We start from the raw sequence: 56,384 nt of genomic DNA on the forward strand, positions 1-56,384 counted from the left end.
AAGGACGACCTGGTCCTGTGCGTCCACAACTTCTCCCGCTTCGCCCAGCCCACCGAACTCGACCTACAGATGTTCAACGGCCGCCACCCCGTGGAACTGATCGGTGAGGTCCGGTTCCCGGCCATCGGTGAGCTGCCGTACCTGCTCACCCTGGCGGGACACGGCTTCTACTGGTTCCGGCTGCGTGGCACCGCACTGACGCCGCGCACGGCTCACCACGATTGGACCTGATCCATGACTTCGCCTCTGCTGTCCGAAATTGGTGTCGGTCCCACGCAGGTACCGGCCTCCTCCCTCGCGGCGCTTCTGGCGCGCTGGCTGCCCCGCCAGCGGTGGTTCACCGGACAAGGCCGTGACATCACCGGCGTCTCCGTGGCCGCGGCGACGAAACTGTCGGCCGACTGCTACCACTTGCTGGTGCGCGTCGATCAGCGCGGCTCGTCGGACGGCGCTTATTACCAGGTGTTGCTGGGTGTGGCGGCTCACGTGCCGCCGCGCATGGGGCCGAGCCTGATCGGGGAAGTAGAGGCACGGCCGGGCGAGCGGCTCCTGGTCTACGACGCCGTCCACGACCACCGTGCGGCGATCGTGCTCCTCGAACGGCTCCGCAGGGGCGGCACCATGGGCCACCTGCGCTTCGAGTCGCTGCCGCGCACCTCAGTGCCGTGCGGTCTCACACCGCGGGTCCTCGACGTCGAGCAGTCGAACACGTCGATCGTCTACGGCGACGAACTCATCCTCAAACTCTTCCGCCACATCCAGCCGGGCATGAACCCCGACCTCGAGGTCACGGGGGCGCTGGCGCGGCACGGGTTCACGCAGGTCCCCGCGCCGGTCGGCTGGTTCCAGACCGAGGCGCCGTTCTGGAGCACCCTGGGCATGGTGCAGCCGTTCCTCACCGAATCGACGGACGGCTGGGAACTGGCCCTGCAATCGGGCGGCCGGCGGACGGGCTTCACCGAGGAGGCGTACGAACTGGGGCGTACGACAGGCGAGTTGCACATGGCACTCGCCAAGGCGTTCCCGACCGATATCGGGCCCGTCGACCTGCCGGTACGACAGGCCGACGCGATGACCCACCGACTCCTGCGCGCCGCCGCTTCCGTGGCGGAGCTGCGCCCGCATGTGCAGGCCCTCCAGGAGGTCTACGCGGCCGTCGTCACGGCAGGCGGCGACCCTCCGCTGCAAAGGACCCACGGTGACCTGCACCTGGGACAGGTCCTGCACGCCCAGGGAAGCTGGCACATAGTCGACTTCGAGGGCGAGCCGGCCAAGCCCGTGGCGGACCGCCGCGCCGTCCGGTCGCCGATCGCCGACGTGGCCGGCATGCTCCGGTCCTTCGACTACGCCGCCCAGTCCGGCGCGGTGTTCCTCCCGCACTGGGCCGACCGCTGCCGTGACGCCTTCTGCGCGGGCTACGGCGAGTCGGGCGGCTTCGACCCGCGCGCCGTCCCCGCCGCGCTGCGCGCCCACGAAGCAGACCGCGCCGTCTACGAGGTGGTCTACGAGTCGGTGTACCGCCCCGACCGGATCACGGTTCCCATGACCGCGGTGGCGCGGCTGTGCGCCGCCCGCGGGGCCCGGGCGCCGGGCTCGTCCGACCGTCCCGCAGAGGAGGCCTGACATGTCCGTTGCCGACCCCGTCCTGGAGGCCGACGGCACCCGCCGAGCCGCGCGTCCCGCCCCGCTGGACGACGACGTGCGCGCCCGGCTCCTGGGGGGTGCCCACCACGATCCCCACGCGGTGCTCGGCGCCCACGCGGTGCTCGGCGGACTTGATGTGCGGTGCCTGCGCCCGCACGCGCTCGCGGTGTCCGCGATCGTCGGCAGCAGCGTGTGGGAGCTCCACGACGAGGGCCACGGCCTGTTCGCGGGCCGCATCCCGGACCAGGACTTCGCTCCCTACCGCCTGCGGGTGACCTACCCCGAGGACATCACCGAGACCGAGGACCCCTACCGATTCCCGCCGTCCCTGGGCGAGTTCGATCTCCACCTCATCTCCGAAGGGCGGCACGAGGAGCTGTGGACGGCGCTCGGCTCCCACCTGCTCGAATGCCAGGGAGTACAAGGAACACGTTTCACCGTCTGGGCGCCGAACGCCCGCGGCGTCCAGGTCTGCGGCGACTTCAACCACTGGGACGGAACGGCGCTGCCGATGCGTTCCCTGGGATCCTCCGGGGTGTGGGAGCTGTTCGTTCCCGGGATCGGCGCCGGGGCCCCGTACAAGTTCGCCATCGCCGGGCCCGACGGTGGCCGGTTCGAGCGGGCCGACCCGATGGCCCGCCGGACGGAGACCCCGCCCGCGACGGCTTCGATCGTGACCGACAGCCAATACGTGTGGGGCGACGAGAAGTGGCTGCGGCAACGCGCCGACCGCCCGGTCCACACCAGCCCCATGTCCGTCTATGAAGTACACCTCGCGTCCTGGCGCCCTGGCCTCACCTACTGCCAGCTGGCCGATCAACTGCCCGCCTACGTAGCCGAGTTGGGCTTCACGCATGTGGAGCTCATGCCCGTCGCCGAGCACCCCTTCGGCGGCTCCTGGGGCTATCAGGTCACCGGCCTCTACGCGCCCACGGCCCGCCTCGGCACCCCGGACGACTTCAAGTACCTCATCGACGCACTGCACCAGGCCGGCATCGGGGTCATCCTCGACTGGGTTCCGGCCCATTTCCCGCGCGACGAATGGGCGTTGGCGCAGTTCGACGGGCGTGCACTGTACGAGCCGCAGGATCCGGGGCGTGCGGCGCACCCCGACTGGGGCACCCTCGTCTTCGACTACGGCCGCACGGAGGTCCGCAACTTCCTTGTGGCGAACGCCCTTTACTGGTGCGAGGAGTTCCACATCGACGGCCTGCGCGTCGACGCCGTCGCCTCCATGCTCTACCTCGACTACTCGCGCGAGGAAGGGCAGTGGGCCCCGAACCAGTTCGGCGGCCGGGAGAACCTCGACGCGGTCGGCTTCCTCCAGGAGATGAACGCCACGCTGTACCGGCGCGTCCCCGGCGTCGTCACCATCGCTGAGGAGTCCACCGCCTGGAACGGGGTGACCCGTGCCACCGATCACGTAGGGCCGGATGGTTTCGGTGGACTCGGCTTCGGACTGAAGTGGAACATGGGCTGGATGCACGACTCGCTGGACTACGTGGCGCACGAGCCGGTGCACCGCAAGTACCACCACCACGAGATGACGTTCTCCATGGTGTACGCCTACAGCGAGAACTACGTACTGCCGATCTCTCACGACGAAGTCGTCCACGGCAAGCAGTCCCTGGTCTCCAAGATGCCCGGCGACTGGTGGCAGCAGCGCGCCAACCACCGCGCCTACCTGGGCTTCATGTGGGCCCACCCCGGCAAGCAACTCCTGTTCATGGGCCAGGAGTTCGCGCAGGGCGCCGAATGGTCGCAGGAGGAGGGGCCGCAGTGGTGGGTGCTGGACGACAGCAACCCCGCCCACGGGGATCACCGGGGAGTCCAGCGGCTGGTGGGCGAGCTCAATGAGCGATACGTCTCCCACCCCGCGCTGTGGGAACAGGACGCGTGTCCCGAAGGCTTCGCCTGGAGCGAGGCGGACGCCGCGGACGACAACGTGTTCGCGTTCGTCCGACGGGCCGTGGACGGCAGCCCCTTGCTGGCGGTGACGAACTTCGCCCCGGTGGTCCGCGACGACTACCGGCTCGGTGTGCCGCCCACCGAGACAGGGCAGTGGCAGGAGATCCTCAACACCGATGCGGCACGCTACGGCGGCAGTGATGTCCGCAACGCGGATCCGCTCCCGCAGGAGCCCCTTCCATGCAACGGCTTCCCGATGTCGCTCACCCTGCGGCTGCCACCGCTGTCGACTCTGTGGCTGACCCCGGTGTGCCCTGACTGACGCGGACACCCGACGTATGCGCCGGGTGTTACTCGGTGGCCGTGTTGGACTGCGGAGGGGCGGGGGCGGCGGCGGGGGTGAACCCGCTGTCGATGACGTCCTGCGCCACAGTGCTGAGCAGGACACGGTGCTGCCGGGCGTGGCGGCGCAGGGCCTCGAACGCCTCGTTGAGGGTGATGTCGACGCGGGTCGCGAGGACACCCTTCGCCTGTTCGATGATGATGCGGCTCTGCAGGGCGGTGTGGAGCTGTTCGTTGACGGTGTGCTGTTGACGGATGGTGCGGGCCTGGATCAGGCCGATGGTGGCGGCATCCGCGAGTGCCTGGGCGAGGGCGAGGTCGTCGGCGTTCAGCGGTGACTCTCCCGTGCGGAGCAGGAGGAGGCTGCCGACGTTCTCCTGGCGCAGCCGCATCGGCAGGGCGGTTGCGAGGGTGTAGCCGGCGGCCTTCAGGGCCGGGGTGAACCGCGGGCAGCGTGCGGCGGCGTCGGCCGGGTCCGGGGCGGTCGCCGACCGGGTGGTGCCGTAGGCGTCCAGGGCCGGGCCCTCACCGCAGGCGGCGTCCAGTACGCGCTGCAGCGTCGGGCTGGGGTCGCAGGGCGCGGGGCTGTGCAGTTGGGCGCCGGGGTGGGTGAGGAAGACCGCTGCGGCGGTGACGTCAAGGAGTTCCTGGCAGCGCACCGTCATCTGGTGCAGGAAGTCGATGACGTCGAAGTCCTCCACCAGGGTGTCGGCCAGCTCCACGAAGGTGCGGGCGATGTGTTGTTCCCTGCTCATGGTGTACTCCTTGCCTCCCGCGTACAGCGTGGCCGGCGCGGTGGGCCGGGTCATGTGGTGCCATACGGCAGTTCCCGCTCGATGACGGTGTGGGCGGTGTCCGACAGCGACCGGCCGGAGGCGTAGGCCTGGGCGCGCAACCGGTCCAGGGCCTCGACCAGGGACACCCCGAGTCGCTCGCTGATGACTCCGGTGGCCTGGTGCACCTCGGCCCGGTGCAGGCCCACCGTGCCCGCGCCGCCGGAGCTCTTGCCGGGGTCGCCCCTGTCCGGCCAGCGGTTCAGCAACTGTTGGGCCAGTGCGTCGGCGACCAGCCGGCCCTGCGCGGACTGCTCCGCGGTGAGCGGGCCGGCCGTGCGCCGATAGCCGGTCATCGTGCCCACCTGAGCGGCGCCGATGTGCACGGGCCAGACGAAGAGTGCGGCGATCCCCAGCGCCTCCGCCTCTATGGCGAACTGGGGCCACTGCCGGGCCAGCAGCTGCCCGAGGTCGGGCACTTCACGTGTCCCTGTCTCGCTCTGGAAGAGCTGGCTGGGGCCCTGCCCGAGGACGAACTGCAGGTCCTCCAGGCGCACACTGGTCTCATCACTGAACCACACCAGCTCCTGCCCCTGCCCCTGCCCCAGGGAGATTGCCATTCCGCCGAGGCCCAGGGCTTGCGCGGAGGCAACCGCCCACTGCCGGCGCTCCTCTTCGCTGGCCGCCGCACACAGGCTGTCCAGGAGTTCCTGGACGGTGGAACGCATATCCACACACGCTTTCGTCGGTTTCCCCGAGCGGCGCGGCGGCCGTCGGCTGCACCCACCCACCCAGCGTAGTCGTGACATCACCATCTGGCAGCCGGTAGGCGAGACTGCCTGATGGCGGTTCCGCTACTCCGCGGCGGACTGGGGGGACTTGGCCTTGTCCGGCGTGCTGTAGAAGACCGACGAGCCCTGCTTGCTGCGCTGCGCAAGTCCCTTGGCGACCTGGCCTTCGACCGTGGTGCGCACGACAGGCTTCTTGAAGGACCTGCCGGGGTGCGCCGCGGTGAGCGCCTCCGTCACTTCGGCGGCCGAGCGCGGTTCCGACTGCTGCTTCAGATACTCCTGTACCAGGGCGACCAGCGTGGGCTGCGCACTCGATGCGGCCTTGTCCGCCCGCGGGGCCGGGACTTTGGCGGCGCTCTGCGCGGGCTTGGCCTTGGGCGTGCTGTTCTTCGCGTCGGTCTTCGAGCTCGTCTTCGCGGCGGATGTGCGCTGCGGCTTCACCGGCGCGTCGGCGTTCTCCTTCGAGCCCAGTGCCTGTTGCATGTTCACCAGGATCGCCCGGTCGTCCCGCAGCGAAGTCAACTGGGCCTGGAGCGACTCCAGTTCACCGGCGACCCGCTCCTGTTCCTTGGTGTTGCGGTCGAGGTCGGCGGCGACCTGGGCCGCGTACTGGTTCTTGACACTTGAGTTCGAGGGTTGCGAATCCGACACGAGAGGCTCCTGAGGGTACTGGTGTGATGGTGAGTGATCGGTCGAGACCGAGCAGGGGGCGCAGTCTACGGGCGCGCCTACTGGACTGATCTCTCCAGTGTCCATCGAGTGAACCCTCAGGTGGCTCGTGGGTCTTCACACCGGGCATCGCTGCCGACACGTGCTCGGAACTCGACCGCCTGTTCCCGGCGCGTCAGGCCGCCGTGTCCGCCGTGAGGGTTTCGTTAAGGATCGCCGCGACCGCACGCGGATCGTGGGCGAAGCGGCCGAGGAAGAGGCCGTCCACGTCGGCGCCGAGCCGGGTGAGCAGTCCGGGCTGGGCGCTGCCGCCGTAGATGACTCTGCTGCCGGTGAGCTGTGGGCGGCCGGTGAGGTGGACGCGCAGGGCTCGACAGACCGTGGAGATGTGGTCGGCCGTGGCCGGTTGTGGTGCGCCGATGGCCCACTGGGGTTCGTAGGCGACGACGACAGGTCCGAGCGGGCCGAACGTTGCGGCCGTGGCCAGCAGACGTTCCAGTTCCGCGGTGGTGCGCTCGGCGGCGCCCGCGGGCGGCAACGGGTCGCGCTCGCCCACGCAGAGCACGGGGGTGAGCCCGTTGCGCAGGGCGGCGGCGGTCTTCGCCGCGACCATGGTGTCGCCCTCGCCGTACAGGCGGCGCCGCTCGGCGTGCCCCACCTCGGCGAAGCGACAGCCGATCTCCCGCAGGGACGCCCCGCTGACCTCGCCGGTGTAGGGGCCGCGGTCCTCGGCGGCCAGGTCCTGAGCCCCGACGTGCACACCGGTGCCTGCCAACACCTCACGTACCGGCAGGAGTTCAGGGAACGACGGCAGGACGAACAGCTCGGCCGTGCCGCCGGTGAGAGCCGGGTGGGCACGCGCGACGTCCGCGACACCGCGCGCCCACTCCAGCGTCTGCCGGTGGCCCATGTACATCTTCAGGCTGACGCCGAGGACCGTACGAGCCGTCGGAGGAGACACGACACGAGCCGTCATACGGTGCCTCGCCCGGCCGCGTCGTCGCTCTGGGTCCGCGCCTCGAAGTCGTTCAGGATACGGACCTTGGCGGCGGAGGGCGAGGAGTCGTCGAAGCGGTAGGCCAGCCATTCCGTGGCCAGCCGGCGGGCGAGTTCGAGACCCACGACGCGCTGGCCGAAGGTAAGGACCTGGGCGTTGTTGGACATGACGGACCGCTCGACGGAGAACGAGTCGTGGGCGGTGACCGCCCGGACCCCGCGGACCTTGTTGGCGGCGATGGCGACGCCGAGGCCGGTGCCGCAGACCAGCAGGGCCCGGTCGGCCCGTCCGTCGGCGACGAGCCGTCCCGCGGCCACACCGATCTCGGGGTAGGGGGTGTGGCCGTCGGCGTCGACGCCGACGTCGATGACCTCCGCCACCAGGTCGCTGGCGGCGAGGTCGGCCTTGAGTGCCTCCTTGTACGTGTGTCCGGCGTCGTCCGAGCCGACGACGATCCTGAGCGGGGTGGTCATGGTGGCGCTCTCCTGTGCTGGGCGTGGAGTCATGAGGGAGGGGAGGACGGGGGAGGGGTCGGTCAGTGTTCCGCCGGGGTCTGCGCCGGGAGGAAGAGCCGCTGTTGAACCGTGCGCACGATGAGACCCAGCGAATGCGCTCCAGCGTCGGGAGTGCCGAGGCTGTTGCCCGCGTGGGTGCGGGCGCGTCCGGCGCGGGGCAGCAGATCGGCGGTGCGCGCGGCCGCTTCGGTGGCCGCGGTGGCGGCCTGCGGCCAGGCGACGGTGAGCGGTTCGCCGCGCTCGGCGGCGACGCGCAAGGTGTCGGCGAACGGCACGAGGGCGTCGACCATCGTCTTGTCGCCCACGGCTGCCCCGCCGAGCCGCATGACGGCCTCGGCCGCGTCGGTCGCGCCCGCGGCCACGGTGGTGGGCGTGGCCCGCTCGGTGTCGCCGAGCGCGGCGCCGAGTGCGCGCAGGATGACGCCCCACAGGGCGCCCGAGGTGCCGCCGGCCCGGTCGGACCAGCCGTCGGCGGCCTCCGCCAGCACGGTACCCGCGCCCGCGCCCGCGGCCAGGGCGTCGCGCGCCGCGGCCAGCGCCCCGGCCGATCCGTGCCGCATGCCGATGCCGTGGTCGCCGTCACCGGCGACCGCGTCGATGCGGCCCAGTTCGTCGGCGTGCTCGTCCAGGGCGCGCGCGATGTCGTCGAGGGTGTCGACGACGCGGCCCGCGAGGCGCCGTGAGTCCTGCGTCGCCAAGGGGATCGGCGCCCGGACGTCGGACACCGTGTCGGTGACGGCCGCCTGGTTCCCGTTGTCCGCGCCCTCGGTGGGCGGAGTGGACAGGCTGCCCCGGCGCAGGGCCGGAGCGTCCACCGGAGCCCGCCACAGCGCCTCCAGTTCCGCGTCCAGCCATACGAGGGTGAGCGACAGGCCCGCCATGTCGAAGCTGGTGCAGAGCTCGCCGACCTCCGGGTCCACGACCTCCACGTCGGCTGCGGCGAGGAGTTGCGCGACGCGCCGGTAGACGATGAACAACTCGTCGTGGGTGAGGGCGCCCAGGCCATTGAGCAGCAGGCCCACCCGCTGTCCCGCGGCGTTCTCCACACCGTCGGGCAGCTCGGCGAGCAGCCTGTCGACGAGGCGTTCGGCGGCTGCGTCGGCGGTGGGCGCGGCTTCCTCCGCGATGCCCGGCTCACCGTGGATGCCGAGACCGACCGCCATCCGGCCGTCCGGCACCTGGAAGAGCGGGTCCGCCGCTCCGGGCAGCGTGCAGCCCGAGAAGGCCAGGCCGAAGGTGCGGGTACGGGCGTTGGCGTGTCCGGCGATCCGGGCGACCTCGGCGAGCGGCGCGCCGGATTCCGCGGCGGCGGCCGCGGCCTTGAACACGACGAGGTCGCCGGCGACGCCGCGCCTGCGGTGCGCCTCGTGCGGCGGGCCGCTGGCGACGTCGTCGGTCACGGCCAGGGTGCGGGCCTCGATGCCCTCGGCGGACAGGCGCTGGGCGGCCTCACCGAAGTGCAGGACGTCTCCGGCGTAGTTGCCGTGGGCGAGGAGCACTCCCGCGCCGCCGTTCGCCGCCCTGGCGACCTGCTGGACGCGGTGCGCGGAGGGCGAGGCGAACACCTCACCGACCGCCGCGCCATGGGCCAGGCCCCGGCCGACCAGGCCGGTGAAGGCGGGATAGTGGCCGGAGCCGCCGCCGATGACGACGGCGACCCGGCCGGCGGTCGGTCCGCCGCGGCGGACCACACCACCGGGCACGGCGCGCACCCGGTCGGCGTGGGCGGCGGCGAACCCTTCCAGGGCCTCCTGGGCGAAGGCGTCCGGATCGTTGTGCAGGCGTGTCATGAGTCGGATCTCCGCGTGGATCAGAAGAGTTGGACGACGGCGTCGACGATGAGGATGCTGATCAGGCCCACCACGGCCTGGACGGTGACCAGCAGGCTCCAGGTCTTGAGCGTCTCGGGGACGGTCAGCCCGAAGTACTCCTTGAAGATCCAGAAGGCGCCGTCGCTGACGTGGGAGAAGATCATGGCGCCGGTGCAGGTGGCGAGCACGATCAGCTCCACCGGGGTGCCCGGGTGCTGGGCGAGGACCGGGGTGATGATGCCGGTCGCGGCGGCCACGGCGACGGTGCCCGAGCCGAGCGCGATACGGAAGATCGCGGCGATCAGCCAGGCGAACAGGATCGGGGAGATCGACCAGCTCTGGGTGTTGTCCGCGATGATGTCGCTGAGCCCGATGCCGTTCAGCATGCCCTTGAGCGCGCCGCCCGCACCGATGATCAGCAGCAGGCTGATGACCGGGGTCAGGCCCTTCTTGGTGTTGGCGAGCAGCTGCGTGCCGTTCGAGCCGAGCCGGATGCCGAGCGCCCAGTAGGCGTAGAGCACGGAGACGAGCAGGGCGATCACGGGGTTGCCGATGGCGTCCAGGACCGGGCTGTACCAGCCGTGATCGGGCAGCGCGTCGGGCAGCAGAGTGCCGACGATCATCATGACCGGGGCGACGAGAACGGTGCTGAGGCAGGCGGCCAGCGAGGGCTGCTGGGTGGCGGGTGCCCTGGTCCCGGTGCGGACGGCCACGGCGGTGCCGCCACCGGTCGAGCCGGACGGGCCGGACGGGCCCGCGGTTCCGGTGCCCGTGCCGCCAGCGCCACCGTTGTCACCGAGCAGTTCCAGGGCGCCGTTGTTGCCGGTGATGTTCCACCGGGCGATCAGGCGCGGGAACAGCAGCGCGCCGACCAGCAGGACGGGGACGCCGACGAGGATCCCGTAGAGGATCGTGATGCCGAGGCTGGCGTCGTAGGCCTGCGCGGCCATGACGGTGGCGGGGCCCGGCGGCAGCAGCGCGTGCGAGGTCATCAGGCCGGCCGCCATCGGCAGGCCGACGGCGAGCAGGTTGCGGTTGTACTTGCGGGCGACGGAGAACACCAGCGGCACCAGCAGGACGAACGTGACCTCGAAGAGGTTCGGCAGACCGATGATGACGGCGGCCAGACCGATGCTGAGCGGCATCCAGACCGCGGCGCGGTTGCCGACGAGTACGTCGGCGATGCGGTCGGCGCCACCGGAGTTGAGCAGCAGCCCGCCGAGCACGGTTCCCATGGCGATGACGAGTCCGGTGACGGACAGTGTGGAGCCGAAGTTGTCCGTGACGGTCTCGACCGTCTTGGTGGGTCCGAGGCCGTTGGCGAGGCCGAGCAGCAGGGTGGAGATCAGCAGGGCGATGAAGGGGTGCAGCTTCGCCTTGGCTATGAGCAGGACCAGCAGGGCGACGGCGAGGACGCCGCTGGCGAGGATGTACAGGGACGAGTGCATACGTCCTCATCTCGTCGTTGAGAAGGAGGGAAGTGTGGGGCCCGCGCGGGTGCGGGCGGCCGTCGGCGGGGACGGCGCGAAGGGGCGGACACCGGTGGCCGGTTCCGCCGCGGAGGTGCGGGTGCGGCGGCGGATTCCGTCAGGCGCGCGCGAGGCGCCTGGAGGCGATCGTCGCGGCGATCTCGAACGCGTTGCGGGCCGAGTTGGTATCGGCGACGCCCTTGCCGACGATCTCGAACGCGGTGCCGTGGGCGGGGGTGGTGACCGGCACCGGCAGGCCGCCCTGGATGGTGACGCCGCCGTCGAAGCCGAGCAGCTTCATCGCGATCTGGCCCTGGTCGTGGTACATCGTCACGATGCCGTCGAAGAGGCCGTCGCGGCCCTTCAGGAAGATCGTGTCCGCCGAGAAGGGGCCCTGGACGTCGATGCCCTTCTCCCGTGCGGCGGCTACGCCGGGGGCGATCTCGTCGATCTCGTGGCGGCCGAAGATGCCGTTCTCCCCGTTGTGCGGGTTGAGCGCGGCCACGCCGACCCGCGGCGCCTCGATGCCGGAGTCGCGCAGCATCTCCTCGAACATGACGACGATCTCGGTGACACGGGCCGCGGTGACGCGGTCGGCCACGTCCGCCATGGGGATGTGCGAGGTGATCCGGGAGGTCCACAGCTGGGGCAGGACGTTGATCTCGGACGTCGGCCCGGAGTACTGCATGATGTCCGCGAACCAGCGCAGTTCGTCCTCGGCGTGCATGCCGGCCTCGTGCAGAGCGGCCTTGTTCAGCGGCATGAAACAGATGCCGTCGACCTCGCCGGCCTGGGCCAGCTGGACGGCGAACTCCAGCGCGGACTTGGTCCAGGCCCCGCACTCGACGTCGACGCGGCCGGTGACGGTGGGCAGGGGGCCAGGCCGCTGCGGGTCGCGCAGTACGGGACGGCCGGGGCGGCTGTCGTCGGGGGCGTCGGCGACGTCGACCTCGACGCCGGCCTGGGCCGCGGCCCGGTCGAGCTCCTCGCGGGAGGCGATGACCACGATGTCGGCCAGTCGCTGCGGTTCACCGGAGGCGAGCAGCTTGGCGGCGAGTTCGCCGCCGATCCCGGACGGGTCACCCGGCGTCAGGGCCAGCGTGGGACGGTGTGCTTCGGACATGAGCAGGTGCTCCTTCGTACGGTTGCGACGTTACGACGCTCGGGTGCGGGTGTGCGGAAACTGAGACGTTGTCCACACGGAGAGGGAGGGCCGGGCCTCAGGGCCGGGGGCCGACGCCCGGAGTCTGGGAGAGAAGGCGGCGCAGGTACTCGCGGTTGGTGGCGCTGACGCTGAGGCCGTCGCCGCCGTAGTGCTCCACGCAGAAGGCGCCCCGGAAGCCGTGTTCGACGGCGTACCGCAGGGCGTGCCGGTAGTCGATCACGCCGAACTCCATCGGCGCGGGGAAGGTCAGCACCGCGCCGGTGCCCGCGTCCTCGGCCCGGAAGTAGTTCTTGACGTGCCAGTAGTTCGCGTACGGGAGGGTCTTCTCGACCATGACGCGGGCCGCTTCGACCGGCCGGTGCAGCCGCTGGAGGTTGCCCAGGTCGGGGTTGAGCCCCACCCGGGGGTGGTCCACGTCGCGCACGAACCGGACGGCTTCGTCGGCGGTGCCGAGATACGTGTCCTCGTACATCTCCAGCGAGACGTCCACGCCCACGCTCTGTGCGTGCTCGCCCAGTTCGCGGATACGGGCGACGGCAAGGCGCCACCTCTGAGGGTCGTCGGGGTTGCGCGGCCCGGGGGCCGTCCAGAACCACAGCGCGTCGCGCTGGGCCGGGGCCAGTGCCTCGAAGAATCCGAAGGAGACCACCGGGGCGCCCAGCTCGGCGGCGGTGTCCACCACCCGGTGGCTGTAGGCGAGGTTGTCGGCGCCGTGCACGGGGTCGATGACGCTGCGGCGGGCCGTGGAGAGCGCGGGGACGACGAGGCCTGCCTCCTTCACCGCGCGGGTGAAGTCCTCCCGGCGCGCGGCGGACAGGTCCGCCACCCGCAGCCAGGAGTCGGTGGGGTCGACGTGCCGGAATCCGGCCCCGGCCACCTCGCGCAGTGCGTCGGCCCAGACCTGCGGGTCGGCGTCCTGGACCGAGCCGCCGTCCGGGGTGGTGCCCGCGAACTGCAGCATCGCGGCGGCGATCGGCCACTCCTCCCAGCCGGGAGTCGGGCGGGAACCAGCCTTGCTCATGTGCGCTCCAGCGTGGCGGAGCGATGACGGGCACTCCGCGATAGATAATTTTCTATAGAAAATTAGCCCGCCTGCCGTAGTGCGTCAACACCTGATTGACTTCGAGTGGGAAGACCTGAGCGAGGAGAACCATGCAACTGCCCGACCCGCCGCCGTTCCTCAATGGACGGCAGGTCCTCACCGACGGTGTCCACGAGGCACTGCTCGCCATGCTCGTGGACGGCTCGCTCCAGCCCGGCCAGCCGCTGCGCACCGAGGCGCTGGCCCAGCATCTGCAGGTCTCGGCGACGCCGGTGCGCGAGGCACTGGCCCGGCTCGAGGCGACCGGCATGGTGCGCCGGCTCGCCCGGCGCGGCTACCGGGTCGCCGACGTGCCCACCCGCGAGGAGATGGCGCAGTTCGTGGAGTTGCGGCTGCTGCTCGAACCGGCCAACGCCGAGCGGGCCTGCGCCCGCGCCGACCAGGCTCTGGTCGCATCGCTGGCGCAGACCGTGGAGACCCAGCGGACGGCGCCGACGGGTCCGAACTACGCGAACTTCAAGGACTTCCTGCAGGCCGACTGGGCGTTCCACAGCCTGATCGCCGCCAACACCGGCAACCCGTTCCTCGAGCAGGTCTTCAACTCGTTCAACGGTTACATGCAGCGCTACCGCGCCTTCGACCAGCACGTCATCAGCGACGCCAGGGAAAGCTGCGCAGAGCACTCGGCGGTCCTCGACGCCTTCCGGTCGGGCGCCCCCGAGGAGGCGGGCGCGGCGATGCGCGGCCACCTGGAGAACCTGCTGGCGCGGGTCCGCTCGACGGAGTGAACCCGCACACCGGTCAGCGGGCGGGCGCCTCGACAGCCGCCGCCTGCCGCTGAGTTGCGGCCGGCCGGGCCTGGCGGGTGCGGGGGCCGAAGAGGGCCAGGACGATGGCGCCGACCATCCACGTACCGGCGATGAAGTAGAAGACGCTCCGGTACCCGTGGCTGGTGTAGAGCGCCGCGACGATCAAGGGTCCCGCGGCGTTCGAGAGCCGGCCGAGCCCGTAGGAGACGCTGGTGCCAAGGGACCGGCCGGCGGTGTCGAAGAGTTCGGGGGAGTAGGCGTAGGCGAGGGCGGTGTAGCCCCGTTCGAAGAAGTTCACCAGGAAGCCGAACACGATGATGAAGACGGGGTTGAACGTGAGCCCGTACAACAGACCGCACACCGCGATGACCGCACCGAACACGGCGATCGACCACTTGCGCTCGAACCGGTCCGTGACCAAGGACGCCAGGTAGGAGCCGAGCGGCGCGCCCACCGTGGTGAGGGCGACGTAGAAGACCGACTTCTCGACGCTGAAGCCCTCCTTCGCCAGCAGGGTCGGTGCCCAGCTCGAATAGCCGAAGAAGCCGATGGTCTGGGTCACCCACAGGACCGTGAGCAGCAGGGTCGGAAGCAGGTACTTCCTCTGCAGGAGCAGCTTCAACGGCGCCTTCCGGGCCGGGACTTCGGCCACCGGGGGCGCCGGCTCGGGGAGCGGTCCGTGCTCCGCGGCGACCCGCGCCTCGATCTCCCGCAGCACCGCGTCGGCGCCGGCGTGGTCGCCGCGGCTCGCGAGCCAGCGTGGTGACTCCTTGAGGTGCCGGGTGAACAGGACGAGCAGGATGCCGAGGGAGCCCCAGAGGTAGACCAGCCGCCATGACCAGTCGCTGAGCGGGACGACCAGACTGGCGATGAGGTTGGTGACCGGGGTGCCGCAGATGCCGATGACGATGGCGTAGGCCTGGTACTTGCCGCGGACCGCCGCCGGATACATCTCGGAGACGTAGACGACGGCCACGACGGTCATCGCCGACAGGCCCGCGGAGGTCAGGACCCGGAACACGCCCAGCGACACCAGGTCCCAGGAGAACACCGAGGCGAACGAGAAGAGGGCGAAGAAGAACGTCGTGTACAGCAGCGCCCGTTTGCGTCCCCAGCGGTCGGCGACGGCTCCGCCGGCGATCGAGCCGATGAACATGCCGACGAACGACAGCGAGGTGACATAAGCGACCTGGTCGACCGTGATGCCCCACAGGTCGACGAGTTTCGGCGCGGTGGTGGCGAAGCTGTTGATGTCCGCGAACTCGAAGAAGTACGCGAACGAGACGGCGAGCAGCGTGAGTTTGTGGAACCGGCCGATGGGGAGCCTGTTGAGCCTGTTCAGCGCATTGGAGTGGTACATGGTGACGCCTTTGTCAGATGCAGATGCAGGTGGGTCGGGTGAGCGGCGTGCGGACCTCAGCTGTCGGCGCCGGGCCAGTACAGGCGCATCGGGTTGTCGACGAGGAGCTTGTGGCGCTGCTCGGCGGTGACCGCCACGTGCGGTATGTGGTCGACCAGGAGCCCGTCGTCGGGCATGTGGTCGGTGAGGTTGGGGTGCGGCCAGTCGGTGCCCCACAGCACGCGGCCGGGGAACTCCTCGACCACGCGGCGGCCGAAGGGGACGACATCGGTGTAGGCGTGCCGTTCGCCGTCGAGGGCGGCGGGCCCGGTGACCGAAAGGCGCTCGGGGCACGTCACCTTCACCCAGACGTCGTTGTCCGCCACGAAGCGCAGGAAGCGGGTGAACTCGGGGCCGTCCACGGGCTTGCCGACGTCCGGCCGCCCCATGTGGTCTACGACCAGGGGAGCGGGCAACGAGGCGAAGAACGACTCCAGTTCGGGCAGATCGGCACTCTCGAAGTAGAGGACGATGTGCCAGCCCAGCGGGGCGATCTTCCGCGCGATCGTGCGCAGCGCTTCCTTGGGCGAGGTGTCGACCAGGCGCCGTACGAAGTTGAACCGCACGCCGCGCACACCCGCCGCGTCGAGCGCGCGCAGCTCGCTCTCGCCGATGTCCGGCGCGACGGTGGCGATGCCGCGGGCCCGCTCGCCCGCGGCGCGGACGGCGTCGAGCATGGCGGCGTTGTCCGTACCGTGACAGGTGGCCTGCACGATCACATTGCGGGCGATTCCCAAGTGATCGCGGAGCGCGAAGAGTTGGTCCTTGCCGCCGTCGCAGGGCGTGTACTTGCGCTCGGGCGCGAAAGCGAACTCGGCCTGGGGTCCGAAGACATGACAGTGGGCGTCGACGGCTCCGGCCGGCAGCCGGAACGTGGGCTCGGACGGGTCCTGATACCAGTCCAGCCAGCCCGGGGTCTTGGGGGAGAGGGTGCGCACAGCTCTGTACTCCTATGGGAGAGAGGGGAGTTGGGAGGTGTCGGAGCCTTCAGCGGCCCTGGCTTTTGAGGAGCGCGTCCAGGCGGGGATACACGGCGCGGGCGTTGTGCTCCTGGACCGCCGACAGATCGTCCGCGGGCAGCCCGGCCGCCTCGGCGTACCGGAGCGTGTCGTCGAAGTGGTGGCCGGTGCACGGGTCGACGGACCGGACGGCGCCGATCATCTCGGAGGCGAAGAGGATGTTCCTGGTGGGAATGACGTCGTACAGGAGGTCCGAGCCCGGCTGGTGGTAGACGCAGGTGTCGAAGAAGACGTTGCCGAGGACGTGCTCCTCCAGCGGCGGCTTGCCGAGCGCCATCGCCAGGCCGCGGAACCGGCCCCAGTGGTAGGGGACGGCCCCGCCGCCGTGCGGGATGATCAGGCGCAGGGTGGGGAAGTCGGCGAACAGGTCGCCCTGGACGAGCTGCATGAACGCCGTGGTGTCGGCGTTGAGGTAGTGCGCGCCCGTGGTGTGGAAGGCCGGGTTGACGCTCGTACTGACATGGACCATCGCCGGGATGTCGTACTCCACCATCTTCTCGTAGACGGGGTACCACGAGCGGTCGGTGAGCGGCGGGGCGGTCCAGTGGCCGCCCGACGGGTCCGGGTTGAGGTTCACTGCGACCGCCCCCAACTCCTCGACGCAGCGCGTGAGTTCGGGGACGCACGTGGCCGGGTCGACGCCGGGGGACTGCGGGAGCATCGCGGCGGGCGCGAACCGGTCGGGGTACAGCCGGGCGACCCGGTGACAGAGGTCGTTGCAGATCCGCGCCCAGGCCTGCGAGGTCGCGAAGTCTCCGACGTGGTGTGCCATGAACGAGGCGCGCGGTGAGAAGACCGTCAGGTCGATGCCGCGTTCGTCCATCAGCCGGAGCTGATTCGGCTCGATGCTCTCGCGCAGCTCGTCGTCGCTGATGTGCGGGCCCCGGCTGTCGGGGGCGAGGGCGCGATCGGTGAGCGAGGCGATCTGCCGTTCGCGCCATGCTCCGAGCGCCGGCGGTGCGGTCGTGTAGTGACCGTGGCAGTCGATGATCATTGTGGTGTCCTTCGGTGTCCGGCTTGTCGTCGTCGACCGCTGCAGCCTGACCCCGCCCGCACGGCGCGGTGAGTGGCCCGCGCACGGACCTAACCGTCCCTTAACATTCCGGCCCGAGAAGCGCTCAACGGCGCGTGGTCTACATTCGGAGGCGGAGCGGTATCCGCACAGACACCGCTGATGGGAGGCGGGAAACGGTGCAGATTCTGCTGGCCGAGGACGATGACGGGGTGGCCGGAGCGCTGCTCGAGGTCCTCTACGACCATGGCCATGTCACCCGGCGGGTCACCCATGGCAGGGACGTCCTGACCTACCACCGCAGCTCCGATCTGCTGCTCCTCGATCTCGGCCTGCCCGACATGGACGGCCTGGACGTGCTGCGTTCCCTGCGGGCGGTCAGCGACCTGTCGGTGGTCGTGCTGACCGCGCGCGGCGACGAACGTTCGGTGGTGCGCGGGCTGCGGCTCGGCGCCGACGACTACCTGGTCAAGCCGGTACGCCTCGCGGAACTGCTCGCGCGGATCGAGGCCGTCACCCGGCGGACCACGGCGAAGAGCGCCCCTTCGGCGCGCACGGTCCACGTCGGTGACGTGGAGATCGATCTCGACGCGCGGCGGGTCCTGGCCGGCGGGGCGGACGTCGGCCTTACCACCAAGGAGTTCGACATCCTCGCCGTCCTCGCCGTACGCGCCGGTACGGCCGTCAGCCGCGAGCAGGTCCTCGACGAGGTCTGGGGCGACGCCCACCACGGTGTGTCGCGCTCGCTCGACGTGCACCTCACCCAGTTGCGGGCCAAGCTGGGCCGCCCCGATCTGCTCACGACGATCAGGGGCTTCGGCTACCGCTTCGGCGACGATCCGAACTCCGGCGTGCCCTCCGCCGACTCGGCGAACTGAGGGCCGACGCGTGCGCAACCGGGTCCAGGCCGCGCTCCTCGCGTTCGTGGTGCTCGCGGTGGCCGCGTTCGCCGTCCCGCTCCTCGTCTTCGCCGCGTCGGACCGTACGCAGGAACTGGTGCTCGCCCGCTCCTCCGACCTCGACCGCTTCGCGTCGCTCATGGGCCAGGCCGCCACCACGGGGGACACCTCCGCGGTCGTCGCCGAGGCGCGGCGCTACACCCGGCTGTACGGGGAAGCGCTCGTCGTCACCGACGCGCGTCACAAGCCTGTCGTCGAGACCGGCGGCATGCGCGCCGCCGACCCCGCCGTGGCCCGCCTGATCGACGAGGCCCTGCGCAACCAGACCGCCCACCCGACCGCCTCGCTGCACCCCTGGTCGCGAGGGCACCGGATGTTCGCCGAGCCGGCGGGCACCGGCACCCAGGTCTACGGGGCCGTGGTCCTGCGGGCTTCCGTGCGGACCGCGGCGCACGACATCATGTGGCGCTGGGCCGCCGTGCTCGCCGCCGCGGCCGTGGTCGCCCTCGCCTGCACGGCACTTGCCCGCGCGGTCACCCGCTGGGTGGTCAGGCCGCTGCGCCGCCTCGACCGCGCGGTCGGCCAACTCGCCGCGGGGCTTCCCCCGGAACACACCGATGCCACGGGGCCGCCCGAACTGCGCCAGCTGGCGACCGGGTTCAACCGCATGGCGAGCACCGTCATCGAGGCACTGGAACAACAGCGCCGGCTCGTCGCCGACACCTCCCACCAGATGCGCAACCCCATGGCCGCGCTCAGGCTGCGCGTCGACGCCCTGCACACGCATCTGCCCGCGTCGGCGACCCGTACGTACACGGGAGTCACGGCCGAACTCGACCGGCTGGAAACACTGCTCGACGACATGCTGGCACTCGCCACCGCGGAACACCGGGCCGGTGAACTGACCATGACCGACGACCCGTACGACCACTGCGACGCGGCGGCGGTCGCGGCCGGCCGGCACCGGCTGTGGGAGCCGCTCGCCCACCGCGCGGGGACGCACCTCACGACGCGGGCCGCCGACCCGGTCCCGGCCGCCTGCACGGACCACGAGCTCGCGCAGATCATCGACACCCTCCTCGACAACGCCATCAAATACGCGGGTGACGGCGCCGGGATCACGCTCCGCTGCACGGCCGAAGGCCCGTTCGCGGTCCTCACGGTGACGGACGACGGGCCCGGCCTGGACGCCGCGGAACTCGCCCGGGCCACGGAGCGGTTCTGGCGCGCGGGCCGCCAGAGCGGCACGGCGGGCACGGGGCTCGGCCTCGCCATCGCCGAGCGGCTGCTCGCGGGGCGCGGCGGCCGCCTGGAGCTGCGCCCCGCGAGCCCGCGAGGCCTGTGCGCGCGGGCTCTCGTGCCGCGGGCCGAAGAAGAAGGCGGAGCTTGGTGAACCGCCGCAGCGTCCTGCGCGCCGCGCTCGGCACGGCGTCCGCCGCCGCCCTCGGGGGCACCCTCGCGGGCGACGTCTCCGGGCGCAGCCGCGGCCCCGGCGGCGTGCTGCGCCTGGCGACCGGTGAACCGACGGCGTTCTACGAAGCCTTCGGCCGGCTCCTGGCCGATGAACTCGCGGCGGCGCATCCCGGCTTGAGCTGCCGTGTCCGTACCACCGCGGGCAGCGTCGACAACATCGAGCTGTTGCGCGACCGCCGGGTCGATCTCGCGCTCGTCCTCACCGCCACCGCACGGGACGCCGCGGGCACCGACCTCTTTCCCCGGCCCGTGCCGCTGCGGGCGATCGGCAGGGTGTACGAGACCTATCTCCAGTTCGCGGTGAGCGCCGACTCGGGCGTGCGGACCATGGCCGACCTGGCCGGGCATACCGTCTCCCTCGGCGCCCCCGGGTCGGGAGCGGCCGTGTTCGGGGAGCGGCTCCTGCACGCCGCGGGCCTGGTGGCCGGGGCGGACGTCCGGGTGCGGCACCTGCCGCTCGACGACGCGGCCCGCGCGATCCGGGCGGGGTCCGTCACCGGGCTGCTCGTGGCGGGCGGCGTGCCCCTGCCCGCGCTCAAGAAGCTCGACGAGCGGCCAGGGCTGCGCTTCCTGCCGCTGGCCGAGCTGCTGCCCCGGCTCGGCGGCCGTGAGGGGCGGGCCGGCGCGGGCCTGGAGCAGGTGTCGCTGCCGCAGGGCGCGTACCGGCAGGCGGGCGGCGTCGCCACCATCGGCGTGTCCAACCTCCTGGTGTGCCGCCCCGACCTCGACCGGGAGGTGGCCGGCGCGCTCACCCGCCTGCTGGTCGGGTGCGCGACGTCACTCGTTCCCGGCAACGCCGTCGGCACCCAGTTCCTCGACGTCCGCAGCCTCATCGGCACCGGCAGCATCGCCCTGCATCCAGGGGCGCTGGCCGCCTACCGCTCGCTGCACGGCTGACCGCTCGAACCCGGGCGGCACGTGACCTGCGGGGCTCGTAACGCTATGGCCTCGCCTTCACGCCGGGCGCTACAGTCCTTCATATGTCCACCACATATGCGTGCGGCACTGGCAGATCGGCTCATGAGCTCAACGAGCAGATCCGAGGCCTGATGCTGCGCTCCGGTGGACGACTCACCTCGGACCAGCGGCGCGAGTACGAAGCGCTCATCGCCGCGTGGGCGGCCGCCGTACGCACCGAGAGGGCCAAGGGCGTCGAGGGCGTCGAGGGCGTAGAGGGGGAGGGCTGACGGCTCCAACCGGTAGGGCGTCTGCGCGCCTTGCGGTCGATGGCGTAAAAACGCCGTACATCGTGCGTGGGAGTACGTGCGCGGGGGCGCGGTGGGAAGGCGAAGTGCTTCGCGGGACGGGCTGTCGGGCTCGTCTCCCGGTCCAGCCGCTCCGGGCGGCGTTCTCCAGGGAGTGAGCCATGCCGCAGCCGACCGCGTTCCGTGACTTCGGCGCCCTGCGCTTCGGCAGCCGGGCGCAGTTCGAGCCCGCCCGCCTGGAGCGCGTGTGTGGGGAAGTGCGGACCAGCGGGGTGCACGACCTGTATGTCGTGGCGCACGGCGCCCACAACGACGAGGCGGTCAGTGGCGCCGTCGACGACGCGTTCCGGCGCATGCTCACGGACGCGTGGGGCGATGCCGCGGACCGCCTCGGATTCCTCGGCGTGCACTGGCCCTCGCTGTGTTTCAGGGACGAGGGGGTCCCCGGTCTCGAGGAGCCGCGGGAGGCGAAGGAGCGGGAGGACCGGCCTGGGGTCAGCCGGGCCACGGCCGACGACCTCCACCGTCAACTGCCCGACAGCGAACGCCCGTTGAACGAACTCATCGACCTGCTCAACGACCGGCCGGCCCGCGACACCGCGTTCGACGACCTGGGGAGCGCCCTGCGCCGTCTGACGGAGATCCGGTTGCAGGACCCGGTCGCGACGTTCGCGGCGGACATGGAGGGCGAGGTGCTGCCCCAGGCCGACCCTCTCATGCTGTTCGAGGACACGAGGACGGTGTGCTCCGAATTCGCGGGCGCGCTGCGGGACTTGCGGAGTTCCCTGGAGGCGCGGGTGGGAGCGCCCGCCCGCCACGAGAGCGGCGTCGACGGTTCCGCCGTGTCCGACGAAGGGACCCTCGTGGAGAGCCGGGCGGCAGGCCCGCGTCCGGCGCGTCCGCTCAGCGAGAGGGTGCACAGGGCGGGCACGGTCGCTGCCGGGGGGCCGCTGGGGGAGACGGCCCGCGTGACGGACTTCGCCGAACTGTGGACGGGGGCCCATGAGCTCTTCCGGCAGGTCGTGCGCCATGTTCTGCGCCGCAGGGCGGGGCTGATCGGCGAGGAGGGCCTGGGCCCCTGCCTGCCGATGCTGGCGGAGGGCAGCGAGGTCCGCATCCACCTCGTCGGGCACGGGCTCGGCGGCAGGCTGGCCGGGTTCGCGCTGCGCGGTCTGGAGACAGGAACGGAACCGGTCACGCTGTCCTCCCTCACCCTCCTGCAAGGGGAGATGTCGCACTTCGCCTTCGCCGACAGCCTGCCGCAACAGGTCTCAGGGCACGGGGCGCTGTGGAGCAAGCGGCGACTCGTGCAGGGCCCGCTGCTCTGCACCTTCTCCCATCTCGACTCCCACCTGGGCGTGTTGTATCCACTGTCGACCCAAATGATCGGCGACTCCGCCGAGTTGGCCACCTCCGCGCGGAAATGGGGTGCGATCGGCTTCGACGGCATCCAGGGCATCGACGGGCCGCCGCCGGTCGACCTGAAGGACGTGGCCGAGCAGGATGCGCGGAAGGCGCCCTACGTGAACGTGGACGCTTCCGAGGTGATCCGCTCCGACGGGATACCCATGGGCGGGCACCACCAGGTCTTCCACCCCGAGATCGGACGGCTGCTGAGGCGCGCGGCGGAGAGTGCGTGACGCAGTGCGCCTGACGTCAGTCGCGCGGGGCGCGGACCGGGTGCTTGCTGAGGATGGAGACCCGGTTGAACGCGTTGATGGTGATCGCCACCCAGATCACCGCGGAGATCTCGTCGTCGGTGAGGCTCTGCCGCGCCGTCGTGTAGGCGCTTTCCTGTGCGGCGCGGTCCGCGGGGACCGTGGTGGCCTCGGCGAGGGCGAGCGCCGCGCGTTCCCGCGGCGTGAACAGGTCGGTGTCGCGCCATGCGGCGAGCGTGCCGAGGCGCTGGGTGGTCTCGCCGGCCCGCAGCGCGGCCCGCGTGTGCACGTCGAGGCAGTAGGCGCAGCCGTTGATCTGGGACACGCGCAGGTTGATCAGTTCGACGAGGAGGCGATCGAGCCCGGCGTCCGCGGCTGTCGCCCTGACCGCCTCCGACGTCTGCGTCAGCGCGTGGTACGCCTTCGGGCTCTGCTTGTCGACGAAGACGCGCCGCCGAGCCGGGGCCGGGGCCGGGGCCGCATCCGGGGCCGCATCCGGTGCGGGGTGGTCCGGTGCCGTGTCGCTCAACGTGGTCTCCTTCGGGGGCCGTTGCGGAGCCGGGTTCGCTTCGCGATGCGCTCGGCCTTATGATCGTCCATGATTGTTGAATGTCAAATTACTTGGGGTGGGAGGGGCAGGGATGAGCGACGCCGCCGAGGTGCTCACCGCTCGGGACGTGCCGCTGGGCGGCCCGCGCGCCATGACCGTGCGGCGCACGCTGCCGCAGCGGGCCCGGACGCTGATCGGAGCCTGGTGCTTCGTCGACCACTACGGCCCCGACGACGTCGCCCGCACCGGCGGAATGGACGTGGCGCCGCATCCGCACACCGGGCTGCAGACGGTGAGCTGGCTCTTCAGCGGGGAGATCGAGCACCGCGACAGCATGGGCAGCCACGCCATGGTGCGGCCCGGCGAGCTGAACCTCATGACCGGCGGCCACGGCATCAGCCACACGGAGGTCTCCACCCCCGACACCACCGTGCTCCACGGCGTCCAGCTCTGGGTGGCCCTGCCCGACCGGCACCGGCACACCGACCGGGACTTCCAGCACTACGTCCCGGAGTCCGTCCCGATCGACGGCGGCGGCGACATCAGCGTCTTCCTGGGCTCGCTGGCCGGCGCGACCTCTCCGGTGCGCACCTTCACCCCGCTGCTGGGCGCCGAGCTCCTTCTCGCCCCGCGCGCGAGCGTCACCCTCGGCGTGGACCGCGCTTTCGAGCACGGCCTCCTCGTCGACCGGGGCGAGGTCACGATGGCCGGGACCCCGCTGCGCCAGGCCGAGTTGGGCTACGTCGCGCCGGGCAGCGACACCCTGACCCTCACCAACGAGACGGACGCGGCCGCGCGCACGATCCTGTTGGGCGGGCCGCCCTTCGGTGAGGAGATCGTCATGTGGTGGAACTTCATCGCGCGGTCGACGGAGGAGATCGCGCAAGCCCGTCGGGACTGGACGGAGGGGGAAGGGCGGAGATTCGGCGAGGTGACGGGGTACGACGGCGACCCGCTGCCCGCTCCGGAGCTGCCGAATGTTCCCTTGAAGCCGCGCGGGAACAGGCGCTGAGCTGCGCGAATGATGATTTTTGGGCGATCGCGCGGGCAGGCTCCGGGGCTTCCCTGTGCGTGTCTTCACTGGTGCTTGGCGGCATGGTGACCGGCTGGCTGGGGAGGCTGGTCTGGAAGGGTGCCGATGCAAAGTGTCGCCGTCTGCGGACAGCCGTATCAGTGCTTACGCTGACCTAATGCTGACCTAACGCTGACTTTACTGATGGTGCGTCAGGTTCCGAGGGGGGGCGGCCCTGCCCCTCGGGGCCGACCGGCTTGGTCCCGAAGGGCCGGGTGAGGTGCCCGACGCCGTGGGCCGTCGCGTCATCGAAGTCGACGTTCGGGGCAGGCACCCCCTGCGTCGGGCTGGGGGACGACAGGGCGGTCCATCAGGCCGCTCATGGCACGCGTCACGGGCAGGGGGGCGTCAGGACACCGACTGGCCAGGCGCGGACCGAGGCCCGTTCTGCCCGGGCTCGCGGACGAGGTTGCCCTCTTGGGCCCGGTGTTCATGGACGAGCCGGACGGCTATGGCGCCCTCGCCCGCGGCGGAGGCGACCCGCTTGACCGATCCGCTCCTTACATCACCCGCGGCGAACACGCCCGGCATCGTGGTCTCCAGCATCAGCGGTCCGCGCCCGAGCGATTCCCAGAGGCTCTTGTCGGCCACTGCCCGGGCGTCGGCGCCGGTGAGCACGAATCCGCGTGGGTCCAGCCCTACCACGCCCTTCAGCCACTCGGTGTGCGGCCGGGCCCCGATGAAGACGAAGAGGGCACGGACCGGCAGTTCGCGACGGTCGCCGGAGTCGTTGTCCTCCACGGTCAAGGAGTTCATGACCCCTTCCCCGTCGACCTGGCGCACTTCGGTATGGGTCAGCACCTCGACCTTCGGATGGCGTGTCACCAGGTCCACCAGATAGCGCGACATGTCCTTGCCGAGGTCGCCGCTGCGGACGAGCAGATACACCTTGGGCGCGTACTCGGCGAGGAAGAGCGCCGCCTGTCCTGCGGAGTTGCCGCCGCCTACCACCGCCACCGGGTCCACGCGGCACAGACTGGCTTCGTGGAGGGTGGCGGCGTAGTAGACGCTGGTGCCTTCCAGCCGGTCGATACCGGGGACTTCGAGCCGGCGGTAGCGCACTCCCGAGGCCAGGACGATGGTGCTGGTCCGGATCTCGGAGCCGTCCGTGAAGGTGATGGCGTACCGCCCGTCGCGCTGTTCGAGGGCGGTGGCCTCGGTGGGGACGGTGATCCGGGAGCCGAATTTGCGGGCCTGGAGCACCGAGCGTTCCATGAGTTCGCCACCCGAGATCCCGGACGGGAAGCCCAGATAGTTCTCGATGCGCGAGGAGGTGGCCGCCTGGCCTCCGGTAGCCATGGCGTCGACGGCGACGGTGGCGAGGCCGTCGGATGCGCCGTAGACGGCGGCGGCGAGTCCGGCCGGCCCGGCGCCGATCACCACCAGGTCGTATGCGCCGGAATCGGGTGCAGAGGTGGGGAGTCCTGCGAGGCGGGCGAGGTCCGTGATGCTGGGGTTGCGCAGTACCTGCTCTCCCTTCCAGATGACGACCGGCGTCTCGTCCGGCCGGATGCCGAACCGGCGCAGCAGCGCCTCGGCTTCCTGGTCCTTCTCCAGGTCGATCCATCGGTGTGGAAGCCGGTTGCGGGCGGCGAACTCGCGCAGCCGCAGGGTGTTGGGTGAGTAACACGAGCCCAGGATCCGGAACCCGGCGCCCAGGCCGATGAGCAGGGACCGGCGGCCCAGGTAGGCGCGCAGCACCAGATCTCCGAGGACCGGATCTTGGGCCACCAGCGCCCTTTGGCGGTCCACCGGGACCGAGAGGACCTGGCCGGGCACACGCACGATCGCGGTGTCGAATGCCGGCTGCTCCTCGAGCAGGCCGAGTTCGCCCAGAAACCGGCCGGGGCCGTGCACGGCCACGGTGCGTTCGTCGGGACCGCCGTAGTCATGGAGGACCTCGACCATCCCGCTGACGACGGCAAGGAACTCCTCGCACGGCTCGCCCTCGCGGAACAGCACCTCGCCCTTGTGCGTGGGACGGTACTCGCCGTGGCGGGCCAGCGCTTCGAGCTGTTCCGGCGTCAGCCGGGGGAAAGCGCCGAACCGGTCGGGGGTTTCGGTGATCGTCCCGGGTGGGTCCTCGGCGCCCGCACTCATCAGACCACTGCCTCGTGGACGTAGCACCAGCGCCAGTTCTCTCCCGGTTCGAGAGGCTGCACGATGGGGTGGCCGACGTCGGCGGCATGCATGCGGGCGTGCTTGAGCGGCGAGGAGTCACAGCATCCGACGTGACCGCAGGTCAGACACAGCCTGAGGTGCACCCAGGGGGAGCCGAGGCGCAGACACTCCTCGCAGCCCTCGGGCGTGCGTGGCGTCACCGGGCGCACGAGTGACAGGTGCCAGTCGTTTTCGATGGTCATGACGATCGTCCTTCCCTCGTCGGGCGGCTCAGCGGAGTCCCGCGGTGTTGTCCTCGACCCATTGGCGCAGCGCATTGGCGGGGGCGGCGCCGGCCTGCCGGGCGATCACCTCTCCCCTGTCGAGGAGGAGCAGGGTCGGCACGGCCTGCACCTGGAACCGCTGGGACAGCTGGGGAGCCTGGTCGACATCGACCTTGACGAGCTTGATCTTTCCTGCGAGCTCACGGGCGACCTGTTCCAGCGCGGGGCTGACCATGCGGCATGGACCGCACCAGGTGGCCCACAGGTCGATGAGGACGACGGGCGCCGCCTGCTCGGCGATCTCCGCGAAGTCGTCATCGCCGGCCTCGACGATCCAGGGCAGCCAAGCGTGGCAGTTTCCGCACTGAGGGCGCCCCTCTCCTGCTGCCGGCACCCGGTTCTTTCGGCCGCACTTCTCGCAGGCGACCGTCTTGCTCCGGCTCGTAGCCATCGTTCTCACGCAGCCATTCCATGGTCGGCCCGGGCCGGCCCGTCGTACGTCACGACCAGCTCACCGTTCTGGGCGTCGACCCGGATCGTCGAGCCGTCCTGTACATCGCCGCGGATCAGCGCCCGTCCGACGAGCGTTTCCACCTCGTGGGAGATGAAGCGGCGTAGCGGCCGTGCCCCGTAGACGGGGTCGAAGCCCTGCTGGGCGATGAGTTCTCGGGCCTGGTCGGTGAGCTCGACGGTGACCTGGCGTTCGGCCAGGCGCCGGCGCAGATCGTTGAACTGCAGCTCGACGATGCGCTTGATCTGCTCCATGCCCAGCGGCTTGAACAGCACGATGTCGTCGACGCGGTTGAGGAACTCGGGGCGGAAGTGGCTCTGCAGCTCGCCCATCACCAGGGCCCGCGCCTCGGGTTCGATCTCGCCCTTGACGCTCGCCCCGTCGAGCAGATGTGTCGATCCGATGTTGGAGGTCATGATGACAACGGTGTTGCGGAAGTCGACGGTGCGTCCCTGGGCGTCGGTGATCCGGCCGTCGTCGAGCACCTGCAGCAACGTGTTGAAGACATCGGCATGCGCCTTCTCCACCTCGTCGAACAGGACCACGGAGTAGGGCTTGCGGCGGACCGCCTCGGTGAGCTGGCCGCCCTCCTCGTAGCCGACGTATCCGGGCGGCGCTCCGACCAGCCTGCTGACGGTGTGCCGTTCTTGGTACTCGCTCATGTCGAGGCGGACGATGCTCTCTTCGGAGTCGAACAGCGCCGCGGCGAGCGCCTTGGCCAGTTCGGTCTTTCCGACGCCGGTGGGGCCGAGGAAGATGAACGAGCCGATGGGACGACGCGGGTCGCGGATTCCGGAGCGGGCCCGGATGATGGCGTCGGTGACCAGCTTGACGGCCTCGTCCTGACCGATCACGCGCTCGGTGAGGATCTCGTCCAGCCGCAGCAGCTTCTCCCGTTCGCCTTCCTGCAGCCGGGTCACCGGGACGCCGGTCCACGCGGCGACGATCTCGGCGATCTCGTCCTCCGTGACGACCTCGCGCAGGAGCCGGGTCTCGCCCTGCTTGGCGGCGAGTGCCTCCTCTTCGGCGGCGAGCCGGCGTTCGAGTTCGGTGAGTGTGCCGTAGCGCAGTTCGGCGGCGCGGTTGAGGTCGTAGTTCCGCTCGGCCTCCTCGGCTTCCTGGCGGACCCGCTCCAGTTCCTGACGCAGTTCCTGCACCCGCCGGATGGCCTGGCGTTCGGCCTCCCACTGGGCGTTCATGGCGTCGGCCTCGGCACGCAGGTCGGACAGTTCGCGCCGGAGCTCTTCCAGCCGCTTACGGCTGGCGGGGTCGGTCTCCTTCGACAGGGCCGCTTCCTCGATCTCCAGGCGGGTCACCCGGCGGGTGCTCTCGTCGAGTTCGGCCGGCATGGAGTCGATCTCGGTGCGCAGCCGTGCGCAGGCCTCGTCGACGAGGTCGATGGCCTTGTCGGGCAGGAACCGGTCGGAGATGTACCGGTGGCTGAGAGTGGCAGCGGCGACGAGCGCGGTGTCCTGGATCTTCACACCGTGGAAGACCTCAAGGCGTTCGCGCAGGCCGCGAAGGATGGAGACGGTGTCCTCCACACTCGGCTCGTCCACCACGACCTGCTGGAAGCGGCGTTCGAGGGCGGCGTCGGATTCGACGTGCTTGCGGTACTCGTCCAGCGTGGTGGCGCCGATCATGTGCAGCTCACCGCGGGCGAGCATCGGCTTGAGCATGTTCCCGGCGTCCATCGCGCCCTCGGCGCCGCCACCGGCTCCGACGACCGTGTGGAGTTCGTCGACGAAGAGCAGGATGCGCCCCTCAGCGGCCTTGACCTCGCTCAGTACGGCCTGCAGTCGTTCCTCGAACTCACCGCGGTACTTGGCACCTGCCACCAGCGAGCTCATGTCGAGGGAGAAGATGGTCTTCTCGCGCAGCCCCTCGGGAACGTCGCCGCGGACGATCCGCTGTGCCAGGCCTTCCACGATGGCCGTCTTGCCGACGCCCGGATCGCCGATCAGTACGGGGTTGTTCTTGGTTTTACGGCTGAGGATCTGCATGACCCGGCGGATCTCCGCGTCCCGGCCGATCACCGGGTCCATCTTGCCGTTCCGCGCCTCGGCCACCAGATCACGGCCGTACTTCTCCAACGCCTCGTACGCGGACTCCGGAGTGGCCGAGGTGACCCGCTGGTTGCCGCGGATCCGGGTGAGCGCGGACAGGAAGGAGTCCTTGGTGATGCCGTGTTCCTTGAGCAGGCGTCCCGCCGCGGTCTTGGATCCCTCGTCGGCCAGTGGCAGGACGAGGTGCTCCACGGACACATATTCGTCCTTGAGGCGCTTGGCCTCCTGCTCGGCGTTGTCCAGCAGCTTGGCAAGCCGCTGGGTGACGTGTACCTGTCCGGGTGTGGCGCCGGGCCCGGTCACCTTCGGCCTGCGCGACAACTCGCTCGTGAGCGAGGCGCGCAACGCCTCCGTGTCGGCGCCGGCTTGGTCGAAGAGCCGTGGCACCAGCCCCTCCGGCTGATCGAGGAGTGCCAGCAGCAGATGCTCGCCGTCGACCTCGGTCTGGTCCATCCGGCCGGCGATCGTCTGCGCTTGCTGGAGAGCTTCCTGGGACTTCTGGGTGAGCCGGTTCATATCCACGATTCATCACTCCTAGAGCCGGCGTTGCTGCGCCTCAACGCGGCCTCCAGTTCGCTGATCCGGTCGAGCAGGTCGAGCACCAGACCGAGGGACGCGTAGTTGAGGGGGAGTCCGGCCCGTAGCCGTTGGATTCGGGCGAGCGTGGCGGGGGCGGTCGGTTCGAACCACAGCCGGTCCCGCTCGTCCCGCGTGGCGTCGACCAGGCCGAGTGTGACGAACCGCCGGACGAGATCGGGGTGGAGTCCCGAGCGTCGGGCCACGGTGTCGAGGCTGAGTCGGTGGACGGGCACGATGGCGTAGTTGCGGACAATGACATTGAGGGGCTGCTGCGGGCCCTGGGCCGTCATCCGGCGATGCCCGGCCTCCGGCCCGGCGGCAGCACGCCGCGGATCGTGGGTCATCCTTGCTTCCTCGGGTCGAAGGTGGAAACGGCAGCCAACTCCTCGAAGAGTTCGCGCTCCCGGTCGGTGAGGTCGGGCGGCACCATGATGCGGACCTCCGCGTACAGGTCTCCGTCGGTGCCACGGGGGTTGGGCATCCCCTCGCCGCGCAGCCGCAGCCGGCGGCCGCTGGAGGAGGCCTTGGGCACGGTGACCTTGGCAGTGCCGCCGGGCGTGGGAACCGGTACCGTCGCGCCGAGCGCCGCCTCCCACGGCGTCACCGGCACCGCGACATGGATGTCCCGGCCGTCCAGGCGGAATCGCGAGTCGGGCTTGATCCGCACGCGGAGGTACAGATCCCCCGGAGGGCCCTCACCCCTCCCCGTTCCGCCTTCCCCGGCCAGCCGGATGCGCTGTCCCTCGACCACACCCCGGGGGATGTTGACGTCGTAGGTCCGCTGTCCGCCGGGCCCGGCGAGGGTGAGGCTGCGGTGGCCGCCGCGGTACGCCTCCGCTACACCGAGCTGGATCTCGGCCTCCTGGTCGGCGCCGGGGACCGGCCCCCCGCGCCGGCCGCCGTCTCCGCCGCGGCTGAACATCCCTCCGAACAGGTCCTCGAAGTTGATGCCGGAGCCGTCGAATCCCTCGCCGTATTCGAACCGGACCCCGCCGCCGTCGCCCCCGCCGCGGCCGGAGGGGCCACGGCCACGGGCTCCGGCCCCTGCGGCCACCCGCTCGTCCCAGTCCTCCGGGATCTGCCGGAAGTCTTCGCCGAAGCGGTCGTAGCGGCTACGGGTCTTGGGGTCGGACAGCACGCTGTACGCCTCGTTGAGCTCCTTGAAGCGCTCCTCGGCCTGCGGATCCTTGTTGATGTCGGGGTGGTATTTGCGCGCCAGTTTGCGGAAGGCCTGCTGAATGTCGTCGGAGCTCGCGTTGCGCTGCACCCCGAGCACGTCGTAGTAGTCCCGTGCCATAGGGCGTCACTCCTGCCGCTTGGTGACCATGACGGCTGCAGGACGCAGCTGTTGGCTGCCCTCGCCGTACCCGGGACGCAGGATCTGGACCACGGTGTTCGGCTCGGCATCGGGGTCCTCGACGGTGCCGACGACCTCGTGCCTGGTCGGGTCGAAGGGCACTCCGGTCTCCTCGTAGCGGGGATACCCGAGTCGGCCGAGCACGCCGACCGCTTGGTCGCGTACGGCCTTGACGCCTTCCAGTACGGCCGAGGGGTCGGATCCGGCGTGTGAGAGTGCCAGGTCCAGATTGTCGATCACGGGCAGCCACGCCGCCGCGGTGCGGGCGCGTTCGATGCTGCGTTCGCGCTCCAGTTCCTTCGCGTGACGCTTGCGGAGGTTGTCCAGGTCCGCGAGCGCGCGGCGCCAGCGGTCCTGGAGTTCGTCGAGGGCCGCGGCGTGGTCGTCCACCTCCGGCTGCTCCGGGGGCGGGGCCTGGGGCAGCTCCTCCTGGGGGCGCGTCGGCTCCTGTTCGGTGGACATCACCGCACCTCAGCTCTTGTCGAATTCGGCGTCGATCACGTCGTCGTCGGATCCGCTGGGGCTGCTCGGCCCGCCCGCTGCCGCGGAGCCTGCCGTGGTCTGGTCCCCCGCGGACGGGCCCGCGCCTGCCTGGTGGGAGGCGAGCGAGGCATGGATCTGCTGGAGCTCGGAGGTCAGCGACCTGACCCTGTCGAGCGGCGCTTCCTCCTTGACGGCTTCCCGGGCGTCGGTGACGAGCATCTCGGCACGTGCCTTCTCGTGCGCGGGCGCGGCGTCGGCCAGTTCGTTGAGCCGGCGTTCGACCTGGTGGGCCACGGCGTCCAGTTCGTTGCGGGCGTCCACCGCCTCGCGCAGTGCCTGGTCCTCACCGCGGTGATCTTCGGCTTCCCGGACCATCCGCTCGACCTCGCTCTGGTCGAGGTTGGAGCCCTCGCTGATGGTGATGCCCTGCTCGGCGCCGGTGTTCTTGTCCCGTGCGGTGACGTTCAGGATGCCGTTGGCGTCGACATCGAAGGTGACCTCGATCTGCGGCTCACCGCGGGGCGCCGGCCTGATGTCCTTGAGCTGGAAGCGGCCGAGGACACGGTTGTCCTGCGCGAGCTCACGCTCGCCCTGCAGGACGACGATGTCGACGGCTCCCTGGTTGTCCTCGGCGGTGGAGAAGGTCTCCGTGCGGCGGACCGGGATGGTGGTGTTCCGCTCGATGAGCTTGGTCATGACACCGCCGCGGGTCTCCACACCGAGCGACAGAGGGATGACGTCGAGCAGCAGGACGTCCTTGACGTCGCCCTTGAGCACTCCGGCCTGGATCGCGGCGCCCATGGCCACGACCTCGTCGGGGTTGACGCTCATGTTCGGGTCCTTGCCACCGGTCAGCCGGCGGACGAGATTCTGGACGGCCGGGATGCGTGTGGAGCCGCCCACGAGGATGACCTCGTCGATATCGCTCTCGCTGATCTTGGCGTCGGCCATCGCCTGCTTGACCGGTTCCATGGTCCGCTCGACCAGATCCTCGGTGATCTGCTCGAACGTGGACCGCATGACCGTCTCGGTCAGATGCTTCGGTCCGGCGGCGTCCGCAGTGATGAACGGCAGGCTGACCTGAGTCTGAGTGACCGTACTGAGTTCGGTCTTGGCCTTCTCGGCGGCCTCGAAGAGCCGTTGCAGGGCCTGCGGGTCGCTTCGCAGATCGATGCCGTTGTCCCGTTGGAAGTTGTCCGCCAGGTGATCCACCAGCCGCCGGTCGAAGTCGTCACCGCCCAGGTGGCTGTCGCCCGCGGTCGACCGGACCTCGACCACCCCGTCGCCGACGTCGAGCAGGCTGACGTCGAAGGTGCCGCCGCCCAGGTCGAAGACGAGCACGGTCTCGTGCCCCTTCTTGTCCAGCCCGTAGGCGAGGGCGGCTGCGGTGGGCTCGTTGATGATGCGCAGGACCTCCAGGCCCGCGATGCGCCCCGCGTCCTTTGTCGCGGTGCGCTGGGCGTCATTGAAGTAGGCGGGGACGGTGATGACGGCCTCCGTCACCTTCTCGCCCAGCTGCTTCGCGGCGTCGTCGGCGAGCTTGCGCAGCACCAGTGCGCTGACCTCCTCCGGCGCATACAGTTTGTCGCGCACTTCGAAGCGGGCATTGCCGTGCTCATCGGCGACCACGTCGAACCCGACGGCCTTCGCCTCGTCGGATATCTCGTCGTAGCGGCGGCCGATGAACCGCTTGGCCGAGTAGATGGTCCCCTTGGGATTGAGGATCGCCTGGCGGCGGGCCAACTGACCTACGAGCCGTTCACCCGTGTCGGTGAACGCAACGACGGACGGGGTCGTGCGGTTGCCCTCGGAGTTCGGGAGAACCGTCGCCTCACCGCCCTCCCATGCGGCGATCACGGAGTTGGTGGTGCCGAGGTCAATTCCGACTGCCTTAGCCATGAGGTACTCCTTCGTTACTCATGGTGCGACGGTCCTGCATGCTCATGTCCCCTCCTCCAGACGGACGCGTGGCACCACTGGATCACCGCTGACCGCACCAGTCTCACCGCCGCGGGCGCCCCGCAGCCTGGTCCTGTCGGGCCGAAATTCCTCCGCGATCTCGATCTGACAGAACGAGTACAACGAGGGGTATATGCGGACAAGACGTACATACGTTAGTAACGTGGGCTTTCGGAATGTTTTCTTAGGGAAGCCGCGGCAGCAGACATGATCACGACCTCGGGCACGGCCGGTGGATCCCCCCGGAACGCCTGGGGCCGCGAGCATCTGGCACGGGTCCACAGCCTTCTCGTGCTCTCAATGATCATGAATGACGGGCCGGACGAGCGTGAAGTGCTGACGCTGGCACTCACGGCCGTAGGCGGCCTCGGCCCGTTCCGGGCCGAGGCCGCCTACCTCGAACTCGACAGCGGCCTGACTCGAATCCCCGTCGACTGGCCGCACGCCACACCTCACCTCGATGCCCAGGTCAGGCCGGCGCGGGGCCGGGACGGGCCGGTCACGGTGCCGGACCGGGCATGGGGCTGGCACTTCGCGCTGCGTGGCAAGGCGGACGGCATCGGCCAGTTGGTGGTCAGTGCTCCGTCGCAGCCCACCGACGACGAGTACTTCCTGCTGCAGGTTTTGGCGCAGCAGACCGCGGCGGCCCTGACACATGCCAAGACGAGGCGGACTGCACGCGTCGTCGCACAGCAGCTTCGGCAGGTCAACGAGGATCACGCGGCCACGAACGCCCGGCTCAGCACGTCCCTTTCCGAACTGGAGTATCAGCGTTCCGTCCACGAGATGCTCAGTGACGCCTCCGCGAACGATGACGGCGTACACGGCATCGCAGAGGCCCTCCACCGGCTCACTGATTACCCGGTCGCCATCGAGGACCGCTTCGGCAATCTGCTGGCCTGGGCGGGCCCGGGCCCGCCCGACCCCTACCCGAAACCCGAGGCGTCCCGGCAAGAAGAGCTTCTGCACGGGGTGGTCCGCAGGCTGCGGCCGGTGCGGGTGGGGGAACGGCTCATCGCTCTGGCCCGGCACCGTGGCGAGGTCCTCGGCACCGTCGCCCTGATCGACCCCGCGGCAAGCACCGGCGAGCAGGAGCAGTTCGCCCTCGACCACACCTGCACCGTGCTGGCCCTGGAACTGGCCCACCTGCGCAATCTCGCCGAGGTGGAACTGCGGCTACGGCGCGAGCTGGTGGACGACCTGATCACCGGCACCGACGACGAAGGCGCCTACGCCCGGGCCGCCGCGCTCGGCCATGACCTGCACCGCCCGCACTATCTTGCCGCGGTGCAATGGGTGGGCCGGCCGGCCGACGACGCCTTCGTGCAGGCGGTCGGCCGGGCCGCTGCCGGGCTGCGGATGCGGTCAATGCCGACCAGACGGTCCGGTATGGCCGTCCTCGTCCTGCAAGGCCGTCCACGGGCGACGGCCCTGTATGAGGCAGTGGCCGGCGAACTCGGCTCGCCCACCGGTTCCATCGGTGTGGGCGGGCGCTGTGACACCCCGAGCGAGATCTCGCGCTCGTACCAGGAAGCACTGCGCTCTCTGGAGGTCCGTCAGAACTCGCAGTCACCGCACGGCGTCACCACCTTCGACGAACTGGGCTTTTATCGGATCCTGGGGCCGGGTGGCAGCTACCGCGAGGTCGAGCAGTTCGTCCGTGAGTGGCTCGGTCCGCTCATGGACTACGACGCCGCGCACCACTCGGACCTGGTCCAGACCCTCTCCGAGTATTTCGAGTGCGGCGGCAACTACGACGCCACGGCGAGCGCCCTGGCCATTCACCGCAGCACTTTGCGCTACCGGCTCCAGCGCATCCGCGAGGTCAGCGGTATTGACCTCGGGGACGTCGACAGTCGGCTGAACCTGCATGTCGCTGCCCGGGTGTGGAGAGTTCTGGGCGGCTGACCCCGATCAGGAGACGAGCGATGCATCAGCGGACAGCGGAGACCCTCCAGGCATCCGTCGCTTCAGTGAGCGGGGTTCCGCTGGCGGCCGGTGACCATGTCTGCGTCCTCTACCGGGGCCGTGCCGAGCGGGACCGGCTCGTGGCGCCGTACTTCGCGGACGGTTTGGACAGGGGACACAGCTGTCTCTTCCTGGGCGCGGAGGGAGAGGGCCTCACGTTCCGCGACGTCTTGACCGCGTCCGGGTCCGCAGGCAGCCGAGGTTCGGAGAACCTCCGGATCAGGGGGCCGGCCGAGTATCTGCAGAACGGGGCATTCGACGGAGACCGCACCCTGGCCCGGATGTACGCCTGGTCCGAGGAGACGTTCCAGGGTGGTGATGGTGCCTACGCCCGGGTGGCGGCCGATATGAGCTGGGCGCAGCCGCTCGTGCAGCCCTTCTTCGTCCGTGAACTCGTTCGGTACGAGGTGAACGCGACACGCTGGCTGAGGTCACGTCCGCAGGTGGGCATGTGCATGTACGACCTGGACATATTCGGTAGCGATGTGATCCTTCCACTGGTCAAGGCCCACCCGCAGGCCTGGCTCAACGGCATGATCGTGGAAAATCCGTACTGCCCGGGGCCCGGGGAAGCACCCGGCGCGACGGCCGCCGGCGAAGGCTGACGGGGACCGGGCCCGCTCAGATGGCCTTCCGCGGCGGTTGGGCCGAGGCGCCGTCCTGCCCTCCCTGCGCTCCCTCCTCCCGGTCCGCTCGTACCTGCCGATCTTGCCGGACCGACGCCACCTCCCGCTCCAGCGGCGACGTATCGATGGCGGTCGTCAGCTCCTTGAGGGCCCGCAGCACGAGGTCCGCCCCGCGCCGCACCACCGGTGCCGGGCTGTCTCCCGCGCTCTTCCACGTGGCGAGCGCCTCCTCGATCCGGTCCCAGGACGGGGTCTGCCGCCGGCGTACCTCCCGTGCCGCCTGCGTGATGTCCGCCCTCAGGGCCTCGGCGAACCGCTCGGCGCCGGGGACAGGCCGCGCACCCTGCGCCGGCAAGTGGGCCTCCAGCAGCATCGCCGCCCGTCCCAGCGACTTGAGCGCTTCCCGGGCGTCCTCCGCCGCAGCGCGGCTCAGTCCACGGTGCTTGACGGGCTCCCGCCTGGCCCGGTCGAAGGCCTCGTCCCACGCCGCCTCCGCCGCACGGCTGGCGAGCAGGGCACGCCGCACTTCCGCACGGTGCCGGTCCGCCGGATCCGCGTACGCGGCGACCACCGCCGCCGCGTACCGCCCGCTCGCGGCCAGCCAGTCCGCGATCCGGTCCAGCAGCCGCGGGGTCTCCCACGCCGGGAAGATCATGTAGGCCAACATCGCGAGCGCACCGCCGAGCAGCGTGAGCAGCACCCGGTCCGGCACGGTCTGGTGCCACCCCTCGCCCCCCATGTCGAGCAGGAAGACGACATACGCCGCCACAAAGGCCTGTGAGACTGCGTACCCGGTGTGCATCAGCAGGTACAGCAGCGCGGCCGAGCACACGGCGAGCCCGCCGGACAGATACGGGCCGGGGCCCACCAACTGCACCACCCCGGTGGCCAGTCCGACACCGATCAGAGTGCCGACGAACCGGGCCACAGCCCGGGCATAGGTCTGATGGAAGTCGGGCCGCAGCACCATGACGGAGGTGATCGGGACCCAGTAGCCGTGCCCCAGGGGGAGCACCGTACCGAGCAGATAGCCAAGGGAGGCCACCACCGCCAGACGTACGGCGTGCCGGAGGACCGGCGAGTCCGGCACCAGTTCGCGGCGCATCGAGCGCAGGACGGCCGGCACCATCCGGAGCATGGTCGGACGCAGCAGGGTCGAGGCGCCCGGTTTCCCGGGGGCAGGGGCGTACGCCGCGCGGGTATCACCGCACTCCGTGGTCTCCACGACCTCGCCGAGCAGGTCGACCAGCCGGGCCGCGGCCGCTCGCGCCGGCCCCTTCAGCACCTCGTCCTCGTTCCCTGCCCCGGCCCGTAGCGCCTCAATGGCCAGGGCAGGCACCTCGGCCGGGGCACCGCGGCGGATCGAACGAGCAGCGGCGTCCAGGACCTCGGCGGCCGCGGCCAGCAGTTCCCGCGCCCGGTCGCGTTCCGGGCCCTCCGCCGGAGCGCCCACCGCGGGGTCGGCGAGCGATGCCAGAACCGGCCTGATGCGCTCGGCCAGACCGCGGGGGCCGTGCAGGGCGGCGGGCCGCCTGCGCGCCTGCAACGGCGTGACCGCGGCAGCGTCCCGAGCCGTCATCATCGGTTCCGGGTCGAAGCGGGCCGTGGAATCGTGCCGCAGTCGCCGGGCGTAGTCCGCCACGGCGGCGAGGGCATCGGCGAGCGCGTCTCGGTGCGCTCCCCACCGGCGGATCGGGACCAGCAGGATGAGCGTCGCCTGCACCACTCCGCCGAAGGCGATGACCGCGGCGTGTTCCCATGCCTGGCCGATGCTGGAGGGCAGGGTGACAGTCACCAGCATGATGCCGACGGTGGTGGTCGCGACGATTCCGGCGGTCGGGCCTGCGGCCCAGGCCACCCCGGCGAAGAATGCCCACGCTGCGAGCAGCAGAAGGAACGCTACGAGGTGTGCCGCCGCGATATAGCCCAGGAAGGTGCTGAGCGCCAGACCGGCGCCGGCGGCCAGCGCGAGCACCTTGCGCGGGCGCCAGCTGCGCTGGAACGTGGCGGCGCCGGCCGAGAACGCGCCGAACGCGGCGGAGGCCGCGGAGGCCGGGGAGGAAAGCCACAGCGAGAGCCCGATCACGATCGCGAGGCCGGCCGCCGCGCGCAGTGCGATCAGGGGTTCGAGCCGCGTCCGCTCGATCGTCAGCCCGGAACGCGCGACCTCCATCAGCGCCCTCAGCCACGTCACAGCGCCGAGCTTAGGCCGAGGTCAGGGCTGTCCGCGTCAGCCGCACCGAGGCCCGGCCCCTGGGTCGGCGGTCTCAACCGGCACCCGCGTCGCGGCCCCGTTCGTCATCCGGGAAGGAAGCTTCTTCTCCGTCGGTCTCGTGGTGCCGGGTGCCGCTGGCGGTTTGATGCCGGCGACGGGGTTGTCGTCGTACAGGCCGAGTCGGTGGGCGTCCAGCAGGATGGCCTTGAGTTTGCCGAAGGCGTTGTACTGCGTGGCCAGGCCGACGCCGTTGCGTTCCATCGTCCATGCGCCTGCTCCCCAGAGCCGGCGGAATGTGGTGCTCCAGCAGCGAGTCGAGGTGCCGCAAGGATGCCGGTCCAAGGGCTCGGTACGCGGTGGAACTTCATCGCGCGTCAGGACTGGATGGAAGGGCGACGGTTCGGTGTCGTGGAGGGGTACGACGGGGACCCGCTGCCCGCTCCGGAGTTGCCGAATGTTTCCTCAAGCCGCGAGGGAACAGGCGCTGAGCTGCGCGAATGGCGGTTGCTGGACGATCATGCGGGCGGGACTCCGGGGGCGCGCCGAGGTGACGGAAGTCCACCGGCCCTGCGAACGCGACCCCTTCAGCGCTGGACACGAACGAGGCTCGGCCGGGTTGCGGCGTCCCGGGTGGCTCGGAATCCTCCTTTCGTCGCTGTGGCCCGCAACCGGTCCCGTTTGCGCCGACGTATCCGACCCAACGAGATTGCCTGGTATGGACCTTGACAGGTCCATACCAATTCGCTTGAGTCTGTCTCGGTCCCACTCAACCCCCTGAAGGAGTGGTCTCGTGTCCAGACAACGGTTCATTGCTCTGCTCGCCGCACTTGCGGTGGCGGTAGGGCTCGCCGTACTTGTCCCGCTGGCGTCCCCCGCCTCCGCCGCCACCTGCGCCACCGCCTGGAATTCGTCCTCCGTCTACACCGGCGGCATGACCGCCTCGTACAACAGCCATAACTGGCAGGCCAAGTGGTGGACCCAGGGGGAGACCCCCGGCGCCGTGGACGTCTGGGCCGACCAGGGTGCCTGTAGCGGCGGCTCGGGCGGCGGCACCGGCACCACCTGCAACTATCCGGCGTGGGCCGCGGGTCACAACTACGTGACCGGTGACATCGTCAAGTACACGGACGGCAAGTACTACGTCGCCGAGCACGACAACCCCGGCTACGACCCGCTGATCAGCACCTGGTTCTGGGACCCCTACACCTGCGACGGCGGCACCACACCGCCGAACAACGGGTCCTTCGTCGTGAGCGAGGCGCAGTTCAACCAGATGTTCCCGAGCCGGAACTCGTTCTACACCTACAGCGGTCTGACCGCGGCGCTCAGCGCGTACCCCGGCTTCGCCAACACCGGCAGCGACACGGTGAAGAAGCAGGAGGCCGCGGCCTTCCTCGCGAACGTCGGCCACGAGACCGGCGGCCTCGTCCACATCGTCGAACAGAACACTGCCAACTACCCGCACTACTGCGACACGAGCCGGTCCTACGGCTGCCCGGCCGGCACGGCCGCCTACTACGGCCGTGGCCCGATCCAGCTCAGCTGGAACTTCAACTACAAGGCCGCGGGCGACGCCCTCGGCATCGACCTTCTGAATAACCCGAACCTCGTGCAGACCAACTCGGCGATAGCCTGGAAGACCGGCCTGTGGTACTGGAACACCCAGACCGGCCCCGGCACCATGACCCCGCACAACGCCATGGTCAACGGCTCCGGCTTCGGGGAGACCATCCGCAGCATCAACGGCAGCATCGAATGCAACGGCGGCAACCCCGGCCAGGTGCAGAGCCGGATCAACTCCTACCAGAACTTCGCCGCGATCCTCGGCGTCCCGACGGGCTCCAATCTGAGCTGCTGACCGTCGTTGAGTCGAGCTCGTATGTGTATGTCCATGCGTACGTGATGGTCGACGTGCCTCGCCTGCCAGGGCGGGGCGCGTCAGCCCATGTGTCGATATCCATTTAGCGCCGCGGACCTGGATGTCCTCTTACCGTGCTGCCGACGAGGTGGAGGCTTTCGGTCCGCCAAGGGCTTCTGGTGAAGCCGTCGAGGCAGGCGGCGGCCGCTGTTGCGGACGCGTTGTCGTAGCGGCGAGCGCGGGCCGGCGTGAGGTGCGGACGCGGCGGACGTTCGGTGAAGGCGAGGCCGCGGCCCCTCACCCGCGCCCGTACTGCTTCGGTCGACTCGTGCAGTTGGTCGAGATCCCCATCGATGCCGCTCCACAGCACCTCGCTCGTCGAAGTGTCCGCCACCGATCAGCGCCAGTTCGAGAGAGGGGCGGGCAGCTGCCACTTCGGTGGGGGAGTGAACGAAGCCGCTGGACGGCATGCACCGGCAGTTCGCCCAGGAAGGCCAAGGTGATGGACGGTACCGCCAGGGTTCTCCGGGGCGCCGTAGAAGACGAAGTCGTCGTCGAGTTCAGCAGGATGGCCTTGCGTTTTCCGAAGGCGTTGGGCTGCGTGGCCAGGCCAACTCCGTTGCTTCCATGGTCCGAATGAAGCCTTCGTCCACTTTGTGGTCGAACGTGTTCATGCGCCTGCTCGCCAGCGCCGGCAGGAGGTGGTGCTCCAGCAGTGAGTTGAGGTGCCGCGGGGACGCCGGCCCCAGGTCCCGTTGGCCGACCGTCCACTGCGCGGCGTAGTCCTCAAACCGCGACCCGCCGTAGGTTGCCATCCGTTCCGCTTTCGGCTGGCCCCCCGCCCGCCGTTGACCTGGGATAACATCCCATGGGCTCGGTACGCGGTGGAACTTCACCGGCCGCAGCCATCAGGACATCGTCGAGGCCCGCCAGGACTGGCAGGAGGCCTCGGACCGCTTCGGCGCGGTCGAGGGCTACCCCGGCGATCGCCTCCCCGCCCCCGCCCTCCCGCACGCCACGATCACCCCGCGCAAGAACCCGACCCGGCACTGACCGACTCCGGCCCGTACTTACCGGCACTGAAAGGCCCGCCATGACTCAGCCCGTGACCCCGCCCGTCGTCGAACGCCTCGACGCCCGCCACCGCTACACGATCCAGGTCGACGGCAGCACCGCCGGATTCACCGCGTACCGCGACCGGGACGACCGCCGGGTCTTCTTCCACACCGAGATCGACGACGCCCATGCCGGGCAGGGGCTGGCCTCGATCCTCGTACGGGAGGCCCTGGACGATGTACGCCGCGCGGGCCTGCGGATCGTGCCGGTCTGCCCGTACGTGGCGAAGTTCCTGAAGAAGCACGAGGAGTACGCCGACATCACCGATCCCGTCACCCCCGAGGTGCTGGAGTGGCTGGACGGGCAACTCAAGCGCTGACGCGGGGAGTTGTCGCAGAAGCGGCTCGCCCGCGCCGCCTCCACTCGAGCGCTGCCGACACCTCCACCGACAACGTCGGCGGCCCCGGACCGGCAGCGGCGGATCGTCGCGAACGCCCGAGCAGGCCGGTCATCGGAGCTCGTCGGGTTCGGACTTCTCGGCGGCGCCGATCGGCGGCCCGGCGTCGTCGCCCAGGTCGAACACGCTCTCCCGCAACGCCCGGATCACGCCGTCGAGGTCGGCGACACCCCGCATCAGCCTCCGGTGCGCGGGCCCCTCGCCGATCATCGCGGCCGTGCCGTGCAGGTTCAGCCCGGCGTCGAAGATCTTGCGGACCACGCTCTCGCGGAGACCGGCGGCGATCCGGTCCCGCTCCCGGGCCAGGGAGAGCTCGCGCACCTCCGCCTGCAGCGCCGCGTTGGCCACCAGCGAGGCTCTGATGCGGTCCCGCAGTCCATGGGCGGCCACCGCGATCAGCATGCCGAGAGCGCTCCAGAGCACCACGCGTCTGCCGATCACGGTGGCGGGGGTCGCCTGGGCGATGGACGACGCGGCCTGGACGGCCACCAGCGCCACCACCACGCACACCGACTCCCACCGGCGATGGAACAGCACCGACCAGATCAGGGGCACGAGAAGCACCAGACCCACACCGGAAGCCACACCCGATGCCAGGATCAACTCCAGTACGGAACCGGTGTAGAGCAGCGGCATCAGAACCGGGGACCACGCCGGCATCCGCTGCCACGGCAGCAGGAAAGCCCCGGCGCACGCGAGCAGGAGCGCGACGCTCGCCACGTACTCGGGCCACGAATTGACGCGGACGTCCGGTACCAGGACGCTGAGCGTGGCCACCACCGCGACCAGCCCGAACGGCAGGGCTCTCGACGTCAGGCCGGGCTGCTGGAACTGCCAGCCCACCGTGTCGCCGTCGGTGTCGGTAAGTGCCTGCCACGGATCGGTCGGTGACTTCACGGCACACCCCCGTCGTGCTGGAACGCTCAAAGGCCCCACCGGCGGGCATGTGCGACCGTGGGCATCATATCGGCGCACACCTGGGATATGCAGGGAAGTCGGCTTTCGAAAGCGCCGGGCCCGGGCGGGCCGGTGCTCGCTCAGGTGCGGTTGACGTTGGCGGTGAGCAGGCGGAGCAGGTGTTTGGCCGTGGCGTCCTGTTCGGGGGTGAGGCCCATGGCCTCGCCGATGGCCAGGGGGACGGCGTGGGCCTTCTCGCGCAGGTCCGTACCGGCCTCGGTGAGGCTGACGGTCACGGAGCGCTCGTCGTCCACGCGTCGCTGCCTGAGGATCAGGCCACCGGCCTCCAGGCGTTTCAGCAGCGGGGAGAGAGTGCTGGACTCCAGCTGGAGCGCGGCTCCCAACTCACGGACGGAGGCCGTCTGTTGATCCCACAGCACCAGCATGACCAGGTACTGCGGGTAGGTCAGCTCCAGCTCTTCCAGCAGGGGCCGGTAGCGCGCGGTCACCGACCGTGAGGCGGCGTACAGGGCGAAGCACAGCTGGTCCCGGAGGAGGAGCGAGCCCTGTTCTGCGGCGTGGTCCACGAGTGCGGTCCTAACGTCGAATCTCGGCACCGTCCACTTTACCAGTTCCTTATGCCCACGATCGTATACGGCTCGATTAAGTTGTGCACGACTCAATCGAGGGGTACCTTTCATGTCGTCCCCGTCGGACGGTCAACGCGGCCGTCGACACGACCCCTGAGGAGCACCTCATGTCCGAGTCCGTCACGCCCCCGGTGCTTGAACCGGCTGCCGCCGCCTTCGCCGAGGCCACCGCGAACCCGCCCTACCTCTTCGATCTCGGTCCGGTCGAGGGTCGTAAGGCCGTCGACGAGGTGCAGTCCGGCGAGATCGCGAAGCCGGAGATCGTCGAGGAGTGGATCACCGTCCAGGGCGGGCCCACCGGCTCGGTCAGGGCCCGCGTCGTCCGGCCCGCCGACGCGGAGGGGACGCTGCCGGTGATCGTCTACATCCACGGCGCGGGCTGGGTCTTCGGCAATGCCCACACGCACGACCGGCTCGTGCGCGAACTCGCCGTCGGCGCCGGGGCGGCCGTCGTCTTCCCCGAGTACGACCTGTCTCCCGAGGCCCGCTACCCGGTCGCGATCGAGCAGAACTACGCCGTCGCCCAGTGGGTCGTCCGCGAGGGGGCTGCCAACAACCTTGACGCCACCCGGATCGCGGTGGCCGGCGACTCCGTCGGCGGCAACATGAGCGCCGCGCTGACCCTGATGGCCAAGGAACGCGGCGATGTGCCGCTGGTGCAGCAGGTGCTCTTCTACCCGGTCACCGACGCGTCCTTCGACACGTCGTCCTACCACCAGTTCGCCGAGGGGTATTTCCTTCGCCGCGACGCCATGCAGTGGTTCTGGGACCAGTACACCACCGACGAGAACCAGCGGGCCGAGATCACCGCCTCACCGCTGCGCGCCACCACCGAGCAGCTGCAGGGCCTGCCCTCGGCCCTCGTCATCACCGGCGAGGCCGATGTGCTGCGCGACGAGGGCGAGGCCTACGCGAACAAGCTCCGGCAGGCCGGCGTCGCGGTCACGGCCGTGCGCTACCAGGCCGTCATCCACGACTTCGTGATGCTCAACCCGCTGCGCGAGACCCACGCCGCCGAAGCCGCCATCAACCAGGCCGTCGCCACCCTGCGCACGGCCCTCGGCACCGTGTAATCCCTTCCAGAGCTCAATCCGCGGCCCGGGCGGCACCCGCCGTCCGGGCTACGGCACGCGCGCCACGCCGACGTAGAAGCCGCTCGTCTCCTGCTGGGGAGCGGGCGAGTCCTTGTACCACTTGGTCGCTGTGACCAGCCCTGGATCAACCAGCTCCAGACCTTCGAAGAACGGCTCGATCTCGGCCCGCGTGCGCATGCGCAAGGGGATCTCGCCCTTGCGGTAGGTGGTGGTCACCGACTGTACGAGGTGCGGGTGCTCATCGGTGGTGCCGTGGGAGAACATGAAGTAACTGCCCGACGGCAGCGCGTCGAGAAGCGTGCGCGTCAGCCCGTACGGGTCCTCTTCGTCGGTGACGAAGTGCATCAGCGCGATCATCGACAGCGCGATGGGGCGGGTGAAGTCCAGGAACGACCGCGCGTGGTCGAGGATCGTCTCGGGCCGGCGGACGTCGGCCTCCTCGTAGTCGGTGGCCCCCTCCGCGCTGCTGACCAGGAGCGCTTCCGCGTGCCGCAGCACGATGGGGTCGTTGTCGGCGTAGGCGATCCGCGCCGACGGCACGATGCCCTGCACGATCTGGTGCAGGTTCGGCTCGGTCGGGATCCCCGTGCCGATGTCGAGGAACTGGTCCATGCCGTTGCCTGCCAGCCAGGCCGCCGCGCGGTGCATGAACGCACGGTTGCGCATGGCGTTGTGCCGCGCCTCGAGCGGCAGCTTCTCCGCCACTTCCTGGTCGACCAGATAGTTGTCCTTGCCGCCCAGCAGCCAGTCGTAGACGCGAGCCGGGTGGGGCTTGCTCGTGTCGATTCGGCTTCCGGAGAACTGTGCCGTCATGCCTGACTCCAGCGTGCGTTGGATCGCTGACCGGTTCACCGGGCCCGGTTCGGCGCCCTGGGCGAGACCGTGAAGGATCTGGTGATTATGCCATTGGCCATGCCTTCACTCAGAGCGTTGTGGCGGCGGTGACCGCGTCCAGGGCCACGGTCAGTTCCTTGCCCGCGTGTGTCCAGGCCCAGGCCCGGCGTTCGGGGCCGTACCGGCGGGGCACTGTTTCGACCAGCATGATCAGGTAGAGGTAGGCGCGGTACAGCTGGTAGCGCAGACGCATGGAGTCGGTGAAGGGGGCTCGGCCGCCGGCTGCCGCGTAGCCGGTCAGGAAAGCCTCGTCCTCTTCGATGTCGCCGAACAGGGCGAGGGAGACGAACTCGGCGACCGGATCGCCGAAGAACATGCGCTCACCGTCGATGATGCCGCTGAGGGAGCGGTGGCCCGGCGGGCCGTCGAGCAGCAGGTTGCCCTCCCACAGGTCGAAGTGGACCACGGCGGGCCGGGTGACATCGTCCAGGACGTCCGCGGCTGAGGCGAGAATGGTGCGCACCGTGCCCACGGGCCGCGGCAGTTGGGCGTGGAAGCGCTCGGCGTCGTCGAGGACGGCGTCGGTCATCTCGGTGAATGCCTGCCGCCACGTGGCCGGAGGCGGCCCGAACGGGCGGGCGGGGTACCCGAAGGCGGGGCCGGTCAGAGTGTGCAGCCGTGCGACATGCCCGCCCAACTCCGCCCGCAACAAGCCCCGTTCGTGGGTCTGTAGATCTTGCCCGGTTTGCTGCCAGGGGACTCCGGGACGTTCGGTCATGACGAGGCCGGTCACCGTCGCCGGGTCGCCGTCCAGTTGGGTGTGCACCACGCGCGGCATCGGCACCCCGTCGACGCGGGACGCGGCGTCGTAGTACACACTCTCCGCGCGCAGCAGATCGTGCTCGTAGGTCAGCGTGGTTCCGCCGGTGGCGGGCGGCGGCAGTTTCACGACCCAGCGCCGCCGGTCGCGCAGTACGACCCTGACGAGGGTGTTGTAGGTGCCTCCGGTCAGCGGCGCCGACTCCTGGATGTCTTCGGGGATGACGGCTGCCGCGGCGAGTGTGCGGAGCACCGGCGGGCTGAGCGGCAGGGTCATGGGTGCTCCTTGGTGAGTGCGGGACGGGGGCGAGGCGGCCTCTGCGTCAACTGGCCGCGATGCGCGCGAGGTTGAAGAGGCTCCAGTCGTTCCAGTGTCAGCCCTTCACGTGGCAGGAGGGGCGTGTATGGCGACGTTCGTTCTCGTTCCACCGACCGCGCTCCACACCAACTCACGTGCGAACGCTTGGCGTTGTCACCCTCACGGGGACGTTTCGGCTGAGGCGCGGCGGACAGGTGGGATGCAGACAGGCGGAGGCGACTCCCAAGAAGCCTCCGACATGAAGCGATTGACATGAAGCGATTGACATGAAGCGATTGACATGAAGCTTCCTACACAGTCCGCGGACAACGCTCGCGGCGGAGAGGACAGATCCATGAACGACAGCGTCCAGGTCTCCGGCACCACGAGTGAGCACCTCGCAGCTCCGGACCGCCTCATCGGTTACGCGGTCGAGGCGAGTGACGGCCCGATCGGCACGGTCGACCCCTACTCGCAGGAGGTCGGCGCCGAGCATCTCGTCGTCGACACGGGCGGACCGCTGCTCAGCAAGAAGGTGCTGCTGCCGCGTTGGACCGTCGCGCACGTCGACGAAGTGAACCGGACCGTGCACGTGACCCACGCGCAGGACCGGATCAAGGCGGCCCCGCGCTTCGACAGGGACATGCGCGTCACCGACCCCGGCTACCGCGCGCAGATCGACGACCACTACCGCGGGGAGCCCGCTCACTGACGGGCCTGCGACAGGCAGTGGGGTCACCCACGCCGGCGCGGGCGTGGTCAGTGGGACCTGGTCGCCATCCGGCGGGCGAGCGCGCGCAGGCCGTCAGAGGCCTCGGGCGGAAGGTCGCACCCGTACAGAGCGTTCAGGGCGCAGCCGAGGTGATGCTGGGCGAGCGTGTGAGCGGCGGCGTGTCCCCCGAGGGCCTCGATCAGGGCGGTGGCCTCGCGGGTCTGCGCCGCGTCGAGCGTGGAGTCCGTGTCGAGCAGGTCGCGGAGCCGCCCGGCTTCCCGCCCGGCCGCGTGCAGGGCGGCCACCACCGGCAGTGTCTTCTTCCGCGCGGCGAGGTCACCGCCGACGGGCTTGCCGGTGCGGCGCGGGTCTCCCCAGATGCCGAGGACGTCGTCGGCGATCTGGAAGGCGATGCCCGCGTGCCGTCCGAAGCGCTCCAACGCCTCGACCGCCACCGCCGGAGCGCCCGCGAGCAGGGCGGCCAACTCGCAGGCCGCGGCGGTCAGCGCGCCCGTCTTGCCCGCCGCCATGGCCACGTAGGCGTCCACGGTGATGTGCCGCTCGTCCTCGAAAGCGAGGTCGTCGCTCTGGCCCCGCACCAGGGCGTCCATCACCCGCACGCCCGCGTCGACGGCCGCGATGTCCCCGGTGTCGGTCAGCACCCGCAGCGCGAGCGTCATCAGGGCGTCGCCGGCCAGGAGCGCGGCCGGTGTGCCGTAGGCGACCCAGGCGGCAGGCCGGCCGCGGCGGGTCCGGTCGCCGTCCATGATGTCGTCGTGCAGCAGGGAGAAGCCGTGCAACAGCTCCACGGCGACGGCCGCCGTGATCGCTCGGCGGGGCTCGGGACCACCGCGGGCCGCGGCCAGGGCCAGCCGGGCCCGCAGCGCCTTCCCCCGGTGCCGGGTGCGCAGGTCGCGGCAGGTGTCCGGGTCGAATCCCATGTGATACGCCGCGACCGGACGCACCCGTGGCGGGAGCCGGTCGAGAGCGGTCAGGAGCGCCGCGTCGACCTCGACGAGGTCGCCGGCGTCGGACGCGGGGGCGGGCAGATCGGGCAGAGGGGCGGCGGGGCAGGTCTCAGACAGAGTCATGGGCTCTCGGGGATCGATGGGGTGGGCAGCGCGGTGAAGCTCGGCCAAGCAAAACCGTACGTCAGACTCCGCGCGGGCCAAGGGGGCGGCGGTCGCCGTTCGCCGCGCGTGTCGAGGCCACGGCAGGTTCGCTGTCCGCAGGACTGGGCACGCGGTGGGGGCGGCCGGCCGCCACGGCGGACGAGCCGCTCGGCGCTCGGCCGCAGGTGTGGAACGAGAGGGCAACAAGGGCAACAGGAGGCACCGATGAACTTCGTGAAGATCGCCTACAAGCCGCTCGGCATCGGGCTCGGCATGGCGTCGGGCGCGGTGGCGGGCGCCGTCTTCCAGCAGGTGTGGAAGCGGGTCGGGCATGAGGAGGACGCGCCCGACGCCACGGACGAACAACGCCACTGGCGCGAGATCCTGATCGCCGCCGCTCTGCAGGGGGCCATCTTCGCCGTGGTCCGGGCGGCCGTCGAGCGAGGCGGCGCGCGGACCACGCAACGGCTCACCGGCGTCTGGCCGGATTGATCCCTCCCGGGACGTCCACCGCGTGTGCGGCCCGGCGCAGGTCGTGCCTTACTGGAACGTGGCCGGGGCAGCGCCCCTCGTAGCGCTCATGTTGAGACGAGCGGATCGGGGCACCCGGCGGGGGCACCGACAGGATCGGACCCCCCACGCGAACGCGGGAGACAGCAATGGCGCGGCGTCATCGAATGATCAAGGCGAGCCCCGCGGCGGTATGGACCGTCCTCGCGGACGGCAGCCGGTACGTGGACTGGGTGGTGGGGACCTCGTCGTCCCAGCCCGTGAGCGGCCGGTGGCCGGCTGTTGGGGCGGCCATCGAGTACGAGGTGCCGCTGGGCCCGGTGCGGCTCCATAACGAGACGGTCGTACGGTACTGCGAACCCGGCACCCTGTTGGAGCTGGAGGCGAAAGCAGGATTCCTGGGCACCGCGCGGATCTCCTTGCAGCTACGACCGTGGGGCGAGCGCTGCCTGGTGACGGTCGACGAACACCCGCTGCACGGCGCGGCCGGCACCTTGCACAACTTCGGGGCGGAAGCGGTGATCCAGCTGCGGCACCGCGCGATGCTCGCCCGCCTGGCGCGGGTCTGCGAAGCCGAGCAGGCACATCCCAAGAACGGCGACGGCCCGGCGACCGCCGGGAGCGGCGCGCGCCACCACGCGAGCGGCGAGGGTCATGCCTGACGCGGTGGTGATCGGCGCCGGCCCCAACGGGCTGGTGGCGGCCAACCTGCTGGCGGACGCAGGCTGGAGCGTGACGGTGCTCGAGGAGCAGCCGGAGCCCGGCGGCGCGGTCCGCCACGACCGCGGCGTGCACCCGGACTTCGTCAACGACCTCTTCAGCTCCTTCTACCCGCTGGCCGCTGCGTCCCCGGTGCTCGAGCAGCTTCGGCTGCATGAGCACGGCTTGCGGTGGAGCCATGCGCCCAGCGTGCTGGCGCACCCCCTCACCGACGGCCGCTGCGCGGTCCTCGACAGAAGAATCGACGTCACGGCCGCCTCGCTCGACCGCTTCGCGGCGGGGGACGGGGCGGCCTGGCGGCGCCTGCACGACGTGTGGGAGGACGTCCGCCCCGACATCCTGGGAGCGTTGTTCACCCCGTTCCCGCCCATCCGTTCGGGTGCACGCCTCGCCTACCGGCTCCGGACGGCCGGTGGGCTGCGCCTGGCCCGCTCGCTGGTGCTCCCGGCACGGCGGCTTGGCGAGGAGGAGTTCGTCGGCGAGGGCGGCCGGATCCTGCTCGCGGGCAACGCCCTCCACGCCGACCTCGCGCCCGAGGCCTCGGGCAGCGGCGGGTTCGGCTGGCTCATGGCGATGCTGGGGCAGACGTACGGCTTCCCCGTGCCGGTCGGCGGATCAGGCGAACTCGTCCGGGCCCTGGTCGCACGACTGGAGGCGCGCGGCGCGACGGTGCAGTGCGGCCGCAAGGCGGAACAGATCGTCGTGCGGGGCGGCCGGGCGGTCGCGGTGCGCACGGCCGACGCTGAGACGGTGGCCGCGTCGCGCGCCGTGCTCGCGGACGTGTCCGTGCCCGTGCTGTACGGCGATCTGGTCGCTCCTGAGCACCTGCCGTCCCAGCTCATGGACGACCTGCGCCGCTTCCAGTGGGACTTCAGCACTTTCAAGGTGGACTGGGCGCTCGACGGGCGGGTGCCCTGGCAGGCCGAGGAAGCGGCCGGGGCCGGCACCGTCCATCTGGCCGACGGCGTGGACGAACTCACCCGGTTCGCCGCGCAGATCGCCATGGGTCAGGTGCCCGACCGGCCCTTCTCGCTCTTCGGCCAGATGACCACCTCGGACGCCACCCGCTCACCCAGCGGGACCGAGTCCGCCTGGGCCTACACCCACGTCCCGCAGCACATTCGGGGCGACGCGGGCGACGAGAAGATCACCGGAACCTGGGACAGCCGGGAGCAGGAGGTCATGGCCGACCGGGTGGAGCGACAGGTGGAACGGTTCGCCCCCGGCTTCCGTTCGACGATCCGCGCGCGCCGCATTCTGGCCCCGCCCACCCTGGAAGCCCTCGACCGCAATCTGCACGGAGGCGCGATCAACGGCGGTACCGCGGCCATGCACCAGCAGCTGGTGTTCCGGCCCGCGCCGGGGACCGGCCGCGCGGAGACCCCGGTGACCGGCCTGTATCTCGCATCCGCGGGCGCCCACCCCGGCGGCGGGGTCCACGGCGCGCCGGGCGCCAACGCGGCACGCGCCGCGCTGCGCCGCCGGGCACCGGCCCCACTCGCCGCGGCGCAGCGCGTCCTGGCAGGCCGCGACCGTACGGGCCGCAAGCCGCAGAAGTGACCAGGAAAGGGCGAACACGCATGCAGGACAGCCCGCTGGCAGGCCGTACGGTCGTCGTGACCGGGGCCGCGCGAGGCCTCGGCGCCGCCCTCGCCCGGGAACTCGCCCACCGCGGTGCCCGGATCGCCTTGCTCGGCCACGAGAAGGACGCCCTCGAACGAGTGGCGGCCGACCTGCCCACACCCGCACTCGCGCTCGAAACGGACGTCACCGACGCCGAGGCACTGCGGGCCGCGGCGGACACCGTGCGGACCCGGTTGGGACGCCCGTCCGCCGTCGTCGCCAACGCGGGAATCGCCGAAGCCGGCTCGCTCCGCACGGCGAACCAGCAGACGTGGCGCCGCGTCATCGACGTGAACCTCACCGGGAGCGCGTTGACCGGGCAGACCTTCCTGCCGGACCTGGTCCACACCCGGGGCTACTACCTGCAGATCGCCTCGCTGGCCGCCGTCGGAGCCGTACCCATGATGAGCGCGTACTGCGCCTCCAAGGCCGGAGCGGAGGCCTTCGCGCACGCCCTGCGCACCGAGACGGCCCACCTCGGCGTTGCGGTGGGCGTCGCCTATCTCAACTGGGTCGACACCGACATGCTCCACGACGCGGACACCGACCCCGCGCTGAGGGACGTGCGCGCCATGCTGCCGCCCCCGGCCCGCCGGATCTCCCCGGTCGGACCCGTCGTCGCCCGGCTCGCGCACGCCGTGGAACACCGACGGACCTCCGTCTACCTACCCGGCTGGCTGCGCCTCGCCCAGGCGGGACGCGGACTGCTGCCGCCCGTCATCAGCCGCGTCGCCCGAGCCCACTACCAGCGCCTGGCAGCCGGCCAGCCCCTCCACCAGTCGGGCCCCCTGGGTCGGGGCGGCCGCGCCGACGGGGCCGTTCCGGACCGGAGCCGGGGCGCGGATCCCCGTCGGATCAGGTAGTCAGGAGTGGTGGAAAACGACACGACTGACCGGTTCGTACGCGTGCGGGGCGCGAGCGAGCACAACCTGCGGAGCGTGGACGTCGACGTTCCTCGCGACGCGATGGTCGCCTTCACCGGGGTCTCCGGTTCGGGCAAGTCCTCGCTCGCCTTCGGCACGCTCTACGCCGAGGCCCAGCGGCGGTACTTCGAGTCCGTCGCGCCCTACGCCCGACGTCTGCTGCAGCAGGTCGGCGCGCCGCAGGTCCAGGAGATCACCGGGCTGCCGCCCGCCGTGGCGCTGCAACAGCGACGCGGAACCCCGACGTCGCGGTCCACGGTCGGCACCCTCACCACGCTCTCCAACCTCCTGCGCATGCTCTACTCGCGGGCCGGGAACTACCCGCCGGACGCCGAGCGCCTGGAGGCCGAGGCCTTCTCGCCCAACACCGCGGCCGGTGCCTGCCCGCACTGCCACGGGCTCGGTGTCGTGCACGACGTCGCGGAGGACCTGCTCGTCCCCGATCCGTCGCTGAGCATCCGGGACGGGGCGATCGCGGCCTGGCCCGGCGCCTGGCAGGGGGCGAACCTGCGCAGCGTCGTGAGCGGCCTGGGCATCGACATCGACAAGCCGTGGCGCCGGCTGAGAAAGAAGGACCGGGACTGGCTGCTCTACACCGACGAACAGCCGTCGGTCCTCATCGAGCCGGAAGAGGACCGCATCGACTACGGCTACTACGGCAAGTTCTGGAGCGCCCGCGCGCACGTCATGCACGTCCTCGCCGACTCCAAGAGCGAGCGGATGCGCGAACGGGCCCTGCGGTTCGTGCGCAGCGTGCCCTGCCCGGAGTGCGAGGGGAGCGGTCTGAGACCGGAGGCGCTCGCGGTGACGTTCGCCGGTCACACCATCGCCGACATCAACGCGCTGCCCCTCACCGACGTGGTGAAACTCCTGCGGCCCGTCGCGGACCTGCCCGACGCCGCGGCGGCCACGGCGAACGCCCGGTCGGGGGAGGGGACGGAGGTGGCGGTCCGGATCTGCGCCGACATCGTCGCGCGCGTACAGGTACTGCTCGACCTCGGCCTGGGCTACCTCGGTCTCGGCCGTCGCTCCACGACACTGTCGCCCGGCGAGGCACAGCGACTGCGGATCGCCACCCAACTCCGTTCGGGTCTCTTCGGGGTCGTGTATGTGCTCGACGAACCTTCCGCGGGACTGCATCCGGCGGACGCGGAGCCCCTGTTGGACGTGCTGGACCGGCTGAAGGCGGCGGGCAACTCGCTGTTCGTCGTGGAGCACGACATGGACGTCGTACGACGGGCGGACTGGGTCGTCGACATCGGTCCCGGCGCGGGCGAGGGCGGCGGCCGCGTGCTCTACAGCGGCCCTGTGCCCGGCCTGGAACAGGTGGCGGAGTCGGCCACGAGCCAGTACCTGTTCGGCCGCGCGGAACCGTTCGAGAACCGTCCCCGCAAGCCGCAGGGCTGGCTGCGCCTGGGCGGCGTCTCCCGGCACAACCTCCACGACGTGTCCGTGGCCGTCCCGCTGTGTGTGCTGACGGCGGTCACCGGGGTGTCGGGATCCGGAAAGTCGACGCTGGTCACCCAGGTGCTGGCCGACGTCGTACGCGACCACCTCGGAGCGGCGCCCGACGAGCCCGACGAAGCGGTGGCCGCGATGGACGCGCGGGAGGTCTCGGGCCTGGAGACGTTCGACCGTCTGGTCCGGGTCGATCAGCGGCCCATCGGTCGCACACCCCGGTCCAACCTGGCCACGTACACGGGGATGTTCGACGCGGTACGCAAGCTGTACGCGGGGACGGACGAGGCCACGGCTCGCGGATACACGGCCGGGCGGTTCTCCTTCAACGTCGCCGAGGGACGGTGCGAGACCTGCCAGGGCGAAGGGTTCGTCGCGGTCGAACTGCTCTTCCTGCCCGGCACCTACGCGCCGTGCCCGACCTGTCGGGGCACGCGGTACAACGCCGAGACCCTCGAGGTGACGTACCGGGAGAAGAACATCGCCGACGTGCTGGCCATGTCCGTCGACACCGCCGCACAGTTCCTTGCCGACGTCCCGAGCGCGTCCCGGAGCCTTGAGACGCTCCGCGAGGTGGGCCTGGGATACCTGCGGCTCGGCCAGCCGGCGACGGAGCTCAGCGGCGGCGAGGCCCAGCGCATCAAACTCGCCACCGAACTGCAGCGGGCCCGGCGCGGCCATGCGCTCTATCTGCTCGACGAGCCGACGGCGGGGCTGCACCCCGCGGACATCGCGCTCCTGTTGCGGCAGTTGCACCGGCTCGTCGACGCGGGCAACACGGTCGTCCTGGTCGAACACGACCTGGACACCATCGCCACCGCCGACTGGGTCATCGACCTCGGTCCTGGCGGCGGCGACGCGGGCGGCCGGGTGATCGCCGCCGGGCCACCCGAGAAGATCGCCCGGTCCAGGCGCAGCGCCACCGGACGGTATCTGTCGCCCCGGCTGACGCACGGCCGGTGACCCTCCGGCCGTGACATACGGTGTTCGCGGCTCGCGGCAAGCGCGCCACCTCGGGGTCGAGATCGGAGTGATTGATGAAGGCGGTCCGCTTCAGCCGGTTCGGGGGCCCGGAGGTCCTGGAGATCGTGGATCTCCCCGCCCCGCACCCGGGGCCGGGCCAGATCCGGATCGCGGTGCGCGCGGCCGGCGTCAATCCGAGCGACTGGAAGAAGCGCCAGGGCCTGATGGACGAGGACCTCCCGCAGACCATGGGCCACGAGGCGGCGGGCGTCGTCGACGAGCTCGGCGAGGGCGTCGCGGACGTGGCCGTCGGCGACCGCGTGTTCGGTTTCTCCGCCGAGCCCCTCGCCCAGGCCGAGCTGACCGTACTGTCCCACTACGCGCCGATCCCGCCGTCGCTCGACTTCCCCGGCGCCGCCGCACTGCCGGCCGCTGTCGAGACAGCCACCCGTGCGCTCGACCAGCTCGGTGTCGGAGGGGGCAGCACGCTGCTCGTCAACGGGGCCTCCGGCAGCGTCGGCAGCGCCGCCGTTCAGCTCGCCGTGGCGCGCGGCGCGCGCGTGATCGGCACCGCGAGCCCGGCGAACCACGCGTATCTGCGCTCCCTCGGGACCGAGCCCGTCGCCTACGGCGAAGGTCTCGTCGAGCGCGTTCGCGCGCTCGCGCCCGAGGGCGTCGACACGGCGCTCGACGTCGCGGGCAGCGGTGTCCTGCCCGAGCTCATCGGGCTCGCGGGCGGTCCGGAGCACGTCGTGACGATCGCCGACTTCACGGGCGCGCGGGAGCACGGGGTGCTGTTCAGCCGCGGGGACAGCGGCCGTGCGGTGCACGCGCTCGCCGGGATCGGCGAGCTGATCGAGGCCGGCCGTTTCTCGCTGCCGGTCGCGCGGACCTTCCCGCTCACCGAGGTCGCGCAGGCGCACCGCGTCGGCGAGAGCGGTGACGTACGCGGGAAGCTCGTGCTGCTGGTCGACTGATCCGGTCTCGACATCCACGTACGCAGCCGGTCGGTGACTGTCTTTTCCGGTTCCACTTGCGTAGCAGAAAGGGCAGCCGATGACCGTTTCCGACATGATGACGTAGCGGACCGTGACCAGGGAGTGCGGATGATGTGAAAGCGTCGCAGGTCAATGAGGGTTTCGTACGGGCCGGTACGAGCCGCGAGCAGTGGCGTTGAGCCGCACATGAATGATCGGCGTGAACACGATGAGTACGTCAGCGGCGTACGGGCCGAACTGACCGGCGGCTACTGGCTCGACACCCCCGGTCGCAAAGGGCACGGATCCGGCGAGTGCCGCTGGTGCAAGGCGCTGCTGAAAGCCGAAACCGCGGCCAGGGCGCGGCGGAAGAGGCCGGCGTGAAGACCGTGAAGGCGCGTCCATGACGGCGGCGATCGGCGGTAGGCTCGTGCATCGTCGACCTCACTTTCGGACGGGAGCGTGCTGGAATGCCCCGAAGTCTGCCTTCCCGCACCCCTGAGCACGTGGCCCGCGCCGCGTGCCATGTGTCGGAGCTGCTCGAGGTGCTGTGGGGGCGTGGCCAGGAGGCCGCTTCGACCGGCCCGCTCCCGCCCTCGCAGTTCCGGGCGCTGACGGTGATCGAGGATCAGCAGCGGGTCAATCAGCGGGACCTGGGCGAGGCGCTCGGCTCGCGACCGTCCTCGGTGAGCCGCTTGTGCGACCGACTGGAGGCCGCCGGCCTGGTGGAGCGGCTGGCCAGCACCACCAGCCGCCGTGAGGTGGATCTGCGGCTGAGCCGACGTGGATCAGCCGTCCTCGATGACTTCCGCGCGTCGCGCGCGCGGGAGATCGAGGCAGTGCTGCGGACCATGTCACCGGCCCATCTGCGGACGTTGGCCGAGGGCCTCGAGCAGTTCCAGGACGCGGCCGCGGCGCACATCGGTCCGAGCACCGACCAGGGCGGAGCCGGGGGCTCCGGCTCCTCGGAAGCCATCGCCTGAACGGGTGGGGTCGGCGCGGGATAGACTCCTTCGACAGTTGCCACATGGCAATGTTTTTGGTGCTGTGACG

53 protein-coding genes and 1 pseudogene are annotated in these 56,384 nt (G+C 70.6%); 25 read left to right on the plus strand and 29 right to left on the minus strand.

The window, feature by feature from the left end; translation table 11 throughout:
- The 3 genes from ACIREE_RS32735 to glgB all read left to right on the plus strand — a co-directional run.
- A partial coding sequence (locus ACIREE_RS32735) for an alpha-glucosidase C-terminal domain-containing protein (protein WP_404160348.1) occupies positions 1-231 on the plus strand: 231 nt, incomplete at its 5' end.
- A gap of 3 nt (positions 232-234) precedes the next feature.
- On the plus strand, positions 235-1,623 hold the full coding sequence (locus ACIREE_RS32740; protein WP_404160351.1) for a maltokinase: 1,389 nt from the start codon (positions 235-237) through the stop codon (positions 1,621-1,623).
- 1 nt (position 1,624) lies between these two features.
- Entirely contained in the window at positions 1,625-3,874 is a 2,250-nt protein-coding gene (gene glgB / locus ACIREE_RS32745) for a 1,4-alpha-glucan branching enzyme (RefSeq protein ID WP_404160354.1), read from the plus strand.
- A 28-nt stretch (positions 3,875-3,902) separates the two neighbouring features.
- Here glgB and ACIREE_RS32750 read toward each other — a convergent pair whose 3' ends face one another.
- From ACIREE_RS32750 to ACIREE_RS32790, 9 genes are all read right to left on the minus strand, one after another.
- The gene (locus ACIREE_RS32750) at positions 3,903-4,649 is read right to left on the minus strand and encodes an ANTAR domain-containing protein (protein WP_404160357.1); all 747 of its coding nucleotides are present in this window, start codon (positions 4,647-4,649) and stop codon (positions 3,903-3,905) included.
- Between the two features lie 50 nt (positions 4,650-4,699).
- Positions 4,700-5,395, minus strand: a complete 696-nt coding sequence (locus tag ACIREE_RS32755; RefSeq protein ID WP_404160360.1) for an ANTAR domain-containing protein — start codon at positions 5,393-5,395, stop codon at positions 4,700-4,702.
- Between the two features lie 126 nt (positions 5,396-5,521).
- Positions 5,522-6,109 (minus strand): hypothetical protein, encoded by a 588-nt coding sequence (locus ACIREE_RS32760; RefSeq protein ID WP_404160363.1) that lies wholly within the window; start codon positions 6,107-6,109, stop codon positions 5,522-5,524.
- Positions 6,110-6,302: 193 nt separating this feature from the next.
- Positions 6,303-7,103, minus strand: coding sequence for a triose-phosphate isomerase family protein (locus ACIREE_RS32765; protein WP_404160365.1), 801 nt, complete (start codon positions 7,101-7,103; stop codon positions 6,303-6,305).
- Positions 7,100-7,597, minus strand: a complete 498-nt coding sequence (locus ACIREE_RS32770) for a ribose-5-phosphate isomerase (RefSeq protein ID WP_404160367.1) — start codon at positions 7,595-7,597, stop codon at positions 7,100-7,102. The genes ACIREE_RS32765 and ACIREE_RS32770 overlap by 4 nt, the downstream gene beginning before the upstream one ends.
- A gap of 62 nt (positions 7,598-7,659) precedes the next feature.
- A complete protein-coding gene (locus ACIREE_RS32775) occupies positions 7,660-9,429 on the minus strand; it encodes a dihydroxyacetone kinase family protein (protein WP_404160369.1) in 1,770 nt (589 codons plus the stop codon).
- A gap of 20 nt (positions 9,430-9,449) precedes the next feature.
- Positions 9,450-10,898 (minus strand): SLC13 family permease, encoded by a 1,449-nt coding sequence (locus ACIREE_RS32780; protein ID WP_404160371.1) that lies wholly within the window; start codon positions 10,896-10,898, stop codon positions 9,450-9,452.
- Positions 10,899-11,037: 139 nt separating this feature from the next.
- The gene (locus tag ACIREE_RS32785) at positions 11,038-12,042 is read right to left on the minus strand and encodes a 4-hydroxythreonine-4-phosphate dehydrogenase PdxA (protein ID WP_404160374.1); all 1,005 of its coding nucleotides are present in this window, start codon (positions 12,040-12,042) and stop codon (positions 11,038-11,040) included.
- Between the two features lie 97 nt (positions 12,043-12,139).
- Positions 12,140-13,105 (minus strand): sugar phosphate isomerase/epimerase family protein, encoded by a 966-nt coding sequence (locus ACIREE_RS32790; protein ID WP_404160376.1) that lies wholly within the window; start codon positions 13,103-13,105, stop codon positions 12,140-12,142.
- Positions 13,106-13,236: 131 nt separating this feature from the next.
- Between ACIREE_RS32790 and ACIREE_RS32795 the strand changes: the two genes are divergently transcribed.
- Positions 13,237-13,914 carry a GntR family transcriptional regulator gene (locus ACIREE_RS32795; protein ID WP_404160378.1) on the plus strand — a complete coding sequence of 226 codons (678 nt, stop codon included), beginning with the start codon at positions 13,237-13,239 and terminating at the stop codon, positions 13,912-13,914.
- A gap of 13 nt (positions 13,915-13,927) precedes the next feature.
- Here the strand turns inward: ACIREE_RS32795 and ACIREE_RS32800 are convergent, their stop codons facing one another.
- Genes ACIREE_RS32800 through ACIREE_RS32810 form a run of 3 tightly spaced genes read right to left on the minus strand, consistent with a single transcriptional unit; the run spans position 13,928 to position 17,347 of the window.
- Positions 13,928-15,295, minus strand: coding sequence for an MFS transporter (locus ACIREE_RS32800; protein WP_404160380.1), 1,368 nt, complete (start codon positions 15,293-15,295; stop codon positions 13,928-13,930).
- 56 nt (positions 15,296-15,351) lie between these two features.
- Positions 15,352-16,272 carry an amidohydrolase family protein gene (locus tag ACIREE_RS32805; protein WP_404160382.1) on the minus strand — a complete coding sequence of 307 codons (921 nt, stop codon included), beginning with the start codon at positions 16,270-16,272 and terminating at the stop codon, positions 15,352-15,354.
- A 49-nt stretch (positions 16,273-16,321) separates the two neighbouring features.
- Positions 16,322-17,347 (minus strand): amidohydrolase family protein, encoded by a 1,026-nt coding sequence (locus ACIREE_RS32810; protein WP_404160385.1) that lies wholly within the window; start codon positions 17,345-17,347, stop codon positions 16,322-16,324.
- Between the two features lie 197 nt (positions 17,348-17,544).
- Here ACIREE_RS32810 and ACIREE_RS32815 point away from each other — a divergent pair, with 197 nt between their 5' ends.
- From ACIREE_RS32815 to ACIREE_RS32835, 5 genes are all read left to right on the plus strand, one after another.
- Positions 17,545-18,243, plus strand: coding sequence for a response regulator transcription factor (locus ACIREE_RS32815; protein WP_404160387.1), 699 nt, complete (start codon positions 17,545-17,547; stop codon positions 18,241-18,243).
- 10 nt (positions 18,244-18,253) lie between these two features.
- Positions 18,254-19,657, plus strand: a complete 1,404-nt coding sequence (locus ACIREE_RS32820) for an ATP-binding protein (RefSeq protein ID WP_404160390.1) — start codon at positions 18,254-18,256, stop codon at positions 19,655-19,657.
- Positions 19,654-20,634 (plus strand): TAXI family TRAP transporter solute-binding subunit, encoded by a 981-nt coding sequence (locus ACIREE_RS32825; RefSeq protein WP_404160393.1) that lies wholly within the window; start codon positions 19,654-19,656, stop codon positions 20,632-20,634. The genes ACIREE_RS32820 and ACIREE_RS32825 overlap by 4 nt, the downstream gene beginning before the upstream one ends.
- Positions 20,635-20,717: 83 nt before the next feature.
- The gene (locus ACIREE_RS32830; protein ID WP_404160396.1) at positions 20,718-20,924 is read left to right on the plus strand and encodes a hypothetical protein; all 207 of its coding nucleotides are present in this window, start codon (positions 20,718-20,720) and stop codon (positions 20,922-20,924) included.
- Positions 20,925-21,103: 179 nt separating this feature from the next.
- Positions 21,104-22,582, plus strand: coding sequence for a hypothetical protein (locus tag ACIREE_RS32835; protein ID WP_404160399.1), 1,479 nt, complete (start codon positions 21,104-21,106; stop codon positions 22,580-22,582).
- 16 nt (positions 22,583-22,598) lie between these two features.
- Here the strand turns inward: ACIREE_RS32835 and ACIREE_RS32840 are convergent, their stop codons facing one another.
- Complete coding sequence (locus ACIREE_RS32840; RefSeq protein ID WP_404160402.1) at positions 22,599-23,129, minus strand: carboxymuconolactone decarboxylase family protein; 531 nt, start codon at positions 23,127-23,129, stop codon at positions 22,599-22,601.
- 112 nt (positions 23,130-23,241) lie between these two features.
- Here ACIREE_RS32840 and ACIREE_RS32845 point away from each other — a divergent pair, with 112 nt between their 5' ends.
- Positions 23,242-24,162, plus strand: a complete 921-nt coding sequence (locus tag ACIREE_RS32845; RefSeq protein WP_404160404.1) for a pirin family protein — start codon at positions 23,242-23,244, stop codon at positions 24,160-24,162.
- A gap of 408 nt (positions 24,163-24,570) precedes the next feature.
- Here the strand turns inward: ACIREE_RS32845 and ACIREE_RS32850 are convergent, their stop codons facing one another.
- The 8 genes from ACIREE_RS32850 to dnaK are packed head-to-tail and all read right to left on the minus strand — an operon-like array spanning position 24,571 to position 33,501.
- Positions 24,571-26,322: an FAD-dependent oxidoreductase gene (locus ACIREE_RS32850; protein ID WP_404160407.1), complete on the minus strand. Its 1,752-nt coding sequence runs from the start codon at positions 26,320-26,322 to the stop codon at positions 24,571-24,573.
- On the minus strand, positions 26,322-26,585 hold the full coding sequence (locus ACIREE_RS32855) for a UBP-type zinc finger domain-containing protein (protein WP_404160409.1): 264 nt from the start codon (positions 26,583-26,585) through the stop codon (positions 26,322-26,324). Before ACIREE_RS32855 ends, ACIREE_RS32850 begins: the two co-directional genes overlap by 1 nt.
- A gap of 28 nt (positions 26,586-26,613) precedes the next feature.
- Positions 26,614-27,057 carry a thioredoxin gene (gene trxA / locus ACIREE_RS32860; protein ID WP_404160413.1) on the minus strand — a complete coding sequence of 148 codons (444 nt, stop codon included), beginning with the start codon at positions 27,055-27,057 and terminating at the stop codon, positions 26,614-26,616.
- 5 nt (positions 27,058-27,062) lie between these two features.
- A complete protein-coding gene (clpB, locus tag ACIREE_RS32865) occupies positions 27,063-29,705 on the minus strand; it encodes an ATP-dependent chaperone ClpB (protein WP_404160416.1) in 2,643 nt (880 codons plus the stop codon).
- On the minus strand, positions 29,696-30,052 hold the full coding sequence (locus ACIREE_RS32870) for a chaperone modulator CbpM (RefSeq protein ID WP_404160899.1): 357 nt from the start codon (positions 30,050-30,052) through the stop codon (positions 29,696-29,698). Before ACIREE_RS32870 ends, clpB begins: the two co-directional genes overlap by 10 nt.
- Before the next feature lie 50 nt (positions 30,053-30,102).
- Positions 30,103-31,059 (minus strand): DnaJ C-terminal domain-containing protein, encoded by a 957-nt coding sequence (locus ACIREE_RS32875; RefSeq protein ID WP_404160418.1) that lies wholly within the window; start codon positions 31,057-31,059, stop codon positions 30,103-30,105.
- A 6-nt stretch (positions 31,060-31,065) separates the two neighbouring features.
- On the minus strand, positions 31,066-31,581 hold the full coding sequence (locus ACIREE_RS32880) for a nucleotide exchange factor GrpE (protein WP_404160421.1): 516 nt from the start codon (positions 31,579-31,581) through the stop codon (positions 31,066-31,068).
- Positions 31,582-31,590: 9 nt separating this feature from the next.
- On the minus strand, positions 31,591-33,501 hold the full coding sequence (dnaK, locus tag ACIREE_RS32885) for a molecular chaperone DnaK (protein WP_404160422.1): 1,911 nt from the start codon (positions 33,499-33,501) through the stop codon (positions 31,591-31,593).
- Positions 33,502-33,861: 360 nt separating this feature from the next.
- Here dnaK and ACIREE_RS32890 point away from each other — a divergent pair, with 360 nt between their 5' ends.
- Both ACIREE_RS32890 and ACIREE_RS32895 read left to right on the plus strand, forming a co-directional pair.
- Positions 33,862-35,469 carry a PucR family transcriptional regulator gene (locus tag ACIREE_RS32890; protein ID WP_404160425.1) on the plus strand — a complete coding sequence of 536 codons (1,608 nt, stop codon included), beginning with the start codon at positions 33,862-33,864 and terminating at the stop codon, positions 35,467-35,469.
- Between the two features lie 20 nt (positions 35,470-35,489).
- On the plus strand, positions 35,490-36,134 hold the full coding sequence (locus tag ACIREE_RS32895) for an MEDS domain-containing protein (protein ID WP_404160427.1): 645 nt from the start codon (positions 35,490-35,492) through the stop codon (positions 36,132-36,134).
- A gap of 16 nt (positions 36,135-36,150) precedes the next feature.
- On the opposite strand, the gene ACIREE_RS32900 is transcribed toward ACIREE_RS32895, so the two are convergent.
- Together ACIREE_RS32900 and ACIREE_RS32905 are read right to left on the minus strand one after the other, a co-directional pair.
- Positions 36,151-38,349, minus strand: coding sequence for an FUSC family protein (locus tag ACIREE_RS32900; RefSeq protein ID WP_404160430.1), 2,199 nt, complete (start codon positions 38,347-38,349; stop codon positions 36,151-36,153).
- Between the two features lie 36 nt (positions 38,350-38,385).
- A complete protein-coding gene (locus ACIREE_RS32905; RefSeq protein ID WP_404160433.1) occupies positions 38,386-38,631 on the minus strand; it encodes a hypothetical protein in 246 nt (81 codons plus the stop codon).
- Positions 38,632-39,160: 529 nt separating this feature from the next.
- On the opposite strand from ACIREE_RS32905, the gene ACIREE_RS32910 reads away from it, so the two are divergent.
- Entirely contained in the window at positions 39,161-40,228 is a 1,068-nt protein-coding gene (locus ACIREE_RS32910; RefSeq protein ID WP_404160436.1) for a glycoside hydrolase family 19 protein, read from the plus strand.
- Positions 40,229-40,331: 103 nt separating this feature from the next.
- Here the strand turns inward: ACIREE_RS32910 and ACIREE_RS32915 are convergent, their stop codons facing one another.
- Positions 40,332-40,622 carry a 2'-5' RNA ligase family protein gene (locus ACIREE_RS32915; RefSeq protein ID WP_404160439.1) on the minus strand — a complete coding sequence of 97 codons (291 nt, stop codon included), beginning with the start codon at positions 40,620-40,622 and terminating at the stop codon, positions 40,332-40,334.
- 491 nt (positions 40,623-41,113) lie between these two features.
- Between ACIREE_RS32915 and ACIREE_RS32920 the strand changes: the two are divergent.
- Positions 41,114-41,281 (plus strand): annotated as a pseudogene (locus ACIREE_RS32920) (pirin family protein); the annotation flags it as partial.
- Between the two features lie 40 nt (positions 41,282-41,321).
- Positions 41,322-41,663, plus strand: a complete 342-nt coding sequence (locus ACIREE_RS32925) for a GNAT family N-acetyltransferase (RefSeq protein ID WP_404160442.1) — start codon at positions 41,322-41,324, stop codon at positions 41,661-41,663.
- A gap of 129 nt (positions 41,664-41,792) precedes the next feature.
- Here ACIREE_RS32925 and ACIREE_RS32930 read toward each other — a convergent pair whose 3' ends face one another.
- Both ACIREE_RS32930 and ACIREE_RS32935 read right to left on the minus strand, forming a co-directional pair.
- Positions 41,793-42,638 (minus strand): hypothetical protein, encoded by an 846-nt coding sequence (locus ACIREE_RS32930; protein WP_404160446.1) that lies wholly within the window; start codon positions 42,636-42,638, stop codon positions 41,793-41,795.
- A gap of 140 nt (positions 42,639-42,778) precedes the next feature.
- Entirely contained in the window at positions 42,779-43,225 is a 447-nt protein-coding gene (locus ACIREE_RS32935) for a MarR family winged helix-turn-helix transcriptional regulator (RefSeq protein WP_404160448.1), read from the minus strand.
- 170 nt (positions 43,226-43,395) lie between these two features.
- Here ACIREE_RS32935 and ACIREE_RS32940 point away from each other — a divergent pair, with 170 nt between their 5' ends.
- A complete protein-coding gene (locus tag ACIREE_RS32940; protein ID WP_404160450.1) occupies positions 43,396-44,361 on the plus strand; it encodes an alpha/beta hydrolase in 966 nt (321 codons plus the stop codon).
- 48 nt (positions 44,362-44,409) lie between these two features.
- On the opposite strand, the gene ACIREE_RS32945 is transcribed toward ACIREE_RS32940, so the two are convergent.
- Together ACIREE_RS32945 and ACIREE_RS32950 are read right to left on the minus strand one after the other, a co-directional pair.
- On the minus strand, positions 44,410-45,195 hold the full coding sequence (locus ACIREE_RS32945) for an SAM-dependent methyltransferase (RefSeq protein WP_404160453.1): 786 nt from the start codon (positions 45,193-45,195) through the stop codon (positions 44,410-44,412).
- Positions 45,196-45,304: 109 nt separating this feature from the next.
- Positions 45,305-46,312, minus strand: coding sequence for a phosphotransferase family protein (locus tag ACIREE_RS32950; RefSeq protein WP_404160455.1), 1,008 nt, complete (start codon positions 46,310-46,312; stop codon positions 45,305-45,307).
- Positions 46,313-46,688: 376 nt separating this feature from the next.
- Here ACIREE_RS32950 and ACIREE_RS32955 point away from each other — a divergent pair, with 376 nt between their 5' ends.
- Entirely contained in the window at positions 46,689-47,045 is a 357-nt protein-coding gene (locus tag ACIREE_RS32955) for a PRC-barrel domain-containing protein (protein ID WP_404160458.1), read from the plus strand.
- Between the two features lie 47 nt (positions 47,046-47,092).
- Here the strand turns inward: ACIREE_RS32955 and ACIREE_RS32960 are convergent, their stop codons facing one another.
- Positions 47,093-48,136, minus strand: a complete 1,044-nt coding sequence (locus ACIREE_RS32960; protein ID WP_404160461.1) for a polyprenyl synthetase family protein — start codon at positions 48,134-48,136, stop codon at positions 47,093-47,095.
- A gap of 246 nt (positions 48,137-48,382) precedes the next feature.
- Here ACIREE_RS32960 and ACIREE_RS32965 point away from each other — a divergent pair, with 246 nt between their 5' ends.
- The 8 genes from ACIREE_RS32965 (at position 48,383) to ACIREE_RS33000 (ending at position 56,314) form a co-directional block, all read left to right on the plus strand.
- Positions 48,383-48,649, plus strand: a complete 267-nt coding sequence (locus ACIREE_RS32965) for a DUF4235 domain-containing protein (protein ID WP_404160464.1) — start codon at positions 48,383-48,385, stop codon at positions 48,647-48,649.
- Positions 48,650-48,816: 167 nt separating this feature from the next.
- On the plus strand, positions 48,817-49,329 hold the full coding sequence (locus ACIREE_RS32970; RefSeq protein WP_404160466.1) for an SRPBCC family protein: 513 nt from the start codon (positions 48,817-48,819) through the stop codon (positions 49,327-49,329).
- Positions 49,322-50,947 carry a phytoene desaturase family protein gene (locus tag ACIREE_RS32975; protein WP_404160468.1) on the plus strand — a complete coding sequence of 542 codons (1,626 nt, stop codon included), beginning with the start codon at positions 49,322-49,324 and terminating at the stop codon, positions 50,945-50,947. The genes ACIREE_RS32970 and ACIREE_RS32975 overlap by 8 nt, the downstream gene beginning before the upstream one ends.
- 20 nt (positions 50,948-50,967) lie before the next feature.
- The gene (locus ACIREE_RS32980; protein WP_404160471.1) at positions 50,968-51,873 is read left to right on the plus strand and encodes an SDR family oxidoreductase; all 906 of its coding nucleotides are present in this window, start codon (positions 50,968-50,970) and stop codon (positions 51,871-51,873) included.
- 9 nt (positions 51,874-51,882) lie between these two features.
- Entirely contained in the window at positions 51,883-54,354 is a 2,472-nt protein-coding gene (gene uvrA / locus ACIREE_RS32985; RefSeq protein WP_404160474.1) for an excinuclease ABC subunit UvrA, read from the plus strand.
- Between the two features lie 74 nt (positions 54,355-54,428).
- Positions 54,429-55,331: an NADP-dependent oxidoreductase gene (locus tag ACIREE_RS32990; RefSeq protein ID WP_404160476.1), complete on the plus strand. Its 903-nt coding sequence runs from the start codon at positions 54,429-54,431 to the stop codon at positions 55,329-55,331.
- Between the two features lie 207 nt (positions 55,332-55,538).
- Complete coding sequence (locus ACIREE_RS32995; RefSeq protein ID WP_404160479.1) at positions 55,539-55,715, plus strand: hypothetical protein; 177 nt, start codon at positions 55,539-55,541, stop codon at positions 55,713-55,715.
- Between the two features lie 86 nt (positions 55,716-55,801).
- The gene (locus ACIREE_RS33000) at positions 55,802-56,314 is read left to right on the plus strand and encodes a MarR family winged helix-turn-helix transcriptional regulator (RefSeq protein ID WP_404160481.1); all 513 of its coding nucleotides are present in this window, start codon (positions 55,802-55,804) and stop codon (positions 56,312-56,314) included.
- Positions 56,315-56,384: the final 70 nt, after the last annotated feature.

The sequence above is a fragment of the Streptomyces sp. NPDC102467 genome (assembly GCF_044765445.1).
In the GTDB taxonomy this organism is placed as follows: domain Bacteria; phylum Actinomycetota; class Actinomycetes; order Streptomycetales; family Streptomycetaceae; genus Streptomyces.

Bases quoted from the DNA above. Each gene is read 5' to 3' on its own strand.
- ACIREE_RS33000 (WP_404160481.1), top strand. From the start codon at position 55,802: ATGCCCCGAAGTCTGCCTTCCCGCACCCCTGAGCACGTGGCCCGCGCC.
- ACIREE_RS32950 (WP_404160455.1), bottom strand. From the start codon at position 46,312: ATGACCCTGCCGCTCAGCCCGCCGGTGCTCCGCACACTCGCCGCGGCA.
- ACIREE_RS32850 (WP_404160407.1), bottom strand. From the start codon at position 26,322: ATGAGTGCGGGCGCCGAGGACCCACCCGGGACGATCACCGAAACCCCC.
- ACIREE_RS32880 (WP_404160421.1), bottom strand. From the start codon at position 31,581: ATGTCCACCGAACAGGAGCCGACGCGCCCCCAGGAGGAGCTGCCCCAG.
- ACIREE_RS32870 (WP_404160899.1), bottom strand. From the start codon at position 30,052: ATGACGGCCCAGGGCCCGCAGCAGCCCCTCAATGTCATTGTCCGCAAC.
- ACIREE_RS32765 (WP_404160365.1), bottom strand. From the start codon at position 7,103: ATGACGGCTCGTGTCGTGTCTCCTCCGACGGCTCGTACGGTCCTCGGC.
- ACIREE_RS32835 (WP_404160399.1), top strand. From the start codon at position 21,104: ATGCCGCAGCCGACCGCGTTCCGTGACTTCGGCGCCCTGCGCTTCGGC.
- ACIREE_RS32965 (WP_404160464.1), top strand. From the start codon at position 48,383: ATGAACTTCGTGAAGATCGCCTACAAGCCGCTCGGCATCGGGCTCGGC.
- ACIREE_RS32795 (WP_404160378.1), top strand. From the start codon at position 13,237: ATGCAACTGCCCGACCCGCCGCCGTTCCTCAATGGACGGCAGGTCCTC.
- ACIREE_RS32905 (WP_404160433.1), bottom strand. From the start codon at position 38,631: ATGGAACGCAACGGCGTCGGCCTGGCCACGCAGTACAACGCCTTCGGC.
- ACIREE_RS32790 (WP_404160376.1), bottom strand. From the start codon at position 13,105: ATGAGCAAGGCTGGTTCCCGCCCGACTCCCGGCTGGGAGGAGTGGCCG.
- ACIREE_RS32940 (WP_404160450.1), top strand. From the start codon at position 43,396: ATGTCCGAGTCCGTCACGCCCCCGGTGCTTGAACCGGCTGCCGCCGCC.
- ACIREE_RS32925 (WP_404160442.1), top strand. From the start codon at position 41,322: ATGACTCAGCCCGTGACCCCGCCCGTCGTCGAACGCCTCGACGCCCGC.
- glgB (WP_404160354.1), top strand. From the start codon at position 1,625: ATGTCCGTTGCCGACCCCGTCCTGGAGGCCGACGGCACCCGCCGAGCC.
- ACIREE_RS32775 (WP_404160369.1), bottom strand. From the start codon at position 9,429: ATGACACGCCTGCACAACGATCCGGACGCCTTCGCCCAGGAGGCCCTG.
- ACIREE_RS32945 (WP_404160453.1), bottom strand. From the start codon at position 45,195: ATGACGGCACAGTTCTCCGGAAGCCGAATCGACACGAGCAAGCCCCAC.
- ACIREE_RS32895 (WP_404160427.1), top strand. From the start codon at position 35,490: ATGCATCAGCGGACAGCGGAGACCCTCCAGGCATCCGTCGCTTCAGTG.
- ACIREE_RS32785 (WP_404160374.1), bottom strand. From the start codon at position 12,042: ATGTCCGAAGCACACCGTCCCACGCTGGCCCTGACGCCGGGTGACCCG.
- ACIREE_RS32845 (WP_404160404.1), top strand. From the start codon at position 23,242: ATGAGCGACGCCGCCGAGGTGCTCACCGCTCGGGACGTGCCGCTGGGC.
- ACIREE_RS32800 (WP_404160380.1), bottom strand. From the start codon at position 15,295: ATGTACCACTCCAATGCGCTGAACAGGCTCAACAGGCTCCCCATCGGC.
- ACIREE_RS32875 (WP_404160418.1), bottom strand. From the start codon at position 31,059: ATGGCACGGGACTACTACGACGTGCTCGGGGTGCAGCGCAACGCGAGC.
- ACIREE_RS32960 (WP_404160461.1), bottom strand. From the start codon at position 48,136: ATGACTCTGTCTGAGACCTGCCCCGCCGCCCCTCTGCCCGATCTGCCC.
- ACIREE_RS32975 (WP_404160468.1), top strand. From the start codon at position 49,322: ATGCCTGACGCGGTGGTGATCGGCGCCGGCCCCAACGGGCTGGTGGCG.
- ACIREE_RS32810 (WP_404160385.1), bottom strand. From the start codon at position 17,347: ATGATCATCGACTGCCACGGTCACTACACGACCGCACCGCCGGCGCTC.
- ACIREE_RS32890 (WP_404160425.1), top strand. From the start codon at position 33,862: ATGATCATGAATGACGGGCCGGACGAGCGTGAAGTGCTGACGCTGGCA.
- ACIREE_RS32780 (WP_404160371.1), bottom strand. From the start codon at position 10,898: ATGCACTCGTCCCTGTACATCCTCGCCAGCGGCGTCCTCGCCGTCGCC.
- ACIREE_RS32955 (WP_404160458.1), top strand. From the start codon at position 46,689: ATGAACGACAGCGTCCAGGTCTCCGGCACCACGAGTGAGCACCTCGCA.
- ACIREE_RS32740 (WP_404160351.1), top strand. From the start codon at position 235: ATGACTTCGCCTCTGCTGTCCGAAATTGGTGTCGGTCCCACGCAGGTA.
- ACIREE_RS32770 (WP_404160367.1), bottom strand. From the start codon at position 7,597: ATGACCACCCCGCTCAGGATCGTCGTCGGCTCGGACGACGCCGGACAC.
- dnaK (WP_404160422.1), bottom strand. From the start codon at position 33,501: ATGGCTAAGGCAGTCGGAATTGACCTCGGCACCACCAACTCCGTGATC.
- ACIREE_RS32980 (WP_404160471.1), top strand. From the start codon at position 50,968: ATGCAGGACAGCCCGCTGGCAGGCCGTACGGTCGTCGTGACCGGGGCC.
- trxA (WP_404160413.1), bottom strand. From the start codon at position 27,057: ATGGCTACGAGCCGGAGCAAGACGGTCGCCTGCGAGAAGTGCGGCCGA.
- ACIREE_RS32995 (WP_404160479.1), top strand. From the start codon at position 55,539: ATGAATGATCGGCGTGAACACGATGAGTACGTCAGCGGCGTACGGGCC.
- ACIREE_RS32830 (WP_404160396.1), top strand. From the start codon at position 20,718: ATGTCCACCACATATGCGTGCGGCACTGGCAGATCGGCTCATGAGCTC.
- ACIREE_RS32970 (WP_404160466.1), top strand. From the start codon at position 48,817: ATGGCGCGGCGTCATCGAATGATCAAGGCGAGCCCCGCGGCGGTATGG.
- ACIREE_RS32755 (WP_404160360.1), bottom strand. From the start codon at position 5,395: ATGCGTTCCACCGTCCAGGAACTCCTGGACAGCCTGTGTGCGGCGGCC.
- ACIREE_RS32855 (WP_404160409.1), bottom strand. From the start codon at position 26,585: ATGACCATCGAAAACGACTGGCACCTGTCACTCGTGCGCCCGGTGACG.
- ACIREE_RS32990 (WP_404160476.1), top strand. From the start codon at position 54,429: ATGAAGGCGGTCCGCTTCAGCCGGTTCGGGGGCCCGGAGGTCCTGGAG.
- ACIREE_RS32750 (WP_404160357.1), bottom strand. From the start codon at position 4,649: ATGAGCAGGGAACAACACATCGCCCGCACCTTCGTGGAGCTGGCCGAC.